The following is a 57,671-nucleotide window of genomic DNA, read 5'->3' on the forward strand; positions in this document are numbered from 1 at the left end:
CAGCCAGGGGGCTGAAGGGTCATCGCTACTGCAGATAAAATCTGTTACTTCAGTGCGGAAACGTCCATCCCTGAGGCCATGCTGTTTCAGTACAGCAACCACCCAGTCACCTTCTTTCAGGCTGCCTTTTTCCATAGCAGTAAAAGCTGGCAAAGGCTTTTTCAGCAGATGGTGATCAGGTGTGACCTGAAGCTTGTCTTTATAGTAGGTTACTCTGGCGACAAAGCGATTCAGTGTTGTTTCCGTCAGAGTATCAAGCTCGATATATTCTTTATCCCCGTCTTTCTGCAATGTGCCTGTGACCATATCGCCATGCAGAACCTTCTTCATCTGAGGAGGCGGCACAAAGTAAGATTTACCCTTTGAGGTTTCAAGAAAACCAAAGCTTTTATCGGTTGCTTTAATCATTCCCTCAATTTTCGGAGCGGAATCATGTAGCTCTTTTTTCAGCTGTTTCAGCAGTTCTAGATTCTGTTGCATCGGATTATATCTGGCAGATCAAATTAGCATTGAATGATAGTGCTGTTAGATGACAAAACCAACACTTCGTATTGAAAAAAATCTGTATCAGTATCACTTCGGCTTCTGATTAATCTATATAATTCATGCGGTTAAAGAGTGTTAATGAGCTTAACTATCTTGTATTGCGTACAATGGGAAATAGCCATGCATCATATCAACAGAGATTTACGGCTGGTATCAGGGGAGGATGGATACTTTGTACCTTTTATGCAGTGACCAGACTGCCCGTCTGTGTAACAATTCTCGCTGGCACAAAGAAAATAGCAATCTGTCTCATTCGGCACAAATGGCGGGTTGTGATCACTAAGGAGTCCTGAATAATGAAATTTGTTACCCCCGATCTGTGTGATGCATATCCAGAGCTGGTCAAAGCAGTAGAGCCTGGTTTTGCTAATTATGGCGGTGTTGATTCATTTGGCGGTGAAATCGTGACCGTTAAATGTTTTGAAGATAATTCTAAAGTAAAAGAATTAGTAGATGAGCCGGGAGAAGGGCGAGTCATGGTCGTTGATGCCGGTGGTTCATTCCGTTGTGCGATGCTTGGCGATATGCTGGCTGAAAAAGCAGTAAATAGCGGTTGGGCCGGTATTATCATGTATGGCTGTGTCAGAGATGTTGATGTTCTGGCAGAACTTGAATTAGGGGTTCAGGCTTTAGGCTCGCATCCAATGAAAAGTCTGAAAAAAGGTATAGGGGAAGTGGGGGGGGATGTGACGTTTGGTGGCGTTACATTCAAACAGGGTGAATATGTTTATGCTGATAATAACGGCATTATCACATCTCCCGAACCTCTGGAAATGCCTGCTGAATAATGTTTGATTTCTCGGGAGCCTGGCAACAGCTCCCGTTAACTTATCTGGCTTAACGTTATGAAGCTACTTTGATTACGCGAGTTCTCTGACAAGTGCTATTCATTGGTGTCGATACTCTGACAAGAGTATTTCGATGTTCTCCAGCCAGAGGCTGGAAAATACGCCAATCTGTTAGAGCAAAATATCTGTTCATTTGTCCGGTTTATATCAGGTTTTTGACGTCAATTGTCACTAGTCTGTCTGAATTTCCGGGTGCTCATCGGTTTCCGGGCTGGTAATGATACGTTGTTCAAATAGCTTACGCAGAGCTTCCATGCGTTTTCTGTTTGCCCCAAAATCATAGTAACCGATACGTGATGCTGATCGAATTTGAATTGTTCCAGGCTGTTTAAAGAAAAACTCAACATCATCAATAAAACCCAGTACGGGAGTGCGAAAATCTGCCCGGATGTAGTGTGCGTGTTCCATCTCTACTACAATAGCGTCTTTTCGTTGGTTCAGCAGGTTTAATAGCTGTCGATAAGCATCATCCTGTTCTCCCCGGTAACTAAAAGGGGCTATTTTGTGTGTGTCGGGCGTATCCTTTCTGGAAACAACGCAATTCGGAGTATCCTGACAGGGCATAAGACGATGATGAATAATCCCCAGCTGCGGTCTTTCATTGATACAGCCTGTCAGGCCGGAAAGAGATATAACCAGTAAAAATAAGCCCGGAGCCAGGCGTCTTTTAACCATTTTTATTTTTCCTTGTCCCTGAATAGTCTGAGGTCTGTTAACTTAACGAACCTGCGTGGCATTCTCAAGCTGCCATTATGCTTACCTCAGGGAATAATTGATCAGTTTTTATTACAGGCAAACCATGGCGTTAGTTAGATTAGAAAAAGTCAGTATTGCATTCGGGCACCATGCCTTGTTAGACGATGCCTCTCTGGTAATTGAGAAAGGTGAACGTATCTGTATTGTCGGGCGTAATGGCGCGGGTAAATCCACCATGCTGAAACTGGTCTCTGGCGAGCAGACCATTGACTCCGGTAGTCTGTGGCGTCAGCCAGAACTTAAAATCGGCCAGTTGGCTCAGGATCTGCCTGATGCCGATGAAGATACGGTATTTGATATTGTTGCCAGTGGTGTGCCCGGCTTAGGTGAGCTGGTAGCTCAGTATCATCATCTGGCGATGTCAATACAGAGTGATGATGATCTGAAAAAGCTGGAACGCTTACAGCATGAGCTGGAATCCAGAGATGGCTGGGCGCTGACTCAGCGTGTTGAATCAATTATCAGTCGATTGAACCTGCCTGCAGATACTCAGATGAAATCCTTATCTGGTGGCTGGCGTCGTCGGGTTGCCCTGGCAAAAGCGCTGGTATCAGAACCAGATCTGTTACTGTTGGATGAGCCTACCAACCACCTGGATATCGAGACCATTGCCTGGCTGGAGCAACAAATTGCCGATTTCCGTGGTGCTGTGTTGTTTATTACTCACGACCGTGCGTTTCTACAGAAAATAGCAACCCGTATTGTAGAGCTGGACAGAGGGCAGCTGACTATCTGGGAAGGTGATTATGCTGGATTTCTTGAAAATAAAGCACACCTGCTGGAAGTCGAGGAGCGACAGAATGCGGAATTTGATAAGAAACTGGCTCAGGAAGAAGCCTGGATTCGTCAGGGGATTAAAGCGCGCCGAACCCGGAATGAAGGGCGAGTCCGAGCACTTCAGGATCTGAGAAAAGAGCGCTCTCAACGACGGGAGCGTCAGGGAACCGCTAAAATTACCCTGGATAAGGCGGAGAACTCAGGCAAGCTGGTGGCTGAACTGGAAGACGTCAGTTATAGCTGGGGCGATAAAGCCATTATCGATAAGCTAACCACTCAGGTAATGCGTGGCGACCGTATTGGCCTTCTGGGGCGCAATGGTGCCGGTAAGAGTACACTGTTGAAGTTATTGCTGGGGCGTCTGGAGCCTCAGTCCGGTTCATTAAAACTGGGGTCAAAGCTGGAAGTGGCATACTTTGATCAGCTGCGTGACCAGTTAGATCCTGAACGTTCTGTGATGGATAATGTTGCTGAAGGAAGTTCCAGTATCAGTATTGGTGGGCGTGACAAGCATGTCATGAGCTACCTGGGAGATTTCCTGTTTACCCCTGAGCGAGCACGCACTCCGGTAAAAGCCTTGTCCGGAGGTGAGTGTAACCGCTTACTGCTGGCGAAACTCTTCACTAAACCAGCCAATATGCTGGTTATGGATGAGCCTACCAATGATCTGGATGTGGAAACCCTGGAGTTGTTGGAAGAGTTATTACTTAACTTTGATGGCACTGTATTACTGGTGAGTCACGACAGGGCGTTTATGGACAACGTGGTAACCGGTGTCTTTGCCTTTGAAGGCAACGGTATTGTTCGTGAATATGTAGGGGGGTACAGCGACTGGGTTCGACAGGGTGGCAAATTCCCTGAAGAGAATGCGGGAGGAGAAGCATCTGCTGCTAAAAAAGATATTGTATCCAGTAAAGAGACGGAGACAGTCAAAGAACGCAGCCTGGATAAGGCACCGGCTAAATCATCCGGTAAAGCTAAAAAGCTGAGTTACAAACTGCAAAGGGAGCTGGATCAGTTGCCTGCAGAGATTGAACGACTGGAAACTGAACTGGAATCTCTGCATGAAACCACATCAGATAATAACTTCTATCAGCAGGATCAGGCTAAGGTAGCAGACGTTCTGGCTAAGCTTCAGGAGACAGAAGCAGAACTGGAAGCGGTGATGGACCGATGGGTTGAACTGGAAGCAATGCAGGAAGGTGAGTAACCCTTCTTCTGGCAGAAAAGGAAGAGGCAGCCTGTTATGGCTGCCTCTTATGGAGTGGCTTCAACACCTTTCAGAACGTATCCTCAGGATTTCTTTTCTTTATGGATTCTGACAGCAAGTACATCACACTTAGCACCGTGCAGAACCCCTGTAGATGTCGAACCCAGTAAAAGAGACAGACCGTGACGGCCATGACTGCCAACGACGATCAGATCAACATCCTGTTCTTTGGCCAGGTGGTGTATTTCTGAATCAGGCATACCGACCAGAATATGTTGCTGGTTTTCAGGTATATCCAGTGGTGCAGCAAGCTCAGAAATCTTGTCTCTGGCATGCTGATCAAGCTGATCCTGAATACTGCTGAGATCCATTGGGATATCTCCCCCATAGGCAAAGCCTAAAGGTTCCAGAGCATGAATAAGGCTGACCTTTGCGTTGTTGCGTTCAGCAATGGCCTTGCCTTTTTCAATAACCTGATGAGACTCTTCGGTCAGGTCTACGGCAATCAGAACATGTTTATACTGGCTCATAATGAAGCTCTCCTGGTGAAAAAATCCATATATGACTGTACTTTATCTCTTGTCTATCGATTAGTATAGGCCGCAATTTAATTAAGGATTTTGACTATGAGCACAACTTTACTGGTTGTTATTATTTTTGCTATGGTGATCAGCCCTATTTTCTGGCTGATGCCTTCTCGCCGCCAGAGATATCAGATGCATCTGAGAAAGATTGCTCTGCATGCTGGCATCAAGGTTCGATTAGAAAAGTTTGAGCTCAATGGTGAAAAGTTACCGGCAACGGCTTATCGCTGGATGAGAGATGCCGATGAGAAAAAAACAGCTCATCGTTTTCGTCTGGCTCATGTGCCGCGTATGGAGAAAGAGCGACTGGAACCCAGAGGCGATGAGTTTATTCCTGGCTGGCTCTGGCTGGAATCTCCGGTTCCCGCTGTTTCCGATGATCAGCTGGAGGCTCTGAAAAACGTACTGGAGCAACTACCTGAAGATAGTTTGATATTTGAAGCGGGGACTGCAACAGTTACTCTGTGGTGGCGTGAAAATGGTACACCTGAGCAGGTTGAGTCCTTACCTGAGCTGATGTCAGGTTTACCGATGTAATGGAATACAACAAAAGGAGCCCCGGATGTCTGATACTTTAAACAATGAGCTACAAAAAATGCTGCCAGAAGCCAGGGTACAGGCAACCTGCTTGCCCGGCTGTGAACAGATCAGACTCTGGCTGATCGATCCGGAGCCGGTACACCGCCCTTTTAGCCCGGATGAGATTGCAGCCATTATGTATCATACACCGTACTGGGGGTTTTGCTGGGGAAGTGGATTGGCGTTAGCGCGTTATATTTTATCTTATCCCGATCAGTTGGCAGGTAAAAAGGTTATTGATTTTGGCTCGGGGTCCGGTGTTGTTGCCATTGCCGCAGCGATGGCCGGAGCAGATGTTGTTGCCTGTGATATTGATCCTGTTTCCCAACGGGCATGCAGAGAGAATGCTTTATTAAACCAGGTTTCAATTTCAATCAGTGATGACTTACTGGCTTTGCCAGAAATGAGTGCAGATCTTTTGATTGCTGCTGATGTGTTATATGACAGAACTAATTTACCGTGGCTGGACACCTTCTTTCGGTTTGCACCGGATGTATGGGTTGCTGATTCACGGGTAAAGGATTTTTCTCATGATCGTTACTCTCTGACAGAGAGAATGAGTGCCGGTACTGTGCCCGATATGGGAGAACCCGGCGAATTTTCAGATATTCGTTTTTATCGTTCCATATAATCAGGTTCAGTTTCCGAGTGGAAAGGCTGGTATCTTGCTTTTACCAGCCTTCTGCTGGTCATTGTTTGCGTGATCTGGCAAGTTTGGCGATAAGTCGATCAATAGTCAGCTTGCCTTCACCATAAATGATCAGCTGAGTTAATAATATTCCCCAGATAATGTGCAGATAAAGTGCTGCAGGTGCTATTTCTGTCAGACTGATAACTGCAACCAGATTCACAACAAACAATCCGATGGCTGTGAACCGGGTCACCAGACCAGCAATTAACAGAACAGGTAGAATTAACTCTCCGGTAGTGCCGAGCCAGGCCGCCAGTTCATAGTTTAAAAAAGGAACGTTGTACTCTTCTTCGAACAGGAAAAGTGTTGTATCCCAGTCCCCTATTTTAGTAAGTCCGGCCATAAAAAATACCTGACCAATATACAGACGGGTAATCACGGCGGTTAATGAATGAATACCTTCAAAATATGAAGAGCTTTGTTGCTCCTGTTGTAAGTAGTGGTAAATCTTTGATGACATAATATTCCTTTCCAATTGTTCTTAATCTGTTCTCTGATTTAATTTTCATTGGGAAAACAGGGCTGTTCACGAGCAGTTAAACGACTAATCCAGCCGTTGTGCAGCGCAACAGGAAGCCAGGTGGCAAAGTCAAACCCAGGATAAAGATCCAGTAGCTCTCCCAGGCTGACCCCTTGCCTGATGCTTTGAATCCAGTGATATTCGTTGGCATAGACAGGACGAATACTGACCTTGTAGTGATTCAGACTGATCAGCATATAGCTGTGATCTGTTTTTTGTTGTGCCAGAGCCCGCTTAAGCATCGCTTCATTTACACCTTCCTGATCAGCGCTATGATGACTTTGCCAGATAGCTTGTACTGGCCATAAACTCTGCATAACAGACAAGGACTGTGCCAGCTCTATAAGGATCTGATCCGGATGATACTCTGCCAGTAACGCCAGTGATTCTGTATCAGGAGCTGGCGCCATATTACGTGAGCTTTGCCAGACCAGCCATTCCAGCCGGGCAATATCTGGCAGATAGGGGTATTCTCTGGCCAGAGGGGTCTGGGCTAAAAGATCTGCCATTGCTTTTCCCCATTCACCCCAATCGCCTTCTGAGGGGGGAGCGTACTGCAGTAACATACGTGATAAAGCGATCATCGCTTCATAACCTATCAACTGGTTAAGTACCGGATAGCTGATTGTTAAAGCCCGGTTGGCTGTCATCAGTAAATTATTCTGATAAATTTTTAATCCTTGTTGAGCGGATTCTGTTTTCAGATCGACAGAGCCGAAGCTGAAAATACTATCGATCAGAAATTGCTGGCGTAAAGCCAGAGAGTGGTTATGCGGCATCAGATGTAGTCTCTTCCTGTTGATGAAACACTTCTGCGGTAGAAACAGAGTCAGATAATGCGATTCGATGCATGATTTTTCTGGCATTCTCCGCCTGATGGACCAGTGTTTGCCAGTCTGGCAGGTTGTTATCCCATTCAATCAGGCTGGGCACTGGTCCACAAACTGACAAAGCGTACTCAAACAAAGACCAGCATTCCTCTGATACTGGCTGGCTATGATCATCAATAATCATCTCCCCTTGCCCTGCCGGGGTATAACCTGCCAGATGGAACTCTCCAACAGATTGCGCTGGAATATCGTTAATCCACTGCCTGGCAAAACAGACCGGATCTTCCATGTGACGGTTTCTGGCATTGACCAGAATATTATTCAAATCGACCAGTAAGCCGCATTGTGTCCGATTAACCAGTTCAGATAAGAACTCTGTTTCACTCATTTCTGAAGGGCCTGCTTCAAGATAGGAAGACAGGTTTTCAATCAGAACAGGGCGTCCTAATTGTTGTTGTACTCTGTCAGTATTTTCTGCCAGTACTCTGAGCCCTGCCTCAGAAAACTCCAGAGGCAACAGATCTCCTGCATGAACATTGTGGTTATTCCACTGACTCCAGGTAAAACAGGCATGGTCTGATATCAGTACAGGATTGATATCGTTTGTCAGAGTCATCAGTTTTTGCAGATAACGAGTATTAATGCCTGCTGCAGAGCCTAATCCCATAGATGTGGAATGCAGGCTGACCGGGTATTTTTGCATAACCTGATTGAGTAACTCATTAGCCAGACTGCCTCTGGCAAAGAAGTTTTCAGCATGCACTTCCACGAAATCAATCAGGGATGTCTCATTTAAAGCATCGTGAAAGTGAGCATGGCGCAGACCGACGCCTATTAATCCTTGCTTCGGTATGTTCTGGTGCGCAATTGGCAAATGAGACATTCTGACTGATCTCCCTGAGTATTTAGTGAATCGTTATGAACTTTGTTGTTCTGCGTAACGTTTTTTCGCTTCGGCCTTCAGAAGCCCACCCAGTTCATTGCAGGTTCCTTTAGCGACTAACTTCCATTCTCCCGGATCATGATCAACTTTCGATTGTCCGGCACAGGAATGGGTTCCAGCCAGATTGGCACAATCATTCTGGCCTGCCAGCGCTATGCCGTAGCACTTTTCTTTACCGCCAGCATGAGCAGGTGCGGTTGCCAGAGTAGCCAGGGTTAATGCCAGAGCAGTAGTGGCAATACGTTGTTTTTGATTCATCAGTTAGCTCCGATAATAAAATCCGTTATTTCCAGAAACAGTGTGTCTGCCGGGTGAATAACTGAACATAAGTACTCCGATAATCTTCAGTCGGAGGCTGTAAAATACGGCAGTTCCCGGCAGATAAACCTTTATTCAGATACTGAGTGTTGAAAAAATCCTCCCGGCACTAAAACCCGAAAAATAGTGCCAGGAGGAGGGTGCTCATAAAATCAGTCGTCTTCATTAACAACGGCAACAGGCAGTGCCTCAATACCTGACCAGATACGATCAGCGCTCTTAATATGGCCGCTGGTATCTGTCAGCCAGCGCTTCTGAACGTCTTTATTCAGGTTGAGATAGAGCTTGTTATCAACAATACGAAATGCCTGTGGATCAATATCAAACTTTTTATTCAGTGCTACACCCATTGCGCAATAGCCACCGAATTGCGGTGCATAATGACCAGGATCTGCTTTAAAACGATCACGATTTTCTGCACTGGAGAAGTGATAAATTGCCCCATCATGGTTTGCTGTGTATTCTGGCGTGCCTTCTACAGCCTGATTGCTGGTAAAATAGGCCACCGGATCGTAACCATGGATAGCGACATCATTGTTATTAAGGTTGATGGATGATGCAAAGCTCAGACTACTGAGTAAAAGTGCACCGGCAGCCGCAGCCATTTTGAGTGTTCTGGAGAGCTTGCTATTTTTGAATGTTTTCATATTTTTCCCCGATTATTCTCGTGTTCAGAACCAATGCCAGATTTGCTCTCTGGCTCTTTTTCCTTGAAATGAAGAATACGGCGAAAGCTGAAATAAAAAGTGGCTGATCAGCCAGAAAAATAAACCGATCGTCCTGAAATCAGATCATGGAGGCACATATGGATACCCTGGGGACTTTATTACAGCATATGAACTTTAATGCTGAGGTTTTTTTCAGCGGTAGTTTATGTGGAATACAGACATTTGATGAAAGCAAAGATGCCGCGTCTTTACATTATCTGCGTTCGGGGAGTATGACCCTGATAACGGAGCAGGGTCATGAGATCGCAGTTGAGCAGTCGGCAGTCATCTTTTTCCCCGATGGTATACGCCACCGTTTCATTAGTAAGGGGGCAGACCCTGCTGAGCTGGTATGTGCCACCGTCAGGTTTCAGCCAGGGCAGGCAACGTTGTTAGCGGATAAATTACCGAAGTTTCTGTGTATTCATGAGCAGGATAGTACAGATGTCAGAGAGGCTGCTTGTCAGCTATTCGATGAAGCCTTTCACGACCGGCATGCCAGGCAAATGATGATTGATCGTTTATGTGACATTCTGATGATTCATATACTGCGTTATGTTGTGGGTAATGGCATTGTTGAACTGGGGATGCTGGCAGGCAGTACTCATCCTGCACTGGCTCCTCTGATGAAACAGATCAGGGAGCATCCGGAAAAGGAATGGAATCTTGATGAAATGGCGGCATCTGTGGCTATGTCCCGATCTAAGTTTTCAGCCTTATTTAAAGAAACAATCGGTCAGACACCGCTGGAATATCTGACCGACCTCAGATTGCATATGGCTCAGCAATTACTGAAAGCGGACAAGCCCGTTGGACTAATTGCAAATAATGTAGGCTATGAAAACGCCTCTTCACTGAACCGGGTATTTAAAAAGCGTTTCGGTATTACACCGAAGCAGTGGCTTCGTCAATATTTGTCATCAGTTGATTAATCAGTGCCAGAGTTATAATCGTGCAAGTGGATATTTATTAAATTCGGATGCTTCTCCATGACAAATCAGGTCAGCCAGGTATTTGCCTGAGCCGCAGCCCAGAGTCCAGCCCAGAGTGCCATGACCAGTGTTAAGCCATAGATTGTCAAACTCTGTTTTCCTGATGTAAGGCAGGTTCGATGGAGTTGATGGCCTCAGCCCGGTCCAGAATCGGGCCTTATCAAATCCGCCAATTTCGGGAAACAACCGCCGGGTCTGTTCTGTGATCATATCGCAGCGCCGGGCATTTAATTCTCTGGAATAACCACTGAGCTCTGCAGTACCGGCAACTCTGAGCTCATCCCCAAGACGGCTGTACTGGAGCTTATGTTCATCGTCAGTCAGACTGACCTGAGGTGCGCAGTCCGGATACTCAACCGGGATGGTGACAGAGTAGCCTTTAGCCGGGTAGATGTTCAGGTAAATGCCTAAAGATCGTAGCATAGGAGCTGACCAGACACCAAGACAGGTAATAATATGTTGTGCGGTAATACAGCTATTGCCAAAATCTCCATTGACTCTGACGTTGACCCGATTGCCCTCTTTCGTCAGCTCCATAATATGGGTATCCAGTGCAAACTCAACGCCCATGTCCCGGCAGACATCCGCCAGTTCACGGGTGTACAGACAGGCATCACCTGATTCATCATCTTCGGTATAGGTTGCACCGACAATATCGTGTCCAATCCACCGTAATGCAGGTTCCAGATTCAGCGCTTGTTCTTTGTTCATTTCGACTCTATTGCAGCCGTACTGGCGCATAAAGTCAGCTGTTTTTCTTGCGGCGTCAAATTCATCCCTGGTGCGATAAAAATGCAGAATCCCACGGGTTTTGTGCCGATAATCCAGTTTATGTTCTGCTCTGACCTGCTGTAAAGTCCTGCGAGAATAACTGGCAAGGCGCACTAACTCCGCAGTATTGTGTCTGACTTTTCCAGGTGAACACTGTAACAACCAGCTTGTGAGCCAGCGCCATTGATGGATATCTGCCCTGGGGCGAAAAAGAAGAGGGGCATCCGTTTGCAACAGCCACTTAAGAACTTTCAAAGGCGCCGCTGTTGTTGCCCAGGGTTCAGCATGGCTAACGGCAATTTGTCCTCCATTGGCGTAAGATGCTTCCATACCAGTGTTCTGCTGTCTATCGATTACCAGTACTTTATGTCCGGATCTGGCGAGCCAGTAGGCTGTACTGACACCAACGATTCCGCTTCCGAGTACGATACTGTCATACATGACGGATCTCCTTGTCTTAATCCGGTTTTCATTATTCAGATCAGGTCTTCTATAAGTGTAGACCCTGTACAGAACATAGAAATATATCTGTTTGCCCTGACAGACTAAGAATATAAGAGTAAGGAGTATTTCATATCAGAATGATGGTATTTTGCTGCCTTCACGTGAGCTGGTTAAGTAAAGTAGCGAGGCTTAACAGATGGCATGGAATTTTGTTCGGTTGATTATGGCGAACGCGACGGAAGGTACAATGAAAAGGAGAAGTCTCAGACTCCTCCTTCATATTGATTAAGGGATTCGCAGGAAGGTCGGTTTATTTACCAAATATTGTTGTTTGGTTTCGACCGCCTCGTTTTGACTGGTATAGTGCCTGATCGGAGTGCTCCAGCCATTGAGTGTGGTCATTCAGGCTACTATCGAACTCCCGGATACCCAGACTGATAGTAAACGCAATCATCTGATCCTCATACGTAACAGGGCTGGCTTCTATATGCTGGCGGAGTCTTTCTGCCATCACAAAGGCTTCTTCAGAGCCGGTGTCCGGAAGAATAATCCCGAACTCTTCGCCCCCATAGCGACCGGAAATGTCCGTTTCACGCTGCATCTGTAACAGGCTATGAGCGACGACACGAATCACTTCATCGCCAGCCTGATGACCATAAGTGTCATTAACTTTTTTAAAGTGATCAATATCAAACATAATCAGAGACGATTTTTCTCCGGTACGTTTGCAGCGGCGGAATTCCTGGGTCAGACTTTCTTCCCAATGACCGCGATTATTCAAACCTGTCAGACGGTCTGTACGGCTGAGGCGAGCCAGCTCCTGATTGGCTTGTTCCAGTTCAAGTTTACTGGTCGCAATATCCGTCACATCGTAAACCAGTATACACGCATGAGATACACTCTTATCTATGCCCGTCAGAGGAATAATCGTGATGTTCTGGTACATGAACTCAGATTTACCGGTCAGTGGCCGGTAGCTCTTGAATTTAAACAGATAAGGTCTTTGTTCCCAGGTAGAATAAGCCCGGCTATCCAGACTGAAAACGGATTCTATTTTTTGTTTCAGCCATGCTTCGGGCAGATCCGGGAACTGGGTGAACAGATTTTTCTCCCGAGCCTGTGACGTGCGGATGCCGCTGTGGTTTTCCATAAAACTATTCCACAGTTGTATCTTGTGATTTCTGTCCAGAACAACCAGACCTACGTCAACAGTCTGCAGCATCTGCATCATCCAATGCAGGCCAGTCATGTCATTGTCATATGCTTGCAGTGTCATTTCAGATACCCCGCCCGTTCCGTCAGTGCTGGTAAAGAGTCTTCTGTCAGAACCATAATAAGATCGCACTCAACATTATGCTCAGGAATACTGTAGTCAATTTCCACCGCAAGTACCTTCTGACCGTGAGAATGAGAGCCAAGTAGTGGTGCCAGAGGTTGTTTGCGTCCCAGAACGACTGGATGACTATAGCTGAATTCAATATCCAGCTGCTCAGCAATACCGTTCAGGCAGGCTCCGATCAGAATACCTGACAGATCCATCAGTACTTCAAGATCTTTGTTAATGCTGCCATCATCCTGATGGTTCATCAGTGTAGCCATATCCGGAATACTTTTATCCCCGACCAGGAGTATGGCTTCACCGGCAATACCTGAACCGTTAAAACCCTGGCTGACTCCGGTCAGGTCATGAATATCACGTGAAGCCAGGGTGCCATTCAGAGACTCATATTCGCACAGGTGAACTTTAGGGACTGGCAGGTGAATAAAGGCATTCAACAGACTTGCCAGCTGGCTGCCTGCCTGGCCCATAGATACGTTAACAATCTCCTGTACCAGATCAGCCAGTGCAACACTCTGATCATCGAAGCGAGCCAGTTCAGCTTCCGACTGAGGCTGGGCGCTACTGATGATGCCAAACTGGGTCAGGATTTCAGTAATTTTTTCTGTAGTGACAGGTTTTTTGATAAAATCCAGTGCACCCAGTGAAGTGACTCGTTTATGGGCTTCAGGCTGAATATCTCCGGATACGACCAGAACCATAGTCGGAAGGTCTTCTTTGCGGATCGCTTCCAGAACTTCATATCCATCCATAACGGGCATGTTCAGGTCAAGGAACAGAATATCGGCTTTTCCGGCTTTGATTGCTGCAACAGCTTCCTGGCCATTTTCTGCAAAGCTGATATCTACATCCCAACCGCCGGGCAGCGATCGGGCCATCTGCTTTCTTGCAAAGCTGGAGTCATCACAAATGACGATGGGGGTAGTCATTGCTACACAGGTCCTTTCGTAAAAGTGGGTCAGTACATATGGCAGAATTGCACTGTATTCCATACATTTGTTATTTTACAAAATGATACATATTTTCTGCATGGAAAGACAGACCACAATCGCCTGGTACAGAATATTCCTTAATTCTAACGCATTGATGCTAATCTGCATAAAAAATACTGATATGACGTGTGTCACAAAACCATTTATTTATTAATAGCTCTGTTTTGATTGATTTGCCATGCTTCAAAGTATTTTTTAATAAATTTCAAACAGTTCTGGCCGATAATAAAAGAATGAGAAAAGACACCATACTGGCAAAGATATTGTCACTACCTGCTGGACAGAAGAGTGCAGACCTGTTTAAACGCATGAAAGGGTTTGAGCTGCTGGGGACGAAAGAGCACCCCTCTGATTTCAGTCTGATCAGAGCAGAGTATATTAATACCCGGATTCGTTTGCTTGCGTTATTGTTTTCTGTTTTGACGCCGTTGTGGATTCCGGTTGATTTTCTGATCCTGCCTGATGGTACTTTTTTAAGTATGATGCTGGCGAGAATATGTCTGTCGGTTTCTTTACTGGCGTTATGGTTCCGGACATCATTTACACACTCTCTTCGTCGGGCTCGGCAGCGGCTGATTATACTGATGGTTATCCCTTCTATATTTCATCTGGCGACGCAGATGATTCTGGGTGATTATCTGAAAGATGAGTCTCTGGCCTCTTATACTTTTCTGCCATTTCTGATTATTGCGATTCACTGTGTGTTCCCTCTGACCTTGAAAGAGGGGGCTTTACTGGCCTTTCTGACGATCTTTGCTTTATCCGTCGATGAAATGATCCACGGCCGCTTTCTGACTCTGCAATCGCTGAATACTCTTTGGTTATTAGGTGTGATTATGGGCATCGCTGTGTGGGCTCAGTTATCGCAGCTGCATATGCAATTGAAACTCTTTGAAAAAGCGACCACGGATTCACTGACCGGTTTATTAAACCGGCGTTCTTTTATGCATCAGGCGGAAACAGAGCTGAATCGCTCAGAGCGCTATGCAAGGCCTCTGTCTATCGCTTTGCTGGATCTCGATCATTTTAAAAATGTCAACGACACTCATGGGCATCAGGCTGGTGATCAGGTGCTGATCCATTTTTCCGGATTATTAAAAGAAGAGCTTCGGAGTACAGATCTGATTGGTCGTTTTGGCGGTGAAGAATTTATTATTGTTCTGCCAGAAACACCTGTACATGAAGCTGAAAAGGTACTGGAGCGTATTCTGGACAATTGTCGGAACCAGGCTGTTCGCTATGATGGCGGTGTTGTAAATTATACCGCCAGTGCAGGCCTGGGGGAGTTAGTTTCCGATATCCGATCGTCTTTGCATGCTGTTGATATCGCTCTGTACCAGGCGAAAGAACAAGGCAGAGATCGTCTGCAAAGAGTACCAGAGCAGAATCAGCCTGAGATGAATACGTACAACAAATTATAGCATTGTCGTTCCAGAATATACGTCAGAACCAGGCATAACCACTTGATGGGGCGCCTGGTTTTTGGGGGACTGGTTGTAAGGTGCTTTGCTTTCGGGGGAAAATTCCCCATTTTTTTCTGCCAGACGTTATACCGCCCTTTGCATCTTTTTCAGCCGCTTCTGATTATACATCGCTTCGTCTGCCTGCTGTAACAGGCTCTCCGCTGTTGTCGCATCTTCCGGATAAAGTGCATAGCCTATGCTGGCAGATAGAAAGCGTCGCCCCTTACCTAAGTCTGCCGCTTCTGAAGCCAGAGCCTGCTCAATATTTTTCTTTACGGCCAGAACGCCGGACATACTGGTGTTGGTCAAAATAATGACAAACTCATCGCCACCTAACCGGATTACCAGATCGCAGCCTTTAACCTGTTGCTGTAGCACCCTGGAAAAATGCACTAACGCCAGATCGCCTGCGTCATGCCCTAATTCATCGTTAATAGGTTTGAATTTATCCAGGTCGATCAGCATCAGGGCACAGGGTTGTTCATTCTGACGGGCTTTTTTGAGCAGATTAGGCATCTGCTCTGAGAAGTAACGACGGTTATAAAGTCCGGTCAGAGAATCAAGCCAGGAACTTTCCCGAAGTTGGCGATGATATTCTTCCAGTTCACTGGCCAGATGATTAAAGCTGTTAGCCAGAGTATAGGGTTCTTTCAGGTGGTAGCGCTCAGGGTCAATTCTTTCAACGCTCAGGTCATCTTTAATACTGCGACGAATCCTGCTGGATAAATCACGCATTGGGTGGACGACTCTGTTGCGTATGATGATAAACAGAGCAAGGAACAGCACCAGCATCAATAACACAATCGCAAAGATGTAAAAATTCAGCGTGTAATTGAGAGACTGTTGCATTTGATGGTCAGGGAAGCGAATATCCAGAATACCGTGAACTTTACCTGGTGCGGAATTGATGTGGCATGAGATGCAATTCTCTTCTGCAAGAATGGGATACAGATAACGAATATATCCCGATTTGTTATAAATACGAGTTTCTTTATCCCGCATAACCCGGTTTAATTCAGGGTCAGCCATGAGTTGCTGTTGTGACGGTAAATGATCTCCGAACAGTTCATCTACAACAGCTGTCCTGACTAGCTGAACTTTACTATTATCCGTGTTCATTTCCAGAGAGTGGATGAAACCATCCATTTGTTCACGGGTCCAGCCCCGCAACATACCATGCCATATAGTCCGGAAAATAATCTCAGCTTGCTGCCGGGCTTGTTCTTCTGCCAGTTCCTGTACTGTTTTTTGTTTGAAAGACTGAGAAAAAAACAGGGTACAAACTAATCCCAGAGAGATAATGCCGATAAAGGTAAACAACAGAGTATTATAGGTAGAATGCCGACTGGAGTGTGGAGTTAAGCGCATGAGAAACCTTTGCTGATCGGAACTCAGATATATTCTGATAATTATTTATTACGTAATGTAACATTTTAGCAGCTTTATTCCGTGAATCTTTGTTTCAGGGCATTATTCTGCATTTTGTTATCAGATTGATGGCAAAGAAAAAATCTGGCGGTTTAATTTGCTTTTACTACAGGTATTTCATTCCAGCAGGTTGTGTAACGTGGGGAACGATATGCCATTTTCATTTTCCAGTCGGCTTGCTCCCTGCTCAGGCCAAAGCCTATGGCATCTCGGCCAATCCGATCATTCAGCTTGTCCAGAGTATGCATCAGGTTACGACGTTTATGTTCCTGGTCTTTTTTCTCCTTCTGCTGATGCTCAAACAAGCCAAGCTGCATCGGACGCCAGGGAATAATATCCAGTAACATGACGCCAGCTTTCCGATAGCGAAAGCCTGGTTGCCATATCTGCTCCAGCTGTTCCTGAGCATAGCGGATGATCAGCGCTGAATCATCACTGGCCACCGGCAATGCCCAGGCTCTGGCTTCTTTGTGCTGAGGTTCGAAGCGGTGACTATTAGTACGGACAGAGACCAGAATCGCCTGAGCCAGACCATTCTGTTTACGTAATTTCTGACAAGCTGTCTGAGCGTGAAAACGAATAGCTTCTTTCAGATCTGTCAGACTGTTAGTGGCTTTCTGAAAAGAGCGGGAGCACATGATGTTCTGTCGAGGATCCGGAGTATCATCAAGAGTCAGACAATTCGTGCCATTCAGTTCCATCGCAGTGCGTTTTACCGGAACACTGAAATGTCGTTTCAGCCAGTTATGGTCTGCTTCTCGGAGTTGCAGGGCTGTTTCTATGCCATGCTGACGCAACTTACGTCCCAGGCGTTTGCCTATACCCCATATATGTTCTATTGCCAGGGTATTAAGCCAGTTAATCAGTTCCGGGTCATTGGCGCTGTGAAAGACACAGATCCCTTTTCTGCCAGCCTGCTTTTTAGCCAGATGACTGGCCACTTTTGCCAGTGTTTTACTTGGGGCTGCACCAACGGATACAGGGATACCAGTATATACCGGAACTTTATGGACGATCTGGCGACAAATTTCTTCAGGGCTTTGCATTCCTGCCAGATCCAGGAAAGCTTCATCAATAGAATAACGTTCAACTCCCGGACTGAACTCGTCCAGTATCTGCATCACTCTGGCAGAAAGGTCGCCATATAAAGCATAGTTGGAAGAGCGCAGTGCAATACAGCCCTTACGTTCCAATGCCTGAATCTGAAACAAAGGTGTCCCCATTTCAATATTCATCGCTTTAAGCTCTGCAGAGCGGGCAATGATACAGCCGTCATTATTGGATAGTACGCCGACAGGGCGACCAATAAGACGAGGATCGAATACTCTCTCGCAGCTGGCATAGAAATCATTGCAATCGACCAGAGCAATCATCGAAGTGTCACAAGGAATGAATGACATGAACGACAACACCCCAGACAAAGCTGTCGTTAAACTCATTCAAGGGTACAGGTCGATAGCGGGGGTTCTCCGGTGTCAGCCAGAACTGTCCCTGGTATAAAGTCAGGCGTTTCACCGTCAGATCACCATTGATTGCTGCAATGACCACCTTCCCCGGCTCGGGTTGTATGGCTCTGTCAACAACCAGCAGATCGCCATCATGTATACCTGCATTGTCCATAGAATCCCCCTGAACCCGCATCAGGAAACTGGATGATGGGTGCCTGATCAGCTGTTGATTCAGATCCAGAGTTTGCTCGGTATAATTATCTGCCGGAGATGGAAAGCCTGAAGAAACCGGATGCTGATTTTCTGATGATAAAGCGTTCTTGTGATGAGGTTGATAAATATCCTGGATACTTTCGCTATACATGGCCCGGCTTCCCATATAACTGAATAAATAAACATGGCTAAATATACAGTATTGAGTCAGAATTGCCAGCTGATATGTCTCATGAAGTATACTGTGTACTTTTTAATTTCAGAGTCGGGTAATGGATAAACTGCCTATAGATCTGTTTAATGAGTTCAGTCAGCAACGTGAAGGAGAAATACTGTATCAGCTGCTATATCGCTGTTTACAGCAAGGCATTCTGAAAGGGCTTTTAAAGGGAGGGGAACGTTTGCCCTCCAGCAGAGAGCTGGCGGCTCAGCTGAAGGTTTCTCGTAATACTGTCAGGATGGCCTATGATCAGTTGATTGCAGAGGGCTATGTTGAATCTCATCAGGGCGCCGGTAGTTTTATTACCAGCTTGCCTGAGAAACTGATACACCCACCAGTCGATAGTAGCCGGGATGAGGCATTACCACCGGAATTGTCAGAGCTGGCACAGCGCTATATGGCATCTTCATCCTTGTATGCATCCGGGTGTATGCTTCTGCAGCCAGCGGTACAGCCTATGGATCATTTCCCTAGAAAACGCTGGCGCAGATGTTTGTCTGCCGCGGCAGATGTCGATGCGATGTTCGGACAACCACCTGCCGGACTCAGACTATTACGGGAACAGATCGCAGGGCACCTTAGTACCTTCCGAGGTATACAGGTGTCTGCAGAGCAGATTCTAATCACCTCCGGCTCTCAACAGGCAAGCTTTATGCTGGCATCTATGCTGTGTAATCCAGGAGATCGTGTACTGCTGGAGACACCGGGTTATCCCGGAACTGAAGCGGTGTTGGCAGCAGCCGGGGCCTGTGTTAAGCATATTAACTGGCAGGTGTTACAGGATGCACAAGCCTTGAATGCCTGCCTGACTGGCAGTGATGCCCGTGCATTGTTTATTACGCCGTCGCGTAACTTCCCTTTAGGGCATACTTTGCCTCTTGAAGCCCGACTGAGAATTCTGCACTGGGCCGCTCAGAATAATCGCTGGATCGTTGAAGATGACTATGACAGTGAGTTTGCTGAGGGCCATCCGGTCAGTGCATTATTTGCACTGGATCAAGGCAAGAGAGTAATTTATACCGGTACTTTCAGCAGAACCATGTTTCCCGCTCTGAGGCTGGGTTATATGGTTTTACCTGAAGCTCTGGTGCCCGCATTCCTTAAAGCACGGCGTCTAATGGATGGAGGGCTGTCTGCCGTCGCTCAGGCCGCCATGGGGCATTTTATGTCTCAGGGAGATTACAGCCGTCATATCCGTAAAATGCGTCAGCTCTATCAGGAGCGTCGCAGTATTCTGGAAAAATTACTGGCAGACTCAGCGTTGAGCCATCTGCCGGTCACGGACGCAGGGGGGGGGATGCACCTGGTGCTGGCATTACCAGACTCCGTAGATGATAAAGCTCTGGTGCATGATTTAATGGCTGAGGGTATCGGTATCAGGGCTTTAAGTCACTATGCCTCTGGCAATACTTCACTGAAGGGATTGGTGATCGGTTTTGCACTGAATAATGCCGATGAAATGCAACAAGGGATAGACAGAGTGGAAGCACATTACCTGAAGCTGACAGCTAAGACGAGCGGTTGAGATGTACATTAAGCATAAAGATAAACGTATAAAGCAGATATCTCTGCCAGAATAAATACTTTGTTATTGTTCTGGCAGAGATGAGTCAGCATATTTCTCGTTTCAGAAAGGCTGGCAGGTACTGATATTTCGAGTTATTTACCAGTCGATACCTTTACGGGCTTTAATGCCATCATTAAACGCATGTTTGGTATCTTTGACTTCAGATACTGTATCAGCATAAGCCTGAATATCTTTGTTGGCTCCCCGGCCAGTCAGAATAACAGACTGATTAACCGGACGGTTGCGCAGAGCCTCCAGCACTTCATCGACGCTCAGATATCCGTATTTCATCATGTAAGTAATTTCATCCAGCACAACCAGATGAATATCCGGATCTTTCAGATGGGGCAGTGTTTTATCCCAGGCTTCCCGACAAGCACGAGTATCCAGTTCTCTGTCCTGAGTTTCCCAGGTAAACCCTGTACCCATGACATGCACTGTCAGATTCTGATCCTGAGCGAAAACATCTCTTTCACCGCAATCCCAGGTGCCTTTGATAAACTGAGTGACTGCGACTTTGTAGCCATAACCCAGGCTACGCGCGACCGTTCCCCAGGCCGAGGTGGTTTTTCCTTTGCCATTGCCTGTAATAACAATCGTAATGCCTCTCTCTTCCTGAGCTTCAGCAACTTTAGCATCGACAACTTCTTTTCGCTTCTGCATCGCCTTTTTATGGCGGGTATCACGATCAGTCATTGGATCTCCTTATTTCAGAACCCTGAATCACAGGGAGAATTGCTATCCTGAGTTGCAGTGAAGGATAGCAATGAATGTTTATGCTATATACACCAGAGGGTGAATGCGTTGATTCCATCAGAAACGGTAACGTACTGAACCTGATATGCTGCGCCCTTCTGTGGCGTAATTTTTCTTACTGATATAATTTTCATCCATCAGGTTTTTAATGGTCAGTGCAAGCTGTAGCTGACGATTAACCTGATATCTGGCATCGGTATTAACCAGAGTATAGCCAGACAACTTATCTGTGTTGGCGCTATCTGCATAACGATCTCCGATGTAAAGTACACTACTTCCCAGTGTCAGAGCACCTATCTGATGACTGAGACGTAGACTGGCCTTATGCTCAGCCCGATAGATAAGCTGCTGGTTTGTATCTGCATTTTCTGCATCCAGCCATTCAATGTTAGCTTCAAGCCGGGTGTCTGACCATTGGTACAGTGTTGCTATTTCTGCTCCCTTGATCCGGGCGCTGTCAATATTCGTCGGCGTCCATTTATCATTAGCATCCGGTGCCCAGTTAATCATATCGTCTACATTCGTAGTGTAGATATTAAATGATGTATGCAGAGCCGGGGTGATCTGATACCTGATACCCAGGCTGGTTGTTTCCGCCGTTTCCGGTTTAAGGTCAGGATTACCTGCGGTATAGCCGGTATCCGGAGCGTAGAGATCGTTAAATGTAGGCGCTGTAAATGCGGTGCCGTGGCTGGCTGTCAGAATCAGTTCAGGAGTCAGAGCAAAGCGGCCTTCCAGATTATAGGTATCATGGCTGCCAAAGGCCTGGTTATCATCCAGGCGCGCTGATAATCCTGAGCTAAAGCGCCCTTGCTGCCACTGCCATAGTCCAAACAGGGCTTTGTTATCCCGTTTATCATCCTGATAGTCGGCAACACCACTACCAGATATTTTGTCCTGGCGGTAATCCAGCCCGCCCATCAGAGTATGCTGGTTGTTCAGGCGCTGATCGGCCTGAACACTGAACTGGTCAGTGCGGGTAACAAACTTATCCCCTTTGTTGTCTTCAATTTCTTGCTGACTGTTATCTTCATAATGGCTCAATCGGGTGCTGATATTCAGGCTATCACTAAGCTCAGATTCAGCGGCTACATAGAGCGTTGTGTTATCAAACAGGGCTTCGCAATCGTTACTTTTTGACCAATCTGGTTTTGAGCACTGGTCATAATCGTTAGAACCTTCTGTGTAGTGGACACCGGCTGATAACATGGTGTTTGTCAGATCATGTTCTGCATCCAGTTTAAACGACCGGTTTTCGTAGCCATCTTTATCCTCACCGTCTTCACCATCTTTATCCCAGACATCAAAGCCATCAGTAGCAAAATAGCTGGCAGAACTGCGGATGCGGGTCTGTTCTGATGACCATCCACCACTGACAGCCAGTTGCCGGGACTGGTTACTGCCTGCACCAGCTTCTATGCTACCGTAGCTATTTTTCTGATGGTTGCGGCGAGTGAAAATCTGAATCACTCCGGCAATTGCATTAGAGCCGTACAGGCTGGAGCGTGCTCCTCGAACGATTTCGATCCGCTCAATCTGCTGGACCGGAAAATGTTCCAGGCTGGTTGTTCCCAGAGTGGCACTGCCTGTCTGAACACCATCAATCAGTACCAGCATACGTTTCTGATCAAGCCCCCGAAGATACAGGCTACTATTCTGTCCATAACCACCGCTATTGACGACCTGAAGTCCACTGGTGCTTTCGATTGCTTCTGCCAGGCTGTTGGGTTGTTGTTGATCCAGTTGTTGTCGAGTGATGACGGTCACAGGGGCGATAACCTGTTCCAGGCTGCGAGCAAAACGACCAGAAGTAATTTCGATGGTCAGTCTTTCTTCTGTGTTTCCGGAAGGGGTAGCCTGAGCTGTTTGTATCGCCGTCGCTGTCAGAGCAAGAGTAATGGCATATGCCAGAGGTTTTTGTTGTTTCAAGTTTTCATCCTCAACGCTGATTTGGCGTGAGAGAGGGCAGGGCGCAACACAGAGCAGGTATGGAAGATGCTGAAGGTTACACGGGTGTTGCCCTCCGCAACACCAGAAATAGATCAATTGATGGCTGGTAATCGGGCTTTGTCAGATGCGTTAAATTGAGCTCTGATATTAACCGTTGCGGGGGCAGCACAGGTATTTCATCTGTTTCCCCAGCCATAAATCTGCAGGCATATTATCCGGAAAAATCAGCCAGTCAAGGGAGTGATGTTCAACACTGGGTGAATCTGATTCATTCTGGGGTTATAGGCAGTAAATAATAATCAGTGTCTGAACAAACATTTTATATAACGGGTTGCGATATTATCCAGCCCGCTGCTTGAGAATATCGCAATACTTTTGTTCAGGTATGTATAATGCATTTCTTTTCATCTACCGGGATACATTATGCTCAGTTACCGTCATGCATTTCATGCGGGGAATCACGCGGATGTGATTAAACACCTGACTCAGGTACTGATTTTTCAGGCTCTGCAGAAAAAAAATAAACCTTATATCTATATTGATACCCATGCCGGTGGTGTGTACTACGATCTGAGCAGCGAAGAAGCACTTAAAACCGGAGAAGCGTCAGATGGTATTGCCAAAGTGCTGGACCATCCGGCATTACCCGACGCCTACCGCAGAGCCGTGATGGATTATAATCCAGATGGCGGGCTGAATTATTATCCTGGCTCTCCGGCGATTGCTCAGGCGTTTCAGCGGGAAAGTGACAAGCTGGTGCTGATGGAGTTGCACAATAACGAAGTGGCTACTGTTAAGAGGGAAACCCGTTATTGGCACAACACTATGGTGCATCACAGAGATGGTTTTGAAGGTTTACCCGGTATTTTACCGCCAGATCCTCGCCGGGGGCTGGTACTGATTGACCCATCTTATGAGATTAAAACGGACTACAGCAAGACCGCTAACGCAGTAAAAAAAGCGTATAAAAAGTGGGCCACAGGTATTTATGCCATCTGGTATCCGATTCTGGTGTCGGACAAAAGCCGTTATCTGCTTGATGAGCTGGAAAACAGTGGGATTCGTCGTATTCTGGTTGCTGAAATTCAGCGTCCGGCTGAAGCCGGTGAAAGCTTTGGCATGATTGGCAGTGGTATGCTGATTATCAATCCTCCGTATCAACTGGACGAAACTCTGGAAAATATTCTGCCTGAATTAGCACAGGCGATGCTGGGTGGTAGTGCCGAAGCCAGCGTCCAATGGCTGGCTGGGGAATAAAAATATTTTGATATTCTCTGACCTATGGTCAGAGAATATCATCTGGTTCAGGCTCGTTATATAACCGAAGGTTCAGATGTTAATGAAACCTTCGAGGTAATGCACAGCCTTACCTGAAATATAAACCCTGTCTTCAGTTACACGACAAGACAGGACACCACCGCGCTTTGAAGCCTGATATGCAAGAAGTTGTTTTTTACCAAGCTGCTCTGCCCAGTACGGAGCAAGACCTGTATGGATTGACCCTGTAACCGGGTCTTCATCCCCACCGTTTGCAGGCCAGAAATACCTTGATACAAAATCGTATTCCTTTCCCGGAGCCGTAACAACAACATCATATGGCGCGAGTTGTTGCAGGTCTTCCTTGCTTTGAGTGACATTGCGAACATCACTTTCATGCTCGTAGACTGCAAAATATGCCTGTTCATTCAACAATACTTCTGAAGGCTTGATTGATAGCCCGTTCAGTAGCTCTACCGGGATATTTTCAGGGACATGTGGCTTTCTGTTTGGGAAATTCATCTGAATATAACCATCATCCTTTTTTGTGATGATCATTTTTCCAACGGCTTTAGCTGAAAATATTATTTCTGTGATTTCCGGGTTGTCGCTGAAAATAACTGAGGCTGATGCAAGTGTTGCATGACCACAAAAGTCAATTTCTGTAATCGGAGAAAACCATCGAATAGCGTAGCTATCATCATCTGCTTTAACCAGATAAGCTGTTTCTGACAGATTATTCTCTATCGCAATCGATTGCATCAACGCTTCAGGCAGCCACTTTTCAGAGATTATTACAGCGGCTGAATTTCCTTTGAATCTTTCTTCTGTAAAAGCATCAACAATATTTATTCTTAACTTCATATTTTGTACTCTGATATTGATTCATGCGACGTAACACTACTTTTCTGGAGATATTTCTGCTCTGAAGTTTATGGTTCGTTAACCGCTTTATCAGTCCCACGAGTTGTTGGTCTGAAACTTAACCATTGATTCTGCCATTGACTGACCAGAAGGCCTGAAAGAATCAGTATGCAAGCCAGCCATTTAGTCTGACTGATGGTCTCGCCATAAAATATTACGCTTCCAATCAGACCAAAAACAGGTACCAGAGTGGTCAAAGGAGCCACTGTCGATAACGGATATTTTACAATCAGGCGATTCCATAGCCAGTAACCAAGCAATGTTGTAGGCCAGGCCTGAAAAAGAATTGAAAACCATACCGTTCCATTCAATTGTTCTGGCAGTTGAATAAATACTTCACTGCCGTGGCTGATGTAAGCCAGTACGACCAGAGGAATCGGAGCAAATAGCATTCCCCATACACTGAATGAAAAGATCTGGTCTGTACCTGCCAGTTTTACAATCAGGCTGATCAGACTCCAGCTGATTGCACCTGCCATCACCAGTATCAGTCCCATTAAAGGAACAGATCCGTCCTGCAGTGTCAGGCTGACACTAAGCCCTGCTACAGCCAGAATAGCGCCAGCTGTTTTTCGATAAGATATTTTCTCTTTCAGTACCAGCCAGCCCAGCAGCAGACTGAATACCAGGCTCATTTGCATCAGAAGCCCGGCCATACCCGCAGAAATACCCAGTGTAATGGACCAGGTCATCATGCCCCAGACGCCGACACCAAAGGTAATACCGTAAGCGACCAGGTAACGTAGTTTTACCTGTGGCCTGGCAATAAAAAAGATGGCCGGAAATACGGCCATGGCAAAACGTAATGCGGTCAGTAGAATCGGATTGATCTGATCAGCTCCCAGCTTGATCACAGAAAAATTGAAGCCCCAGAGACACATTACTGCTATTGCCAGAAGCAGATCATTTAAACGCATGTTTTATCTCCTCAGATATCGTTTTGCAGATGAGGCTTCAGTATCTGGGTTTTCAAAAAAAGTAAACAGATTCAATTTTTGAAAATAAAAAGTATACAGTTCAATCTTGCTGACCTAATCTTAATGCTGTTGATGGACCGTAGCTGAGAACAGGGTTATGCGCTATAAAGTGATTGTTGAACAAATTATCGGGGATATTCGTACCGGAAAGCTCTGTCATGGCAGTCGTATGCCTTCGCTGCGAAAAATGTCTGGTTTGATGGGGGTCAGCATGACCACCACTCTGAATGCCTATCATCTGCTGGAAGAGCTGGGCTGGATTGTCGCTAAGCCCCAGTCCGGGTTTTATGTATCCTGTCCTCTATCGGAGCAACGGGCACCTGAACCACCGCAATTTCGCAGTCAGCTGAAAGAAATTTCTCTGCAGGAATCGTCAGTATCCTACCTGCCAGGTGTGTACGAACCAGGGCCTTTAGGTATTTCTCAGCTGGATCCGGAGCTGATGCCAACAGAGGCTTTACAACGCAGCCTGAAACGAGGAATGAAGAGACTGAATCAGAGCATTCACCGTTATCCGGACCGACAGGGCGATATATCTTTACGCCAGGCATTATCCAGCCATTTTGAGCATTATGGTTTTCCTTTTACCGACAAAGAGCTGGTGATTACCGGGGGCTGTATTGATGCAGTGAGAATCGGATTAGAAGCGATATCCTGTCCGGGAGATGGCATTGCGATCAGTTCTCCATGTTTCAGCGGACTGTTGGAGCTTTTGTCAGGTTTGTCCAGAAAGGTTGTAGAAATCCCCTGTACTGCAGAAGGTATCGATCTTGAACAATTTGAGTATCACCTGCAACAAGGTACAGTCAAAGCCGGATTATTCAGCACCTCCCACATGAACCCTCAGGGAATCAGCATGTCTCCGCAGCAAAAACAGACACTGGCGGAGCTGGCAAATCATTATCAGGTACCGGTTATTGAAGATGATATCTATATGGAGCTGGGACATGGTAAAACGATGCCTCTTCCTGCGAAGTACTGGGACAAAGGAGGTTATGTGCTCTGGTGTGGATCAATCTCAAAAACACTGGCTGCTGGTTTCCGTTTGGGCTGGTGTCTTCCGGGGCGATTCTTGCCTGAATATCTGAGGTTGCATGGCATTACCCATTTTGGTGTGGCTACACCAGCTCAGGCTGGCATTGCTGATTTTATTAACACCGGGCAGTATCACTCCCATCTGAATAAAATCCGGAATTACCTGCAGCGCAATATACGGGATTACAAAAATCGACTGGCAGAACTGATGCCGGACGGTACTGCAATCAGTCAACCTGAGGGCGGAATGGTACTCTGGTTGCAAATTCCGGGTTTAGACAGTGGAGCATTGTGGAAAGCAGCCTGTGAGCAAGGAACCGACCTGAGAGCAGGCCCGGCTTTTTCAACACTGCCACTGTATCAGGATTGCCTCAGAATTAATGTGGGCTGGCCATTGAATGAATTTACTGACGCTATTCTGGTTCAGATAGCGGAGCTGGCCACCAGATATTCTCAGGGAAATGAAAATATGCCACAGAAAACAGGCTAATTGACAATTTTTACCTTAGCAAAAGGCATAATGTTCTATCTGATGGTTGACCAGGGCGTTATTCTAAGTGAGAATCAGCTCCATAGGTTATGTTGTAATATATCAAATTTATGGATTATTCATGAGACTCCTCTCCCTGGCGTTTGCCGCTATGATCTCTTTTCCTGCCTGGTCAGCAAACAGTATCAATTTTTCCTGGTCGGTTAATGCCGGTCCTTTGAACCCCCATCAGACAAACCCTAATCAGATGTATGCTCAGGCGATGGTCTACGAGCCTCTGGTAAGGTACGCCAGAGGAGGAAAAGTGACACCATGGCTGGCTGAAAAATGGCAGATCTCAGCTGATGGCAAACAATATACTTTTTTCCTGCGTGAGGATGTGCGTTTCTCCAATGGTGAGCAGTTTGATGCGGCTGCAGTTAAAGCCAACTTTGATCAGGTGCTGGCTAATATTAAAAAGCACAGCTGGCTCGGGCTGATTAAGCAACTGGATCGTATTGAAGTAGTGGATCAGTTTGTGGTTCGCCTGCATATGAAGAATGCGTATTATCCAACGCTGCAGGAACTGACGCTGGTCCGCCCGGTACGTTTTATGGCTCCATCTGCTATGCCAGATGAGGGGCATACCGGCAATGGTATCAAACAACCTGTTGGCACCGGCCCCTGGATGAGACAGGAGTCTGTACTTGGGCAGAAAGATGTCTTTGTCAGAAACCCGTACTACTGGGGAGAAAAGCCCGCCTTTGAGCAGGTTAATGTTCCTGTTATTCCAGACCCTAACGCCAGAGCTCTGGCCTTTGAGAGTGGCACAATTAATCTGATTTATGGCTTTGAAGGTCAGATATCTCCGGATACCTTCAATCGTTTTCGACATGACCCACGCTTCTCAACGGATCTGTCTGAGCCATTGTCTACCCGTGTACTGGCAATGAACACAAATCAGTCACCTACCCGCGAACTGGCCGTACGTCAGGCGATCAATCACGCCGTTAACCGCGAGGCTATCGCGCAGGGAATTTTCTATGGCACGGAAGAAGCGGCTCCCAGTCTGTTTGCCAGAAATGTGCCTTATGCTGATCTGGATCTTCCAGCCTACGATTATAGCCTGCAAAAAGCCGCTGAATTATTAGAGAGCGCAGGCTGGAAGGTACTGAAAGGTGATCAGTATCGCCAGAAAAATGGTCAGGCTCTGAATGTTGAATTGGTTTATTACGGCCATGATGCAAACCAGAAAGCCATTGCTGAAGTGATCCAGGCCAATCTGAAGCAAGTGGGTATTAATATAGCCCTGGCTGCAGAAGAGCGGAGTCGTTTCTATAAACGCCAGAAGAACGGCGAGTTCGATATTATCTTTAATAATACCTGGGGCGCACCTTATGATCCTCACGCCTTTGTCAGTGGCATGCGCACACCTTCTCATGCTGACTATGAGGCACAACTGGGGCTGAAACAAAAGTCAGATATTGATCATTGGATTACGCAAGTTCTGAAAAGTCAGGACGACTCTGAGCGACAGACTTTATACAGCAGTATCCTGACTACTCTGCATGAGCAGGCTGTTTATCTGCCGGTAACCTATCTGAGAGTACCCGGCGTTGCGAAAAAGGAACTGGGGCCGCTGAAAATGGGTGCGACTGTTTTTGATATTCCTTTCGAGTCTTTTAAACCTGAGTAGTCATATCGTCATCAGGATCTGATCATGGGCAGATACTACTGAGTATCTGCCTTTTGTTTTCTGTCACGGCCAATTATCTTTGCAAAGACTTGCCGTTATACAGAGTTATTCTTCTGCGGAAACTACCATGCTGGCTTTTATTGTTCGTCGCCTGATGCTACTGGTACCTATGCTACTGGGTGTATCTATGGTGATCTTTTTCGTATTGCGCTTAAGCGGGGCTGACCCCGCGATGTCTTATCTGCGTAGTGCCAATATTCCTCCTACCGATCAGGCAATTGCTCAGGCAGAAAAAGATCTGGGGCTGGATAAGCCGTTACCAGAGCAATACGTTGTCTGGCTAACCGATGTGGTTCAGCTGGATTTTGGCGTCTCTTATATGACCCGTCGTCCGGTACTGGATGAAATCCTTTATTATTTACCTGCTACCCTGCAGCTGGCGTCTCTGGCCCTGCTGCTGACACTCGGCATCTCGATACCCCTGGGAATGTGGGCGGCACGTCAGCGGGATAAATGGCCTGACTTTACGGTGAGGGGGCTGGCCTTTTTAGGGGTATCAATTCCTAATTTCTGGCTGGGTTTTATGCTGGTGCTGCTATTCTCCGTTCAGCTGCAGTGGTTGCCTCCGATGGGCTACGGTGACCTGGAGTATATGATCCTGCCTGCTTTTGCGATCGCTTTTATGTCTCTGTGTATCAATGCCCGCTTATTAAGAACCAGTATGCTGGAGGCTCAGGGGCAGAGGTATGTGTTGTATGCAAGAATGCGAGGTGTATCAGAACGCAGAGTTGAAAATGCCCATGTACTGAGGAATGGATTGATTCCTGTTGTGACCGCGGCCGGTATGCATATTGGTGAACTGATTGGTGGCTCTCTGGTAGTTGAGAGCATTTTTGGCTGGCCAGGAGTAGGACGCTATGCCATTTCAGCCATCAGTAATAACGATTATCCGATTATTCAGTGCTTTACCCTGTTGATGACAGTAATTTTTGTAGTATGTAACCTGATCATCGATATTTTGTATGCCTGGCTGGACCCCAGAGTCCGTCTGGGATCGGAGGCCAGCGCATGAGCACTTATCTGATGAACAGTGACCAGGGTCTGGTCAGAAAGTCGTTTCTGGCTACTCTGAGTATCAGTGGCTGGATAGGCCTGATTCTTCTGCTCTTTCTGGGTTCCTGTGCGATTTTCGCCCCCTGGCTGGCACCTTATGATCCGTCAGAAATCAATCTGTCTGCTCGTCTGATGCCGATGAGTTCTAAGCACTGGCTGGGTACCGATCACCTAGGACGGGATATGCTTTCAAGGATACTTCACGGGGCTTCTGTGTCTCTGGGCGCGGTATTTGTGACCCTGGTACTGATGCTGCTTGCCGGTGTTACTCTGGGAGGCGTTGCTGGTTTTGTCGGTGGGCGCACTGATCAGGCCATTATGAGAGTCTGCGATGTGTTTATGACATTTCCTACGGTTGTGTTTGCACTCTTTATGGTCGCGATACTGGGTACCGGATTGACCAATGTGATTATTGCTATTGCGGTGACGCACTGGGCCTGGTATGCCCGTATTACCCGAGGATTAGTGATCAGTGTCAGGCACAGTGATTATCTGCGAGCAGCCAGGTTAAGTGGTGTGCCTCCGGTTCAGCGTTTTATACGTCATATTCTGCCTTCAGTGATGGTGCAGCTGCTGGTACTGGCCACACTGGATATAGGGCATGTGATGTTGCATGTTTCTGGATTGAGCTTTCTGGGGCTTGGCGTCCAGTCTCCAACACCTGAGTGGGGCGTTATGATTAATGATGCCCGCCAGTTTGTCTGGACTCACCCTATGCTGCTGGTATGGCCAGGACTGTGTATTTTTCTGAGCGTGATGTCATTCAACCTGCTGGGGGATACTCTGCGGGATAAACTCGATCCGAATCTCGGGCATTAAGGCAAGGAGATCAGCATGAGTCTGTCAGTGAAAAATCTTACTGTGCGCTTGCCTGAGGGGAGAGCACTGGTTGAAAATTTGTCTTTTGAAGTGAAGCGCGGGGAAACTCTGGCCCTGCTCGGAGCCAGCGGTTCTGGTAAATCTGTAACTTGTGCTGCAGTTCTGGGGCTGTTAACACGAGGTCTGACATCAGAGGGAGATATTACCCTGGAAGGGCAACCTGTGGATTACCAGCAGATCAGAGGGAAACGTATCGCCTGCATTATGCAAAACCCCTCCAGTGCTTTTAACCCGGTTTATACCATGGAGCAACATGCAATTGAGACGTTGAAAGCGACAGGACAGTCCGTTGATCAGAAGGTAATTTCTGAAGCCTTGTATGATGCCGGACTGGATGATCAGGAACGGGTACTGGGGCTTTATCCTTTTCAGATGAGTGGCGGCATGCTTCAGCGAATGATGCTGGCCCTGGCACTTATGACCCCGGCTGATTATCTGATTGCGGATGAGCCAACGACTGATCTGGATCTGATTGTTCAGAGCCATATTCTGAATCGACTGGAGTCTTTATCGCAAAAACGAAATCTTGGCGTTTTACTGATCACCCATGATCTGGGTGTTGTTGCACGTCTTGCAGACAGAGTAGCTGTTATATCGGCCGGGAAGCTGGTTGAAGAATGTCAGGCAGAAGACCTGTTTTATCAGCCGTCCAGTGATGCTGGCAAAACGCTGTTAGCGGCTCATTATGCAATGTATAACGATGTTGTTACAGAGGATACAAGTGCCGACTTGCCTGGCCTCCGGGCAACCGTGATCAAGGTGAATCCTGATCAGATGTATCAACAGGAGGGCAGCAGTGTCTGAATTATTTCGTGTTGAACAGGGAAATAAAAGTTACCAGGAACAATCTCTTCTGGTGCGTCAGCCTGCTAAGCAGGTACTTTTTGATATCTCGCTGACGATTCAGGCAGGAGAGTCTGTCGCTTTAGTCGGCGCCAGTGGTTCCGGTAAAAGTACACTTTGTAGAATGCTATTAGGGCTGGAAACCTTTGATTCCGGCAATGTGCTGTTTAAAGGCCAGCCTTTGTCTGATTTCAGTACGCAGGATGAACACCGATTCAGACGGGCGGTACAAATGGTATTTCAGGATTCAGTCAGTGCAGTAAATCCCCGCCTGACCATTGCAAACGTGATTGAAGAACCCCTGAAATATCTGATGAAGATGCCAGCAGGCAAAAGGCCTGAGCGGGTACGTGAGTTATTGAGTCAGGTAGGATTGTTGCCTGAGGATGCATTCAAAAAAGCAGGTCAGATGAGCGGCGGCATGTTGCAGAGAGTCTGTATAGCCAGAGCTCTGGCCTGCGAGCCTGATGTGATTGCTCTGGATGAATCATTATCCAGTCTGGATCTGGTGCTTCAACAACAATTGATTGCTTTGCTGAAACAAATTCAGAAAGAGCAGGGGACCAGCTATCTGTTTGTAACCCACGACCTGCGTCTGGTTCATCTGTTTTGTCAAAGGGCACTGGTAATGGACCAGGGCCGTCTGGTAGAAGATACCCTGGTCAGCAGAGATATGCAGTGGCAGAGTGATATGGGACAGGCATTGCAGAAAGCGGTTTTACCAGTCAGGCCCCGGAGAAAAGCTGCATTAGCGTAGAAGGACGTGGTGATAAATTGTAATGCCTGTTTAACGGAAAGTTAAACAGGCATTACAATACTTATCTGTGGCTACAGATGGGAATGATTATTTCCGGCTGGCAGAGCTTCTTCTGTGGTTTGCAGCAGTGCCAGCAGATCTTTTTCAGGCAGAGGACGGCTGAGCAGATAACCCTGCAATTCATCACAGCCTTCGATCTGTAAGAATCGTTGCTGAGCTTCTGTTTCAACACCTTCTGAGATCACCTGCAGGCCCAGTGAATGGGACATATTAATAATCGCCCGGATAAGGCTTTCATCATCCGGATCCCCCGGAACGTCTTCCAGGAAGGAGCGATCAATTTTTACCGTATCAACAGGCAGGCGCTTCAGGTAGATCAATGAGGAGTAACCTGTTCCGAAGTCATCAACGGAAATGCGGATACCTTTATTTCTGAGCTGTTTAAGAATAGAGATCACTCTGTCGATATCTTCAATAACAACTGTTTCTGTAATCTCCAGCTCCAGGTATTCGACTGGTAACCCTGATTCTTGTAACGCCTGATCAATATCAGCCAACAGGTGCTGATCCAATAACTGTCTGGGAGACAGGTTGACCGCAACCGGTACTGTATAACCCGCATCAAGCCAGTTTTTGGCTGCTCTGCAGGACATCTGCAATACTTTGCGCCCCAGCCTGATGATCAGCTCACTTTCTTCTGCTATTCCGATAAACTGATCTGGTGGAATAAAGCCTTCATCAGGGTGTATCCAGCGAACCAGTGCTTCTGTGCCAATCATTTTACAACCATCAACAGTGTATTTCGGCTGGAAATGCATTGTCAGCTGGTCATCTGACTGAATAGCTTTTTTCAGACCTCTTTCCAGTATCAGGCGTTTTTCTGCCTGTTCATTGACGCTACCATCGTAGAACTGGAAGTGTGAAGAGCTGTTTTTAGCCTGGAAAAGAGCCACATCCGCATGTGTAAACAGTGTCTGTGTTTCATCTCCATCACTAGGATAAAGTGCAACACCAATACTGGCAGAAATGTGTACATCATCATCAAGATGAGTAAGGAACGGGGTTCTGAACTGATTAACAATCTGGCTGGCAATCTGCTCGGCATTATTATGGGCGCGCCCTGAGTTTTCTATCAATACCAGATATTCATCCGCATTGATGCGTGACAAGGTGTCCCCCTGTTCAAGACAGTCACGAATTCTGCTGGCACACTCTTTCAGTAATTGATCGCCTTCCTGGTGGCCATACTGATCATTGATCTGTTTGAACTGATTAATGTCGATGTAAAGCAGTGCCAATGGTTGACCATTTCTGGCGGCCCGAGATATGGATTGCTCGAATCGGTCGAAAAACAAACTACGATTAGGTAATCCGGTAATGGCATCATAATTGGCAATATGAACCAGGCGTTCCTGAGCTTCTCTTAACTGACTGATATCACTGATAACAATCACATACTGAATACCGGCCTGTTGCTGTTCCGATTTTAGCAGACTGTAGCGTCGGGTATGGGTTGGTGGGGTACTCTGTACAGCAGAAACTGAAAGCCAGGCCGGGAAAGCACTATTATCTTTACGACGTTGCAGCATTTCTCCCTGCCAGTTGTTCCGGGCCAGAATAGCGCGTTTAATTTCCCCTTGCTTAAGCAACTGATGGCCTATCGTGCCTGCATTATTCTGCTCATATCCGGTCAGTTCAGTAAAGGCTTTATTGCACAACAGACAGTTCATCTGTTCGTCAAAGATAACAATGCCTTCGGCAGTGTTCTGAAATACCTGGCTGGTTAACTCCAGACGTTGCTGATCTTTGCGTTGTTCGGTGATATCGGTTGCAATACTGCCTAAGGCGTAAACAACACCATCTTCATTTTTTAGTGGAAATTTACTGGTCAGGTAGGTATGGATACCATCTTTACCGGCCAGATCCATTTCATACTGACAGGGTTGGCCTGATTCCAGTACCAGTCTGTCGGTTGATTGCAGGAAGTTGGCAAAGGATTCAGAAAATACTTCTTTATCAGATAAACCGATCATATCATTTCGCCCGGTCATTTCGACAATGCGGGTATTGACGGTCTGATACTTCAGGTCTGTGCCTTTAATCGCGATCAGGCCAGTCGCATTCTGAATAACTGCATTAAGCCGATGTTCTCTTTCCTTGATCAAACGCGCCATTTCAGAAATCGCCTGCCCAACCCGGGAGAATTCTTTGAAATCATTACCAGGGTAAGTTTGCTCCTGCTCCATAGAGGCTGTCTGCTCAGCGTATTGCACAATTCTATGTAATGAGCTTCTCAGCAGAGAGCGAAGAATATAAAAAATAAGCAGAGATACAACCAGTACAGTCAGTGCAGTTGTGCCCAGCCGACCGATGTATGCCTGTTTCAGCATCTGCAGGCTGGTATCAGGTTGCAGTGTACGTATACTGTAATCATGATCTGCGATAGGAATCTGGTATTCAAACAAAACACCACCATCTACCTTCAGGAAAGGTTGCTGTTGCATATCAGCTTTAAGTACAGATATATCCTGCTGCGCGTGATCAGTTAACCGGGCCAGAGGCAGGCCGTTATGTATAATTGCTACAGCATCTGTACCGCTGATTGTCTGGATCTCATTCAGTATCCAGAAATTGTCATTGACCAGAACACAGGTATAGAGATACCCAAGCACTCTGCCTGAGCCTGGATGTACCACAGGTAATTTTAATTTGAGCAAGCTCAGGCCATCGGCAGTCGAGTAACTACTCCATTGTTCTGGCATAGCTGGTCTGCTGGTGAGTTCCTTGTAATCAATATTCAGGCCAAACAAAGCAAAAGGTGTGCTGGCAGCTTGCTTGCCCGCTGTACTTTCTACAATAAGCAGGTCAATTTTTTCGCCAGAGCTTCCCTGTACACTGTCGTCCAGTAACATCTGAACCGATAGTAAGTCATTGGCCAGAAGACTGGCTCTGAGTTCACTTTTCTGAGTGATCTCATAGCTCATGCGGGCGATATTACTAAGCTGCTGCTCCAGCATATACCCCAGTACTCTCTGGTTATGCTGGTGAAGCATTCTGATTTCTTCGGACAATGCTTTTTGTGATCCCTGATAAGCAGGAATCATTAATAGAGCAACCACAAAGCATATGGCGACTGTAACAACAGAGAATAATAGTGTCGTAAAGCTGACCTGAGCTAATTTCCGTTTATGCATGGGTAAGTTAGGCCTGTTCTAGTGGCTGTATCTGAAGGCTTGCTTCTGCAAAACTTTCAGCTCAGTTTCGGTAACACCTTTTTCTATCAGGTGGATATCTCCTGAATATATATGGGGAATCTGAGTCGCTTTACCTTCTATATCAAGGCGAATCGCTTCTGCCATTGCTACGCCATTATCATCATTCAGGCGCATAACGGTCATATCCAGCTCCTGGTTCTGAATAGCGGCCAGTTCAGAGCTGCCACCTCCCCAGCCATTGATCATAATTTTTCCAACCAGATTCTTTTCGCGCAATGCGTCTAAAGCACCTAATGCTATATCTGTGGAACAGGCAAAAATCAGATCCAGGTCCTGATGTTCGGATAAAGTCGCGATAGTTGCCTGATAGGCTTTTTTTCTGCTGCCATCGGTGAAATAACTGGCAACCTGTTCAATATCTGTACGCTGATTCATCTGGTCGACAAAGGTATCACCTCGCATCTGACTGACATATCCTCTGGAGAAGTAGAGCATCAGATATCTGGTTTTTTTATCGGTTTCCTTTTTTTGAGACAGAATCTCATGCATACGGTCTGCCATGATCCGGGTTCCGGTCTCGTGGTCGAACCCAACATACAGAAATGGCTTTTTCTGACGCCATTGCTTAAATGGTGTTGTAATATTCTGCAGAATGAGTTTCGGCTTTCCTCGGACAAGCAAACGTTCAATCATGCTTCTGTGTCTGAGGGCATCCATAGTGAAGATCAGGTAATCCGGCTTCCATCGGATAGCATCACCAAGTTGTTCTGCCTGCAAGCTGAGATCTACAGAAGGTCTTGAATAGTATGTTTTCAGCTCATAGGGAAGCCTGAGTTCTTTCAGGCGGGCTTCAAAAGCCGCTGTGCTTCTCAGCCAGTAGTCAGAACTCTGAATAGCCGGGTATACGACGGCCAGCTTCACAGGGGGCGCTTGCTGGTATTTTTGTGACACCGCTTGTGAAGGAGAGCGTACCTGTTCAGAAAAAGAATTCATCACGCTTTCCTGTTCCGGAAATTGTCTCAGATAATCACTGACACGGATATATTCTGCGGAAAATGCAGTTGAACAATAGGATATTATAAAGAAAATTGCAGAGAGCAGAGTTGCCTTTGATGTTGTGGTTTGTTTCATTCTGCGCTCCTGTTTGTAACATAAAATGTTATTCGACTGCTTTTTGTGTCTTAAAGCAAACGGAAACTATGTTGCTAGATGCCTTTTTTACAGAAAGGTTGAGTAATTCCGATATTTTTACATAAGGTTACATAGAGTCTCTTTTTGTCGCAACTGTGAAGAAGGAAAAGTTATCATAATCATATGGTTAACCTGAAATTTCAGGTTCTTTTATCTTTGCAATAAATACAAGTTATCCCAGTCTATAATAGGCGGAGTATATATGTAATGAGGATTAATCGCAGTGATCTGGAAGCCGCTGTAGCCCGAAATATTATCCGTAAGGAGCAAGCAGAGCAGCTTGAAGCGTTTCTGGAAGTCAGATACAGGCATCAGCCATCAATGAACTTTACTCATGTACTCTGGTATATGGGGGCACTCATCGCCATTAGTGCTATGAGTCTGTTTATGACACTGGGCTGGGAGTCATTTGGCGGAGCAGGCATCCTGGTCACTTCATTAATATATGCCGTTATTGCGTTATGGCTGACCCAGTGGTTTTCCGGCAAAGACTACCCCATACCTGCCGGGATATGTGCAACGCTTGCAGTGACGATGGTTCCTCTTGCTGTGTATGGTGTTCAGCAGATGATAGGATTCTGGCCGGATGATGTTCATTATCAGGATTACCACAGAAAGATAAAGTGGCACTGGATCTGGGTGGAAGTGACGACACTACTGGCAGGTGTGGCCATGCTGAGAGTATATCGGTATCCATTTCTGGTTATGCCGATTGCTATCACCTTGTGGTACATGTCGATGGATATTGCGCCTTTATTAGCTACAGATGAGATGACTTTTGAATTCAGAGCTCAGGTGTCGCTTGTCTTTGGGTTACTGATCACTTTGTTAGCATTGCGGGTTGATTTTATATCTGAAGCAAAAGCGGATTATGCATTCTGGCTTTATCTTGCCGGAGTTACGGCATTCTGGGGTGGGATGAGTGCTCTGGACTCTGATAGTGAGCTGAACCGCTTTATCTATTTTGTCATTAATATCGCTATGATACTGGCGGGTGTTCTTTTAAGACGCAAAGTATTTGTGGTTTATGGGGCTCTGGGAGGGTGTTTTTATCTGGGATATCTGGCGGATAAAATCTTTGCAGACAGCTGGCTATTTCCCATAACTCTTTCCGCCATTGGATTAGGCATAATTGCACTGGGTATTCACTGGCAGAAGCATGAAGCCAGATATACCCGTGTGTTGAGAAGTTGTTTGCCAGTATCGGTCGATACGTGGCTGAAGGATAAAAGAAGCTAAACATCTGAATAGAATTTCTTTGCTAAAGTTGTCGGGCTTTCCAGTAATACTGGCTGGAGAGCATAGGGTATTCTTTTCAGTGATGTTTCATATACTGACACACGGTAAAAGCCCTTCCTGTGTTAAACAGATTCTGTTCAACAGGCTCGGTACAGGAAGGGCGCTTATTCAGGGTAACTTTGAGTTATTACTTTCAGTACCGCTTTTCGTATTTTCCGATGCACCTTCCGGGCCATATCGGTGTCTGGCTGGTTCCATCAGTTCATGTCCTCTGGAACGACTCAGCATTTTCACGTCGTGATGAAGCGCTGTTTTTGCCAGCATATTTGCTGTCACTGGCGCTGTAATCAGAAGAAAAAGCGTAATCAGCCATTCATGAACAGAGAGCCCACCATTTTTGATGCTGAACATAATACTGGATGCCAGCAGGATGCCGGCAATACCCAGAGTTGTTGCTTTAGTGGGGCCATGAAGACGCGTATATAAATCAGGTAAACGCACCAGTCCTAATGAGCCAACAAACATAAAGATACCTCCTAGCAGCAGGAAGCAGGCTACAATAATTTCAACCCATGATGCCATGATTGTCTCCTATTCAATAATGTCGCCGCGAAGCAGGTATTTACATAAGGCTGATGTACTGACAAAGCCCAGCATAGCAATCATCAGCGCGGCCTCAAAATACATAGAGGTTCCGGTGTGAATGCCATACAGGACAATCAGAGCGATACTGTTAATATACATGGTATCTAACGCCAGTATTCTGTCCTGAACAGAGGGGCCAATAATCAGACGCCACAGGTTCATCATCAGAGCTGCGCAGATCAGCACAGCAACTGCTGCAATTGCCCAGCTTAACATCCCAGAATCTCCTTTAGTGGTGCTTCATAGCGTTGTTTAACTTCCTGAATCAGGGCGTGTTCATTTTCGACATCAAGAGCATGAACATAGAGCCAGCGTTTGTCTTCAGAGATTTCTGCACTGACGGTACCCGGAGTCAGTGAGATTGTACTGGCAAACAGGGTAATGCCCAGTTCTGATTTAATATCCAGCGGAACAGCCACCATGCCCGGACGGATTTTTTTCATTGGGCCTGCTACTTTTACGGCCACCTCGAAGTTTGCAGTAAGGATATCCCACAGGACGAGAAGACAGTAACGCAGAGCGAGTCCGGGTTTCTTGACCGAGGGCTGTTCTGTCGATAAACCGGCAACCAGTCTGGGAATCGCGATAGCCAGAAAGCCGCCGAGCAGTATATGTCCTGGAGCCAGAGTGTTATTCAGTAACAGCCACACAGCAAACAGCAGAATGCTGTGAATTGGCATAGGGAACAGACGCGATGGTTTCATACTATTGTCCTCCCTGAGTAGTTTGAGGCACTAATGCTTCGACGGATTGGCTGAAATCGAACAGCTGTCTGGCTGCCTGAGAAGTAATATCTGTCAGTTCACCCCCGAACATGACCATGAGGGGAGAGGCCATGATCAGAATGAATACTCCGGCAAACTCGAACGGATGTACCCGCTCTTCAGTACCTGCCAACGCGGTAGTGCGCCAGAAAATGGTAGTACCGGCACGGGACAATGCCACAAGAGATAGCAGACCACCGATCAGAATAAGTGGCCATAGCCAGATTTTATCCATAGTTTCTTCTGCCGCCTGCATAAGCAGAATCTTTCCGACAAAGCCAGATAGTGGCGGCATACCGACAATTGCCAGAGCACAGAGAACAAATGCAACGCCTAGTAAACGAGGCTGAGCCATTGCCCTGGCTTTCACCAGCCGGTCCTCAGCTTTACCCCGCTGACGAGCAATCAGATCGGCTAACAGGAACATTGCACCGGTAATCAGCGTACTGTGGAGGATATAGTACAATGCAGCCCCCGTTGCTTTTTCTGATTGTAAGGCAATCGCAGTTAACAGCGTACCAGCAGAAACCACAACCAGATTAGCCGTCATCAACTTAAGGCCAGGGCTGGCAATCACGCCAATACTGCCAATTGCAAGAGTCAATAAACCCAGAGGCCAGAGCCAGGGGATCGCTATATTAGCCAGTTCACCTGCTTCCGCACCAAAAATCAGAGTGTGTATTCTCAGAATACTGTAGACACCGACTTTGGTCATGATTGCAAACAGTGCCGCCACAGGAGCACTGGCGGACGAGTAGGTTTTCGGTAGCCAGAAATGTAAAGGCAACAAGGCTGCCTTCAGTCCGAATACCAGAAGCAGCAGTAAGCCCCCGACTTTAGCCAGAATGGCTTCCCCTCCTTCCAGCTCTCTGATACGCATCGCCATATCCGCGATGTTCAGAGATCCCAGAGTACCGTACAGAATACCCAGGCCAAACAGGAATAAACTGGAGCCGACGAGGTTCAGAATAACATAGTGAAGGGCCGATTGAGTTTTCTGCTTGCCTCCACCATGAATCAGCAGCGCATAAGATGCGATCAGAAGCACTTCGAAGAAGACGAACAGGTTAAATGCATCGCCTGTCAGGAAGGCTCCGTTGACTCCCATAACCTGGAACATAAATAACGGGTGAAAATACTGGCCGCCTTTATCATGTCCGGCACAGGAATACAGCAGAGCTCCGGCAAAAAGTACTGTGGTCAGCAGAACCAGCAAAGTCGATATTCTGTCAGCCACCAGCACAATACCAAAGGGTGGTTGCCAGTCACCCAGTACATAGAGCTGAGTTCCTTCGGTATTTGCCGTATTCAAAAGAGTCCATGCCACGATGACCTGGATAAATGCTGATACCAGAGCCAGCAAGCGCTGTCTCGGCATCGTATTCTGAAACGGAGGCAGCAATAGCAGCGCTCCGGTAATCAAAGGCAGCAGAATAGGTAAAATGGGTAAATGGGCCATCTTTACTTCCTTAGAGTCCTGTTGCGCTGACGGGCCTGAATATCAGGCAGTCGGCCATCTACATGGTCATTTCCAAGGTCTGCGCGACCACGCATTGCAAGAATCACAACAAACGCTGTCATTGCAAAGCCAATTACAATTGCGGTAAGAACCAGTGCTTGTGGCAAAGGGTCAGCATATTGCTCTGACTGACCCAGTACTGCTGCCGCATTGATTTTTAAGCGACCGCTGGCAAATAAAAACAGGTTTACTGCGTAAGACAAGAGCGTCAGACCTACCACTACCGGGAAGGTCCGTCCTCTCAGGGCCAGAAAAATGCCACAGGCTGTCAGGAGGCCAACACAGAATGCATATATTCCTTCCATATTAATCTGTCTCCGATACTACAGGGCGTTCACTGGTCGTTAATTTACCCAGGTTGGCCAGAATAAGCATAGTTGCACCAATAACGGTCAGGTAAACACCCAGGTCAAACATCATGGCGCTAGCCAGTTCGAATTTACCGATCAGAGGTAAACTGAAATAGTCGAACCAGGATGTCAGGAATGGACGATCAAATAACCAGCTGCCCAGCCCTGTTAGCGTGGCAATAAAAATACCGCTGCCAATCAGCACCTGATAATCCACTTTCATGCGCGGTTTGACCCAGTCTACACCATGAGCAATATACTGCTGGATAATGGCTACAGCTGTGATCAGACCCGCAATAAAGCCGCCGCCAGGCATGTTGTGACCTCTCAGGAAAATATACGCAGATACCAGCAGTGCCAGAGGTAACAGACTCTGAGAAACAATGGCCAGCATCATTGGATGGCTGTCCAGCGTCCAGGGGCGACCATTTTCATCACTGGCAGGCATGTAAAGACGCATACGTGCAATGAGCTTAAAAATACCCAGGGCTGCAATACCCAGTACCGTGATTTCACCCAGAGTATCAAAGCCCCTGAAGTCAACCAGGATGACGTTAACGACGTTAGTACCGCCACCACCGGTTTTACTGTTTTCAACAAAGAATGTTGAAATGCTATCCAGTGGCCGGGTCATCAGCGCGTAACAAATCGTACCGATGACACCACCGATCATTGCTGAAAGACCTAAGTCCCTTACAACCCGGCGAGGAGAAGATTCTTTAGGTGTTTGCTGGGGCAGGAAAAACAGAGCCAGCATCAGCAGAATCACTGTTACAACTTCCACTGATAGCTGGGTCAGAGCCAGATCCGGGGCTGAGAATTTCGCGAACATCAAAGAAACAATCAGTCCTACGATGGACAGGGATACCAGCGCCTTCATACGCTCTCTGTGCCAGACCACAGTCGCTACTGCTCCCAGAGTCAGCAAAATCACACCAGTAACAGATATCGCATCAACAGGAAGCTCAGGACGCAAACCTGCTGTGGCATTCAGATCAAGCAAAGGCCCTGCCATCATGGCAAAGGACATGCTCAGCATCATGTAGGCATAACGCTGCAATGATCCATTCTCAACCAGTTGCATAAAGGTTTCAGCTTGTCGCTGGATCAGTTGGACTACCGCTTCAAACACCAGTTTGGGATCATTGTCCGGGAACTGAGCCTGGAACTGGAACAGTTCTTTGCGGTTGTAGTAAACCGTCAGACCGCCGGCCAGAGCCAGGAAACTCATCAGTAATGGCAGATTGAAGCCATGCCAGATCGCCAGACTGTATTCCGGGGGAATGCCATTCAGCGCTGCCCCTGATGCGGCGTATAGAAGGTCTCCGATGACCAGACTTGGGAAAATCCCTACCAGCAGGCAAAGTGCGACCAGAATCTCAACTGGCACCTTCATATAGCGTGGTGGCTCGTGAGGCGTCTTCGGCAGGTTAATCGGTTCACCATTGAAGAAGACATCATGAATGAATCGGGTTGAGTAAGCTACCGAGAAAACTCCACCCAATGTGGCCAGCACAGGAACCATCCATGACAGAGAACCCAGAGAATCCTGATGCAGGGTTTCTGCAAAGAACATCTCTTTGGACAGGAAGCCGTTCAGCAATGGAATACCGGCCATGGATGAGGCTGCAACCATTGCCAGGGTGGCGGTATGTGGCATGTATTTCCACAGACCATTCAGCTGACGCATATCCCTTGAACCAGACTCATGATCAATGATACCTGCAGCCATGAACAGAGAGGCTTTAAAGGTTGCGTGGTTGATGATGTGGAAAATAGCTGCAACGGCTGCAAGCTCGGTACCCATACCCAGAAGCAGAGTAATCAGACCCAGGTGACTCACCGTTGAATAAGCCAGCAAACCCTTCAGATCGTGTTTAAACAGGGCAACATATGCCCCCAGAAGCAAAGTTGCCAAGCCAGTCAGACTGACTATCAGGAACCAGAGTTCTGTACCGGATAGCACCGGATACAGTCGGGCCATCAGAAAAATACCCGCTTTTACCATGGTGGCAGAGTGCAGATATGAACTGACCGGCGTTGGAGCCGCCATAGCGTGTGGCAACCAGAAGTGGAATGGGAACTGAGCTGATTTAGTGAATGCACCAGCCAGAACCAGAACCAGAATAACGGGATACAGAACATGATCTCTGATGACATCCCCGCTATTAAGCACCTCATACAGGTTATAGCTGCCAACGACCTCACCGATAAGCAGGATACCAGCCAGCAATGCCAGACCACCAGCCCCTGTTATGGTCAGGGCCATCCTGGCACCTTTTCGGGCTTCTGTTTTATGTCCCCAGAAACTGATCAGCAGAAATGAGCTGATACTGGTCAGTTCCCAGAACATCCACATCTGCAAAAGGTTGTCGGACATCACAACCCCAAGCATCGCGAACATAAACAGAATCAGATAGCTGTAGAAGCGACCAATAGAGTCTTGCGCCGATAAATAATATCGGGCGTAAAGAATCACCAGTAAGCCAATGCCTAATATCAGCAATGCAAACAATAACGAAAGACCGTCAAGTCTGAAAGCTAATTCAAGGCCTATTACAGGTATCCAGTTATAAACTGTATACAAAGCTTCACCATCGAAAATGGAAGAAGCATTCTGTAAAACAAGTATTAATGCCAGAGCGGGAAGGCCTGCTGTAAGAAAAGCACAGGCACTACGACTGAACCTGGATGCGAATAAGGGTACCAGCGTTCCCAACAAGGGCAGCAAAGGAATCCAAATCAGGTTATTCAGCAAGGGAAACTCCTGTTATATCCATGTTGCCTTATTTTTCAATCTGTTAGTTGTTAATCGGGCGGGGTGTTCGACCGCAATTCATTGATTACGTTCATATCTTTACTTGTTCTTATAGCTAACCATTATAGCCATGGATTAGGGTATGCTGGAAATAAAATATAGGAAAAAAGCATGAAAAAGGCATAAAAAAAGGCAGTCTTATGACTGCCTTTGTATATAGGTAAGACCAGAATGGTCGTTTTTAGCTCTGAATCAGCTGCCTATAACACCACCATCCTCTTTGCGAATCATAATAACAGAAGAGCGAGGTGTACTATTACCACCTCCCGGGAAATGAGAGGGTTTTAAATCTTCCCCTGGATGTTGTACACCAATAAACATAGTGGTGTAGTCAGAGCTGAATGTCAGACCTGTTATCTCACAAGCAACCGGACCTGTCAGAAAACGACGGATTTCACCAGATGCTGGATCAGCACACAGCATCTGGTTATTACCCATACCTTCAAAATCACCCTTGTTAGAGTACTTACCATCGGTCTGAATCCACATGCGACCTTCCGGGTCAAAGCCTAAGCCGTCCGGGCTGTTGAACATATTATCTTTATTGATGTTTGAAGAACCGGCGTAGGCATCATTATGCACGTCAGGGTTACCTGCCATCACAAACAGATCCCAGCTGAAGTCCATGCTGGTGTGATCGCCATTATCTGGCTGCCAGCGAATAATTTGGCCGTAGTTATTTTTCGCACGGGGATTAGGGCCACCGACAGGCTGGCCTTCTTTGCCACGGTTTTTGTTATTGGTCAGTGTGCAAAACACCTGTTTACCCGATGGGTGTACCGCAACCCACTCTGGACGATCCATCGTAGTAGCCCCCACTTGGGTCGCTGCACGACGGGCAAACACCAGTACCTCGGCCTGATCTTTAAAACCATTAGCCGCAGTTAAACCGTTCTTGCCATGAGTCAGCTCAATCCACTCTCCACGACCAGATGCTTTGCCACTTGCACTGCTGAAACGCGCTACGTACAAGGTGCCCTCTTCCAGCAGATCGCGGTTTGCATCCTGATTGTCCGGGTTGTAACGGTTTCTGGATACAAATTTGTACAGATGCTCACCGCGCTGGTCATCACCCAGATAAACCACAACATGACCACCTTCATTGATAGTCAGAGCCGCATTTTCATGTTTGAAACGACCCAGAGCCGTGCGTTTCTTTGGTGTTGAATTAGGATTTTTAGGGTCGATTTCTACAACCCAGCCAAAACGATGGTTTTCCTGTGGGTGTTTCGCGATATCAAAACGCTCATCAAACTTATGCCACTGGTAACCGGAATCGGTACTCTTAACCCCGTAACGTTTCCCATCAGCCCCCAGATCCACATCAGAAGAAGAACCGAAGTAACCGTTAAAGTTCTCTTCACAGGTCAGGTAAGTACCCCAGGGGGTTTCGCCGTTTGCACAGTTGTTAAACGTACCCAGCGCTAAAGTACCACTCGGATCATCTTCCGTTTTCATCAGGTCATGGCCTGCAGCCGGGCCTGTAATCATCATTGGCGTGTTAGCATGAATACGACGGTTGTAGCGTGAATCTTTAACCAGCTGCCAGCTGCCGTTTTTCTTTTCAATTTCAAAAACAGATACGCCATGAGCCGCTTGTGCTTTACGTACATCTTCAGCTGTCATCTGTTTGCCCTGATGAGCAAACAGATATTCGTAATTGGTGTATTCGTTATTAATAGCCAGGATGGCACGGTCGTCAGACAGCGGAAAGAAACTCATGCCATCGTTATTATCACCAAACTGCTTCTCCTGTGCTGCTGCAGAGTTCAAACCACCATCTTTAAAATTCTCGATACCAGAGAACAAGGGGTCTCCCCAGGATATCAGGGTATCCCAGCGGTAACCTTCAGGAACGGTGATGGTGTCAGCAGTAGAAGCAGGCACTGCTTTAAAACCGATATCAGGTGACAGGCCTTTACCTGAAACGGATTGCATTGCCTCTGATATTGGTGAATAACTGGAAGCCAGTGCGCCTAAGCCCATAATTGCGGCTCCCCCCAGGAACTGTCTGCGGTTCAGGCCTTCTTCCACCATGCGGGTAAAATCAGGTGTTTCTGTAACCGGGTTATTCAACTGGTCCTGTTTATCAAACTGACTCATAACACTTCCTTTTCAGGCTAATCGGGATAATAGTTTTTAATTTTTGCGCAGATAAATAGAGCATCAGCGCTATTTTTGATTTGAGTCAGGAAATTAGAGGGGAAATGTAACGATATGATGTCAATTCTGTGAAATTAGGAATTTTCTGCTATTGCCACAGTCGTTATCGGCTTTGAAAAGTAAGCTGTTGTTTTTTCAGATCTGTGTATATATTGAAAAATGAAAAGTTCAGAACGCCTGTATCTCAACAGCTCGCTGGATATGCTGAGATGGGGCTGCTATATACGGCATCTTTCAGGCGTAAAGGATGGCCAGAGAATTGAAAACAAGTCTTTTACCTTCAGTAAAACAGCTATTATTGCTGCTTTTGGCAAGTATAGCGATTATTGGCTCGGCCATCTGGAGTTACTCCAGACTGGAGGAGGAAGGCTTTTCTCGTCTTGAATCCGGGTTTCAGAGTCGCCTGGGTAACGTCCATCAGGCTTTATCTGTCTGGTCAAGAAATAAAAAAACTTCTGTTTACACCTGGGCTAATCAGCCGGAGCTGATGCGCTTAATGGCTCCCTTTTTTAATGACGCATCGGAAACAGGACAGAAACTTGCCCATATGGGGTTAGAAGAATTCTTCCGCCCTGTTCTGTCCAATCCGGAAATTGTCGCTTTTTATCTGGTTGGGCCTGGTAATCATGTTCTTTCCAGTAATTTGCCGCAGGCGATAGGTAAAGTATCTCCTCTGGTGCTTAACAAGGTGGCTAATCATAAGGTCTGGCGAGGACATACTGTAATTACTGCTCCAGAGTATATTAAGCGCAAAGAGATGCATAGCAGGCAATTTTCAGCGGCGATGATACAATCGGAGCGCTTTGATGAAGATGCGCTTCTCATTTTTGAGATTGATTCAGAAACTGTTTTTTTTGAGTTAATCCAGAAAGCTGCTTTTGGAAAAACGGGAGAGAGTTATATTTTTAACCATGATGGCCTCTTGTTATCCCCCTCTCGTTTTACTAATCAGACACTTTATATCCGGGAAGATGCTGCAGATAACAGCCAGGTTGAATTAAGGCCTTTGACATTACTTGCCAAAGAAGCGTTAGGTGGTAAATCCGGTGTTTCGGTAAGGTCGTCTTATACAGGTTATCGTGGTGAGCAGCAGATTGGCGTATGGCTATGGGATGACCTGCTGGGTATCGGGCTGGCTGTAGAGCAAAGTGCAGATGAAGGCTGGTATTTGCTGAATCAGGTGCGTAATGCATTTATTATTTTTGTCTGTGTCAGCTGCTTGTTATGTCTGGTTTTCGTGCTTTATACGTCTTACCGGTCCGCTCTGCGATCACAAAAAGAGGTTCAGACCAGACAGGATCTGACCCGGCAGCTGGAAAAGCTGCATCATGAAAAAACGACTCAGATTGCTTTCAGGGAGGCCCGTTATCGTTCCATTATTGATACTGCCTGGGATGCTATTTTTACTGTCGATGGTAATGGGATTATTCAGTCTCTGAATCCGGCTGTAGGACGTATCTTTGGTGGTGGTGCAGACGCTTACCTTGAAGTGCCTGTAGGAGATATTGTCAGGGTGAAAGGGGATTTTGGTGGTCAGCTAAGTTTGCTAACGCTGCAGAGCCGCCAGTCATTTGAGGCAATAGGTATTCGCAGTGACGGCACATCTTTCCCTGTGGCTGTTTCCTGCAGCCGGACCTCCTCGGGGGACGCGCCTTTATATACCGTTATTCTCCGGGATATCAGCCAGCAGAAAAAAACAGAGCAGGATATAAGGGCAATTCAGCAAAGGCTGGAGATGAGCCAGGCTTTTGCACATATTGGTACCTGGGAGTGGTCTTTAAAGACTGATCAAGTGACTTCAACGGATATGGCCAGAGCATTACTGGACCTTGACCCGGCTCTTAAAGACGTATCGCTGGAGTTTTTTTTCAGTCATCTGGACAAAACTGATCTGGCGAGGCTGCGAAATGAAATCAATCAGGCCATTACGGAAAATCAGCCCTTCAGTTGCGAGTGCCGGTTGTTTGACGATTATGGCCTGCCTGAGCAGGATGGGATCACAGGGCGCTGTCACTGGCTACTGATACAAGGTACTCCAATTACTGAAAACCAGATAACCCGAAGAGTCATCGGCCATATTCAGAAAATTACTGAGCAAAAACAAAGTGCCAGTCAGCTGGAAGATGCCCGAAGCATGTTGTCTCTTGTCCTGGATACTATTCCATCCGGAGTATACTGGAAGGACAGTTCATTAAAGATTGCCGGCGTTAATACTCAGTTTGCCAGAGATACCGGATTTGATGTTGATGAGCTGATTGGCAAAAGTGACAGCGAAGTTTATCAGGATCAGAAACAGGCGGCATTGGTTGAAACTCTTGATCGCTGTGTCATTGAAACGGAATTGCCTCGTTTAAATGAACAAGGGCTTTATCATATGAATGATGGCCGATGGCGAAAAATTGAAATTAGCCGTTTGCCAATTAAAAATGCTGATAATCAGCCTGTTGGCGTATTGGGCGTTTACTCTGATGTGACGGAGCGTGTTGAAGCCCAGGTCAATCTGCAGCGACATCACAGACTACTGGCATCTATTTATACGACACAGCTCAGCTATTTTTCCGGGGCGAGCAGACAAGAGATTTTTAAGACTTTGCTTGATGAGGTGTTATCTCTGACTGAAAGTGAGTACGGCTTTATCGGTCAGACCTGCTTTAATCGGGATAATCAGATTTATCTGAAAACGTTTGCGATTACAGATATTTCCTGGAATCCTGAAACCCGTGATCTGTATCAGTCTATGGCTGAAGAAGGGCTGGAGTTCTTCAACCTGGATACACTTTTTGGTTATACCCTGAAAACGGCTGAGACCGTGATTAGTAATGACCCGAAAAATGATATCAGGTCAGGAGGTATTCCCGAAGGGCATCCTTCGTTGAACGCCTATCTTGGAGTTCCTCTTATGAAGGGAAAAGAACTGGTTGGCATGATCGGAATTGCCAATAGAAAAGGTGGCTACAATGATGAACTGGTGAAATTTCTGCGTCCTATGCTGACAACCTGCGCTAATTTGATTGTTGCGCTTAACTCGGATGATGCTATTAAACAGGCGCAGCAGCAGCTAATCAGGGCTAAGACTCAAGCGGAAAAAGCCAGTCAGGCAAAAACAGAGTTTCTGTCCCGGATGAGCCATGAGTTAAGAACACCAATGAATGCTATTCTGGGTTTTACCCGTTTGTTGGAAAGCATGCATGATGATGAGGAATCTGTTGAGTTTCTTCAGGAGATTGGTAAAGCCGGTAATCACCTGATGTCCCTTATCAATGAGGTGCTCGATCTGGAAAGGATCGAGGCGGGAAGAATTGAGCTTGAGATTACTGCAACAGATCCGGTTGCCCTGTTAGAAGAGTGCTGCTCAGTGATTGAGCCTGTTGCTGAGCGTTATGGTATTACGCTGGTAAATCTGAGTCGTGATCATTCTGCATTATATGTTCAGGCTGATTATGTCAGGCTCAAGCAAATTCTGCTTAACCTGATCTCTAATGGTATCAAGTATAACAAACCTGCCGGGCAGGTGACTGTTGAGCTGATTGTGAAAGATCGGGAATGTGAGATCACTGTGCGTGATACCGGGGTTGGTATTTCCGAAGAGCAGCAACAGCACTTATTTGAATCTTTCAACAGACTGCATGCGGAAGGCAGTGATATTGAAGGTACAGGCATGGGGCTAGTGATCAGCAAAAGGCTGGTTGAACTGATGTCCGGCTCACTCTCTTATCAGAGTGAGGAAAATGTTGGCAGCTGCTTTTCTGTAATATTGCCATGTGCTCTGGATGCTGTCGGTAAAATACAAACCACGGTTGGTTATCTTGATGAAGGGCTGCCAGGTACTGAAAAAGTGCTGTTTGCTACTCTTGAGGGCAGTGTTGGAGAATGTTGTCCTGAACTGGAGCCAGAGTTAATTGCACGGGGCGTCACTCTGGTTCATTCCGGGATGAGCTTTCTGGAAAAATCATTGCAGCAGGAGTTTAACTATCTGATTCTTGATGAAGCAGTGGATGATATTCCAATTGATGAGTTAATTGGTTATCTGGAGGACGGAGGCGTGTTTGAAAAAACGCATCTGCTTATTCTTACCAGCGCAGGGGGTACTCCGGATAAATGGGGGACAGACAGCAATGATGTGCGGTTATACAGGAAAGGTAGTCATTCTGATCCGCTTTTGCATTGAGTAGCATATTCAGCGAGCATAAAATGCCTCACGTTATATAGTCCTTTCGGGCCGTTTGATCTGCTTATTCCAGTGTTGTGGCTATTTTTTTTAATGACTTCTTAGTGTTTTGTTTTTTATGATTTTTTGGAGCTGTCCTGCAGTGCAGTTCTACTCTTTCCCTGGGGATGCATCCATATATTCTTTAGGATTCAACCTCAAAAACTAGTACCAAAGTACTATTTTTTGCACTCCAAAGTGCCATGTTGGCATAGCCTCTGATAAACCAAGATATGTCTACCAGCTTGTTAAGCGCAAGTTAATTCAAAACAAATGCCCTAAAGCGGTTTTTCTTGCCAGAGACCGTTTGATCAGACAAAAACAAACAGAGGCTATATACGATGATCTATGCACAACCGGGAACTGAAGGCGCCGTTGTAAATTTTAAAGAACGCTACGGCAACTTTATTGGCGGTAAATGGGTAGAGCCTGTAAAGGGTCAGTATTTTGAAAATACCTCTCCTGTAAACGGTCAGGTAATTTGTGAAATCCCACGTTCTTCTGCAGAAGATATTGAGCTGGCACTGGATGCAGCACACGCAGCCAAGGACGCATGGGGCAAAACCTCTGTCACTGAACGTTCGAACCTGTTGTTGAAGATTGCTGACCGTCTGGAAGCCAATCTGGAGAAAATCGCAGTCGCTGAAACTTATGATAACGGTAAGGCAGTGCGTGAAACTCTGGCCGCTGACGTGCCTCTGGCGGTTGATCATTTCCGTTACTTTGCGGGTTGTATCCGTGCGCAGGAAGGTTCTATCGGTGAAGTTGACCACAACACTGTGGCGTACCACTTCCACGAGCCTCTGGGTGTTGTCGGTCAGATTATTCCCTGGAACTTCCCTCTGCTGATGGCAGCCTGGAAGATTGCTCCTGCACTGGCTGCGGGTAACTGTATCGTACTGAAGCCGGCTGAGCAGACGCCTGCTTCTATTCTGGTGCTGCTGGAAACTATCGAAGACCTTCTGCCTGCAGGTGTTCTTAACGTTGTTAACGGTTACGGTGCTGAAGCGGGTCAGGCTCTGGCAACGTCTACCCGTATCGCTAAGATCGCGTTCACCGGTTCTACTCCTGTGGGGTCTCATATCCTGAAATGTGCAGCTGAGAACATTATTCCTTCTACTGTTGAGCTGGGTGGTAAGTCTCCAAATATCTACTTCAACGATGTAATGGACCAGGAAGACGAGTTTATCAGCAAGTGTGTTGAAGGAACTGTACTGGCGTTCTTCAACCAGGGTGAAGTATGTACTTGTCCTTCCCGTCTGCTGATTCAGGAAGATATCTACGAAGCCTTTATCGGTAAAGTCATTGAACGTATCGGTCAGATCAAACGTGGTAACCCACTGGATACTGAAGTAATGGTAGGTGCTCAGGCTTCTCAAGAGCAGTTCGACAAGATCCTGGGTTACCTGGATATCGGTCGTAACGAAGGTGCTGAAGTACTGATCGGTGGTGATAAAGAAGCACTGAGTGATGAGCTGGGCGGTTACTACATCCAGCCGACTCTGCTGAAAGGCACCAACGACATGCGTGTATTCCAGGAAGAGATCTTCGGTCCTGTAGTATCTGTTACCACGTTTAAAGATGAAGCCGAAGCGCTGGCTATCGCTAACGATTCTGAGTTTGGTCTGGGTGCAGGTGTATGGACCCGTGACATGAACCTATCTTACCGCATGGGGCGTGGTATCCAGGCGGGTCGTGTATGGACTAACTGCTACCACCAGTACCCGGCACACGCTGCATTCGGCGGTTACAAGAAGTCTGGTGTAGGTCGTGAGACTCACAAAATGATGCTGGATCACTATCAGCAGACTAAAAACATGCTGGTAAGCTACGATATCAATCCTCTGGGCTTCTTCTAAGTCTTTTTACAGGGAAAGCCTCAGGCTTTCCCTACTGGTTCCGAGCAGTCTAAGCTTGATGGCTGTAAGGCCAGAATGCGTTGTCAACTCTCAACGGCCTGTTGTGTGGGTCGTTTTTATTCCTGCTAAGTCATCTTCTTGGGAAGCTATTGCACCGCTCTGGCGGTGCTTTTTTATCCAGAGGTTCAGAGTGACTCTGTAACCCGAAAAAACAGTGTATTCGTATATCCGGTTATCAGCCAATATGATTCAGTGGCATGTCGGTTTTACTCTTTACCCGGCGCAGAACAAAGCTGGTTCGAATGCTGGTGACACCTTCGATTCTATTCAGTTCTTTCAGTAAAAAGTGTTCATAGTAGGCCATGTCTGGCATTACAACTTTCAAAAGAAAATCGGCATCACTGCCTGTGATGAGCGAGCACTCCATGACTTCATCATAGTTCATGACTTTACGCTCAAAGTTCTCCAGACGTTCAGGTATCTGACATTCGAGGCAGACATGCACATAAATTGTCAGGTCGAGTCCAAGTGCTGTCTGGTCTAATAAGGTAACGCGTTTACAGATGATTCCTGCTTCTTCCAGTAATCTGACTCGTCTTGCGCAAGGCGATGCAGACAAACCAACACGTTCTGCCAGTTCAAGGTTACTGATATCACTGTCTTTTTGTAGCTCTATCAGAATTTTTCTGTCAATTCGATCCAGTTTTCTGGAGGCGGTATTCTGGTACATAAGATTTTTATTCTTGTTTGTTTCGATTGCTTTCTCTAAGTAAGTGAAACAGTTTGCTTTTCACTTGTTCAGGGAAAAACCTTAGTTTTTCTTGATGTTCATCTGGTGATTATAAGTGTTTTCTTCTGAATTATGAGCATGTTTTTGTGAGAATCTTTTATATGCTGGTAAAAATGTGAAAATTCAGAATAAAGCATGTGTCATAACCGATTTTATAGAATAAATACACTACTCTTTGTGTCGTTAAATTTTATCAGGATCTTGAGATGGGTCAGCGTACCAGGCGACATAGCATGCTTAAATGCCTGAGTTATGTTCTGAGAAGTTGATAGTATGAGTTTATTCAGGCCCATCCGGTGTTTTTTTCGTACTCTGAAAGGCTATGTTCTGGCTGCTATTATGGCTGTTTCCCTCACAGTATTTTTCAGTGTCACTCTGACAGCAACACTGCTTTACGAAAACATCATTCATAAGCTTGCTGAAGAAAGCTCTCAGACAATTGCACAGAGCACGTTCAATTCCATGTTTCAGGTCATGCGGCAGGGCTGGACGAGAGAAGATCTGGAAAACTTTATTGCATCAACTAAAGATGTGATGTCGGATAGTTCTTACGATATTGAAATTTATCGAGGCGAAAAAGTCAGAGTGCTGTTTGGTGATATAGAGCAGCCAGAAATGGATGCGCGGCTGGTTCAGGCTTTTAAAAATGGCGAAGAAGCCGTCGTTAAAACAGGGGACGTTATTCGACGGATTTTTCCTCTTAAAGCAAGAAATGAATGTATCCAGTGCCATGTCAATGTAAAAGCCGGTGATGTACTGGGAGTAATGGACTTACGCCAGAACCTGCAGCCCATCAGTGATAGAGTCAGAACAAATAATATCAGTTTGTTTGTACTGTTCGCCTGCCTGATACTGGCGGCTGCACTGGTTATTTCAGCCTATCTCGCTGTCGTTATTAAACGTTCGATGGAGTCTTTCAGGCAAAGACTGGCTCCAGTCGAAACAGTTAAAGATTTCAAAAAGTTGCAGACTGCCGATTTCGATTTTTATTTTGATGAGTTTAATCAGGCTTTCAGGCATGTCGGCGCACTGATGGAAAAACTCAAGGATGTGGCGGTTGATAAGGAAATTCTTGAATTTGAAATTCGATTACTCAGTAAATTTATTATCACATCAGATGTGGTGCGGGACTGGCGGGATTTTATTAAAGACCTGCTGGTGGATATTAATACCATTATCACAGCCCATACGCTGGTTACGATTTTTCAGGTAGAAGAGGAAGGTTATGAGCTGGAGGTATTCTGGTATCAGAGTGTCTCAGATCGGAGCAAGCAAGAGTTTGAGAGCTATCTGCATCAACAGCTGAAAGGTAATAGTCATTTTCAGAATGGAAGCCTGATTCTGAGCATTACTCATCATATAGCCAGTCCGGATACCGGAGGGGAACCGAGACATCTGAGTCAACAGGATATTGAGCTACAGACTAAATCTTTACTTCTGGAAGCGCCAAAAATTGGTGGTGTTGTCGGCATTGGTGTGCAGTCTGATCTGGCTCGGGACCCTATCAGACATATAGTGATTGATGGCATCCTGACAACCTTGTTAAATCTGGTAGGTTCAGTGAAGGCTATTTATAAATACACTAAAGACCTGGAATACTATGCCACTCGGGACCCTCTTACCAGTTTACACAACCAGAGAATGTTTAAAGAGTTACTGGGCTACGAAATTGGCCGAGCTGAGAGGCATCATCAGAAGTTTGCCTTGCTAATGCTGGATATGGATAATTTTAAGCTGGTAAATGACAGATATGGTCATGCTTTTGGCGACCACTTTCTGCAGGAATTTGCTCATGTCCTGGAAAGTGCTGTCAGACCTGGTGATATGCTGGCACGGTATGGTGGCGATGAGTTTACGATAATTCTTCCGGAGGCCACGGAAGAACAGGCGCATCTGGTTGCCCAGAGAGTACGCTTGAATCTGGAAAAAATGCAGCTGAAAAGTCCGGATGATGCTGTTGTACATGCGACCACATCTATTGGTATTGCAATGTATCCGCATCATGGTGATAACGCCCGTGATCTGTTTCTAATGGCTGACAATATGATGTATAAAGCCAAAAAACAGGGCCGTAATGCTATTGCCTTACCTGATGAGGATGAAGTGGCTGAAGTGTTCCGCCAGGTTGGTGCCAAAAATATTATGGTACTGAGAGCACTTGAGGAAAAAAGAGTTGTACCTTTCTTTCAGCCTATCGTTGATTGTCAATCCGGGGAAGTCATTATTCATGAGCTTCTGATGCGTATTGAACAGGATGGAAAAATTGTTCCTGCCGGAGAGTTTATTGATATTGCTGAAGGCATTGGTGTGGTTCATAAAATGGACTATATGCTGATTGAGAAAGCGTTTGATCAGATGAATCAGCAGAGTTATACCGGGAAATTGTTTATTAACTTGTCTCCTAAATCATTAATTGTTAATGAGTTTATTACTCATATCAGACAGTTGGCTCAGCGATACCATATAGTTCCTGAAAGGATTGTTTTTGAGCTGACGGAGCGGGAGACAGTCAGTAACCTGACTTTACTGGAAAAATTTGTTCTGGACCTTAAACTGGAAGGGTTCAGTTTTGCGATTGATGATTTTGGTTCTGGGTTCTCATCATTTCATTACATCAAGCATTTTCCAATTGATGTCATCAAGATTGAAGGTGAATTTATCCGCAATATGCTCCAGGATGAAAAATATATGGCTTTTGTTAAAAGTATTGTTACTCTGGCTCAGAATCTGGATATCCGGACAGTGGCTGAATTCATTGAAGATGAAGAGATTATGAATGCTGTCAGGGAGCTGGGTATTGACTTTGCTCAGGGATATCATCTGGGAATGCCTGGAGCGATATTGGTGCAACCTATTGATAATCAAAAAAATACTGGTGAATTTATTCCCGGTAATATAATGTAATAGATATACTTGATTAAACTCAAGCCCTCAGGTTGTCATATGAAGAAGGATCGGCAGGTGGAAGCACAGGCGGATATCATGGATGATGTCGAACTACTCAGATTGCGTCAGCAGCTGGAAGAGCGTATCAGTAAACGGACTGAGGAATTACAGCAAGTACGCAGAAAGCTTCAGCAGGAGATTGGGCAGCATAAAGCAACAGCCAATCGCCTGGAGTTGGTGAATCGTATTGTTGAAAAAGCGCACTTTGCAATTACTATCACCGACGCAGATCAGAATATTCTTTACACGAATCCCGCTTATACTTGCCTGACAGGGCGTAAAGCTTCTGATGTTAAAGGTATGCGAGCCAGTATCAATCAATCCGGACGGCATGATCTGGATTTTTATCGGCAGATGTGGCAAACGCTGTCAGAGTATGATTACTGGGAAGGTGAAGTCTGGGACCGAAGGGTTGATGGCAGTCACTTTATGAAGTACTTGTCTATCGAAACGGTCAGGGATGAAGAGGGTAAGATTACTAACTTCTTTTCAATATTTACTGATCTGACGGATCAGAAACGCACTGAGCAAGAGCTGGAGCGCCTGACTCATTATGACCCTCTGACGGACTTGCCAAACCGAATTTTATTCCGCAATCGTTTAGGCCATGAATTTAATATCGCAAACCGTCATAATAGCCGTACTGGATTGATTTTACTGAATATTGATCGTTTTACCCTGATTAATCGGGCATTTGGTTTTGATAGTGGAGATGATCTGCTGATTGAAGCTGCAGAGAGATTAAGAGGGTGTATAAGGTGCACTGATCTTCTGGCTCGTCAGGAGCAAAGACTGGAACGAGACGCAGATATGATCTCCCGGTTAGGGGGAGATGATTTCAGCTTTATTCTCAGTGAGCTGCGTTCTCCGGAAGATGCTGGTGTTGTCGCTCGTCGGTTGTCTGAAGTTTTTGAAAAACCGTTTCTGGTTAAGGGAGAAGAGGTTTATTTGTCTGCCAGCATGGGTATTGGGGTGTATCCGGATAATGCCCATGAGGAAGATGATCTTATTCAGATGGCTCAGGGCGCTCTTGATCAGGTCAAAAAAGAAGGTAAGGGTGGATATCGTTTTTGTTCTGATGATCAGAACAGGAGCAGTGCAGAGCGTGTGAGACTGGAAACTC

The 57,671-nt window shown here is 46.3% G+C and carries 47 protein-coding genes (2 of these 47 cut by a window edge); 19 read left to right on the forward strand and 28 right to left on the reverse strand.

Annotated features, from left to right (window positions below; all coding sequences use genetic code 11):
- On the reverse strand, positions 1-480 hold the 5' portion of the coding sequence (locus H4O21_RS05620; protein WP_182807863.1) for an exoribonuclease II. It extends 1,494 nt beyond the left edge of the window; the window shows 480 of its 1,974 coding nt (coding positions 1-480); the start codon lies at positions 478-480; its stop codon lies beyond the left edge, outside the window.
- A 362-nt stretch (positions 481-842) separates the two neighbouring features.
- Here H4O21_RS05620 and rraA point away from each other — a divergent pair, with 362 nt between their 5' ends.
- On the forward strand, positions 843-1,334 hold the full coding sequence (gene rraA / locus H4O21_RS05625; RefSeq protein WP_182807864.1) for a ribonuclease E activity regulator RraA: 492 nt from the start codon (positions 843-845) through the stop codon (positions 1,332-1,334).
- A 231-nt stretch (positions 1,335-1,565) separates the two neighbouring features.
- Here rraA and H4O21_RS05630 read toward each other — a convergent pair whose 3' ends face one another.
- The gene (locus H4O21_RS05630; RefSeq protein ID WP_182807865.1) at positions 1,566-2,069 is read right to left on the reverse strand and encodes a DUF1499 domain-containing protein; all 504 of its coding nucleotides are present in this window, start codon (positions 2,067-2,069) and stop codon (positions 1,566-1,568) included.
- A gap of 124 nt (positions 2,070-2,193) precedes the next feature.
- Between H4O21_RS05630 and uup the strand changes: the two genes are divergently transcribed.
- Positions 2,194-4,137, forward strand: coding sequence for an ATP-binding cassette ATPase Uup (gene uup, locus H4O21_RS05635; RefSeq protein WP_182807866.1), 1,944 nt, complete (start codon positions 2,194-2,196; stop codon positions 4,135-4,137).
- An 83-nt stretch (positions 4,138-4,220) separates the two neighbouring features.
- On the opposite strand, the gene H4O21_RS05640 is transcribed toward uup, so the two are convergent.
- Positions 4,221-4,667, reverse strand: a complete 447-nt coding sequence (locus H4O21_RS05640; RefSeq protein ID WP_182807867.1) for a universal stress protein — start codon at positions 4,665-4,667, stop codon at positions 4,221-4,223.
- A gap of 96 nt (positions 4,668-4,763) precedes the next feature.
- On the opposite strand from H4O21_RS05640, the gene H4O21_RS05645 reads away from it, so the two are divergent.
- Together H4O21_RS05645 and H4O21_RS05650 are read left to right on the forward strand one after the other, a co-directional pair.
- Entirely contained in the window at positions 4,764-5,258 is a 495-nt protein-coding gene (locus H4O21_RS05645; RefSeq protein ID WP_182807868.1) for a hypothetical protein, read from the forward strand.
- Between the two features lie 25 nt (positions 5,259-5,283).
- Positions 5,284-5,931: a class I SAM-dependent methyltransferase gene (locus tag H4O21_RS05650; protein WP_182807869.1), complete on the forward strand. Its 648-nt coding sequence runs from the start codon at positions 5,284-5,286 to the stop codon at positions 5,929-5,931.
- 58 nt (positions 5,932-5,989) lie between these two features.
- Here H4O21_RS05650 and H4O21_RS05655 read toward each other — a convergent pair whose 3' ends face one another.
- The 5 genes from H4O21_RS05655 to H4O21_RS05675 form a co-directional block, all read right to left on the reverse strand.
- Complete coding sequence (locus tag H4O21_RS05655; protein WP_182807870.1) at positions 5,990-6,451, reverse strand: DoxX family protein; 462 nt, start codon at positions 6,449-6,451, stop codon at positions 5,990-5,992.
- A gap of 38 nt (positions 6,452-6,489) precedes the next feature.
- Positions 6,490-7,290 carry an HvfC/BufC family peptide modification chaperone gene (locus H4O21_RS05660; protein WP_182807871.1) on the reverse strand — a complete coding sequence of 267 codons (801 nt, stop codon included), beginning with the start codon at positions 7,288-7,290 and terminating at the stop codon, positions 6,490-6,492.
- The gene (locus H4O21_RS05665; protein ID WP_182807872.1) at positions 7,280-8,224 is read right to left on the reverse strand and encodes an MbnB/TglH/ChrH family RiPP precursor modification enzyme; all 945 of its coding nucleotides are present in this window, start codon (positions 8,222-8,224) and stop codon (positions 7,280-7,282) included. The genes H4O21_RS05660 and H4O21_RS05665 overlap by 11 nt, the downstream gene beginning before the upstream one ends.
- Positions 8,225-8,257: 33 nt before the next feature.
- Positions 8,258-8,542 (reverse strand): BufA1 family periplasmic bufferin-type metallophore, encoded by a 285-nt coding sequence (locus H4O21_RS05670; protein WP_182807873.1) that lies wholly within the window; start codon positions 8,540-8,542, stop codon positions 8,258-8,260.
- Positions 8,543-8,754: 212 nt separating this feature from the next.
- Positions 8,755-9,249 (reverse strand): YHS domain-containing (seleno)protein, encoded by a 495-nt coding sequence (locus H4O21_RS05675; protein WP_182807874.1) that lies wholly within the window; start codon positions 9,247-9,249, stop codon positions 8,755-8,757.
- Between the two features lie 146 nt (positions 9,250-9,395).
- Here H4O21_RS05675 and H4O21_RS05680 point away from each other — a divergent pair, with 146 nt between their 5' ends.
- Positions 9,396-10,241 carry an AraC family transcriptional regulator gene (locus tag H4O21_RS05680; RefSeq protein ID WP_182807875.1) on the forward strand — a complete coding sequence of 282 codons (846 nt, stop codon included), beginning with the start codon at positions 9,396-9,398 and terminating at the stop codon, positions 10,239-10,241.
- A gap of 12 nt (positions 10,242-10,253) precedes the next feature.
- Here H4O21_RS05680 and H4O21_RS05685 read toward each other — a convergent pair whose 3' ends face one another.
- From H4O21_RS05685 to H4O21_RS05695, 3 genes are all read right to left on the reverse strand, one after another.
- Positions 10,254-11,513, reverse strand: coding sequence for a D-amino acid dehydrogenase (locus H4O21_RS05685; protein ID WP_182807876.1), 1,260 nt, complete (start codon positions 11,511-11,513; stop codon positions 10,254-10,256).
- A 313-nt stretch (positions 11,514-11,826) separates the two neighbouring features.
- Complete coding sequence (locus tag H4O21_RS05690; protein ID WP_255487156.1) at positions 11,827-12,792, reverse strand: sensor domain-containing diguanylate cyclase; 966 nt, start codon at positions 12,790-12,792, stop codon at positions 11,827-11,829.
- Complete coding sequence (locus H4O21_RS05695) at positions 12,789-13,784, reverse strand: response regulator (RefSeq protein WP_182807877.1); 996 nt, start codon at positions 13,782-13,784, stop codon at positions 12,789-12,791. The genes H4O21_RS05690 and H4O21_RS05695 overlap by 4 nt, the downstream gene beginning before the upstream one ends.
- 296 nt (positions 13,785-14,080) lie before the next feature.
- Between H4O21_RS05695 and H4O21_RS05700 the strand changes: the two genes are divergently transcribed.
- On the forward strand, positions 14,081-15,268 hold the full coding sequence (locus H4O21_RS05700) for a GGDEF domain-containing protein (RefSeq protein WP_182807878.1): 1,188 nt from the start codon (positions 14,081-14,083) through the stop codon (positions 15,266-15,268).
- Positions 15,269-15,394: 126 nt separating this feature from the next.
- Here H4O21_RS05700 and H4O21_RS05705 read toward each other — a convergent pair whose 3' ends face one another.
- The 3 genes from H4O21_RS05705 to H4O21_RS05715 all read right to left on the reverse strand — a co-directional run bounded on the left by H4O21_RS05705 (position 15,395) and on the right by H4O21_RS05715 (position 18,550).
- The gene (locus tag H4O21_RS05705) at positions 15,395-16,678 is read right to left on the reverse strand and encodes a diguanylate cyclase (RefSeq protein ID WP_182807879.1); all 1,284 of its coding nucleotides are present in this window, start codon (positions 16,676-16,678) and stop codon (positions 15,395-15,397) included.
- Between the two features lie 152 nt (positions 16,679-16,830).
- Positions 16,831-18,138 (reverse strand): Y-family DNA polymerase, encoded by a 1,308-nt coding sequence (locus tag H4O21_RS05710; protein WP_182807880.1) that lies wholly within the window; start codon positions 18,136-18,138, stop codon positions 16,831-16,833.
- The gene (locus tag H4O21_RS05715) at positions 18,119-18,550 is read right to left on the reverse strand and encodes a LexA family protein (RefSeq protein WP_182807881.1); all 432 of its coding nucleotides are present in this window, start codon (positions 18,548-18,550) and stop codon (positions 18,119-18,121) included. Before H4O21_RS05715 ends, H4O21_RS05710 begins: the two co-directional genes overlap by 20 nt.
- A 121-nt stretch (positions 18,551-18,671) precedes the next feature.
- On the opposite strand from H4O21_RS05715, the gene pdxR reads away from it, so the two are divergent.
- A complete protein-coding gene (gene pdxR, locus H4O21_RS05720; RefSeq protein ID WP_182807882.1) occupies positions 18,672-20,144 on the forward strand; it encodes a MocR-like pyridoxine biosynthesis transcription factor PdxR in 1,473 nt (490 codons plus the stop codon).
- A gap of 138 nt (positions 20,145-20,282) precedes the next feature.
- On the opposite strand, the gene cobO is transcribed toward pdxR, so the two are convergent.
- Both cobO and H4O21_RS05730 read right to left on the reverse strand, forming a co-directional pair.
- Positions 20,283-20,882, reverse strand: coding sequence for a cob(I)yrinic acid a,c-diamide adenosyltransferase (gene cobO, locus H4O21_RS05725; protein ID WP_182807883.1), 600 nt, complete (start codon positions 20,880-20,882; stop codon positions 20,283-20,285).
- Positions 20,883-20,999: 117 nt separating this feature from the next.
- Positions 21,000-22,871, reverse strand: coding sequence for a TonB-dependent receptor domain-containing protein (locus H4O21_RS05730; protein WP_182807884.1), 1,872 nt, complete (start codon positions 22,869-22,871; stop codon positions 21,000-21,002).
- Positions 22,872-23,315: 444 nt separating this feature from the next.
- On the opposite strand from H4O21_RS05730, the gene H4O21_RS05735 reads away from it, so the two are divergent.
- On the forward strand, positions 23,316-24,149 hold the full coding sequence (locus H4O21_RS05735) for a 23S rRNA (adenine(2030)-N(6))-methyltransferase RlmJ (RefSeq protein ID WP_182807885.1): 834 nt from the start codon (positions 23,316-23,318) through the stop codon (positions 24,147-24,149).
- 72 nt (positions 24,150-24,221) lie between these two features.
- Here the strand turns inward: H4O21_RS05735 and H4O21_RS05740 are convergent, their stop codons facing one another.
- Both H4O21_RS05740 and H4O21_RS05745 read right to left on the reverse strand, forming a co-directional pair.
- Complete coding sequence (locus H4O21_RS05740; protein WP_182807886.1) at positions 24,222-25,013, reverse strand: PhzF family phenazine biosynthesis protein; 792 nt, start codon at positions 25,011-25,013, stop codon at positions 24,222-24,224.
- Positions 25,014-25,081: 68 nt separating this feature from the next.
- Positions 25,082-25,990, reverse strand: a complete 909-nt coding sequence (locus H4O21_RS05745; protein WP_182807887.1) for an EamA family transporter — start codon at positions 25,988-25,990, stop codon at positions 25,082-25,084.
- A gap of 157 nt (positions 25,991-26,147) precedes the next feature.
- On the opposite strand from H4O21_RS05745, the gene H4O21_RS05750 reads away from it, so the two are divergent.
- The 6 genes from H4O21_RS05750 (at position 26,148) to H4O21_RS05775 (ending at position 32,842) form a co-directional block, all read left to right on the forward strand.
- On the forward strand, positions 26,148-27,575 hold the full coding sequence (locus tag H4O21_RS05750; RefSeq protein ID WP_182807888.1) for an aminotransferase-like domain-containing protein: 1,428 nt from the start codon (positions 26,148-26,150) through the stop codon (positions 27,573-27,575).
- Between the two features lie 121 nt (positions 27,576-27,696).
- The gene (nikA, locus tag H4O21_RS05755) at positions 27,697-29,250 is read left to right on the forward strand and encodes a nickel ABC transporter substrate-binding protein (RefSeq protein ID WP_182807889.1); all 1,554 of its coding nucleotides are present in this window, start codon (positions 27,697-27,699) and stop codon (positions 29,248-29,250) included.
- A 127-nt stretch (positions 29,251-29,377) separates the two neighbouring features.
- Positions 29,378-30,322, forward strand: a complete 945-nt coding sequence (gene nikB / locus H4O21_RS05760) for a nickel ABC transporter permease subunit NikB (RefSeq protein ID WP_182807890.1) — start codon at positions 29,378-29,380, stop codon at positions 30,320-30,322.
- The gene (gene nikC / locus H4O21_RS05765; RefSeq protein ID WP_182807891.1) at positions 30,319-31,182 is read left to right on the forward strand and encodes a nickel ABC transporter permease subunit NikC; all 864 of its coding nucleotides are present in this window, start codon (positions 30,319-30,321) and stop codon (positions 31,180-31,182) included. Before nikB ends, nikC begins: the two co-directional genes overlap by 4 nt.
- A gap of 15 nt (positions 31,183-31,197) precedes the next feature.
- A complete protein-coding gene (locus tag H4O21_RS05770; protein WP_182807892.1) occupies positions 31,198-32,046 on the forward strand; it encodes an ATP-binding cassette domain-containing protein in 849 nt (282 codons plus the stop codon).
- Positions 32,039-32,842 (forward strand): ATP-binding cassette domain-containing protein, encoded by an 804-nt coding sequence (locus H4O21_RS05775; RefSeq protein ID WP_182807893.1) that lies wholly within the window; start codon positions 32,039-32,041, stop codon positions 32,840-32,842. Before H4O21_RS05770 ends, H4O21_RS05775 begins: the two co-directional genes overlap by 8 nt.
- A gap of 71 nt (positions 32,843-32,913) precedes the next feature.
- On the opposite strand, the gene H4O21_RS05780 is transcribed toward H4O21_RS05775, so the two are convergent.
- Together H4O21_RS05780 and H4O21_RS05785 are read right to left on the reverse strand one after the other, a co-directional pair.
- On the reverse strand, positions 32,914-36,036 hold the full coding sequence (locus H4O21_RS05780) for an EAL domain-containing protein (RefSeq protein ID WP_182807894.1): 3,123 nt from the start codon (positions 36,034-36,036) through the stop codon (positions 32,914-32,916).
- An 18-nt stretch (positions 36,037-36,054) separates the two neighbouring features.
- Entirely contained in the window at positions 36,055-37,050 is a 996-nt protein-coding gene (locus tag H4O21_RS05785; RefSeq protein ID WP_182807895.1) for a substrate-binding domain-containing protein, read from the reverse strand.
- Positions 37,051-37,455: 405 nt separating this feature from the next.
- Here H4O21_RS05785 and H4O21_RS05790 point away from each other — a divergent pair, with 405 nt between their 5' ends.
- Positions 37,456-38,487, forward strand: coding sequence for a DUF2157 domain-containing protein (locus tag H4O21_RS05790; RefSeq protein ID WP_182807896.1), 1,032 nt, complete (start codon positions 37,456-37,458; stop codon positions 38,485-38,487).
- A 168-nt stretch (positions 38,488-38,655) separates the two neighbouring features.
- On the opposite strand, the gene H4O21_RS05795 is transcribed toward H4O21_RS05790, so the two are convergent.
- From H4O21_RS05795 to H4O21_RS05825, 7 genes are all read right to left on the reverse strand, one after another.
- Positions 38,656-39,069, reverse strand: a complete 414-nt coding sequence (locus tag H4O21_RS05795; protein ID WP_182807897.1) for a Na+/H+ antiporter subunit G — start codon at positions 39,067-39,069, stop codon at positions 38,656-38,658.
- Positions 39,070-39,078: 9 nt separating this feature from the next.
- Positions 39,079-39,348 carry a K+/H+ antiporter subunit F gene (locus H4O21_RS05800; RefSeq protein WP_182807898.1) on the reverse strand — a complete coding sequence of 90 codons (270 nt, stop codon included), beginning with the start codon at positions 39,346-39,348 and terminating at the stop codon, positions 39,079-39,081.
- Positions 39,342-39,836 carry a Na+/H+ antiporter subunit E gene (locus tag H4O21_RS05805; protein ID WP_182807899.1) on the reverse strand — a complete coding sequence of 165 codons (495 nt, stop codon included), beginning with the start codon at positions 39,834-39,836 and terminating at the stop codon, positions 39,342-39,344. The genes H4O21_RS05800 and H4O21_RS05805 overlap by 7 nt, the downstream gene beginning before the upstream one ends.
- 1 nt (position 39,837) lies before the next feature.
- Positions 39,838-41,355 carry a monovalent cation/H+ antiporter subunit D gene (locus H4O21_RS05810; RefSeq protein ID WP_182807900.1) on the reverse strand — a complete coding sequence of 506 codons (1,518 nt, stop codon included), beginning with the start codon at positions 41,353-41,355 and terminating at the stop codon, positions 39,838-39,840.
- 2 nt (positions 41,356-41,357) lie between these two features.
- Positions 41,358-41,720, reverse strand: a complete 363-nt coding sequence (locus tag H4O21_RS05815) for a Na+/H+ antiporter subunit C (protein ID WP_182807901.1) — start codon at positions 41,718-41,720, stop codon at positions 41,358-41,360.
- 1 nt (position 41,721) lies between these two features.
- Positions 41,722-44,520 carry a monovalent cation/H+ antiporter subunit A gene (locus H4O21_RS05820; protein ID WP_182808001.1) on the reverse strand — a complete coding sequence of 933 codons (2,799 nt, stop codon included), beginning with the start codon at positions 44,518-44,520 and terminating at the stop codon, positions 41,722-41,724.
- 255 nt (positions 44,521-44,775) lie between these two features.
- Positions 44,776-46,686, reverse strand: coding sequence for a PhoX family protein (locus tag H4O21_RS05825; RefSeq protein WP_182807902.1), 1,911 nt, complete (start codon positions 46,684-46,686; stop codon positions 44,776-44,778).
- Positions 46,687-46,993: 307 nt separating this feature from the next.
- On the opposite strand from H4O21_RS05825, the gene H4O21_RS05830 reads away from it, so the two are divergent.
- Together H4O21_RS05830 and exaC are read left to right on the forward strand one after the other, a co-directional pair.
- The gene (locus tag H4O21_RS05830) at positions 46,994-50,914 is read left to right on the forward strand and encodes a PAS domain-containing sensor histidine kinase (RefSeq protein ID WP_182807903.1); all 3,921 of its coding nucleotides are present in this window, start codon (positions 46,994-46,996) and stop codon (positions 50,912-50,914) included.
- 380 nt (positions 50,915-51,294) lie between these two features.
- On the forward strand, positions 51,295-52,812 hold the full coding sequence (exaC, locus tag H4O21_RS05835; protein ID WP_182807904.1) for an acetaldehyde dehydrogenase ExaC: 1,518 nt from the start codon (positions 51,295-51,297) through the stop codon (positions 52,810-52,812).
- A 235-nt stretch (positions 52,813-53,047) separates the two neighbouring features.
- Here the strand turns inward: exaC and H4O21_RS05840 are convergent, their stop codons facing one another.
- Entirely contained in the window at positions 53,048-53,542 is a 495-nt protein-coding gene (locus H4O21_RS05840; protein WP_182807905.1) for an Lrp/AsnC family transcriptional regulator, read from the reverse strand.
- Positions 53,543-53,875: 333 nt separating this feature from the next.
- Between H4O21_RS05840 and H4O21_RS05845 the strand changes: the two genes are divergently transcribed.
- Both H4O21_RS05845 and H4O21_RS05850 read left to right on the forward strand, forming a co-directional pair.
- Positions 53,876-56,506: a putative bifunctional diguanylate cyclase/phosphodiesterase gene (locus H4O21_RS05845; RefSeq protein WP_182807906.1), complete on the forward strand. Its 2,631-nt coding sequence runs from the start codon at positions 53,876-53,878 to the stop codon at positions 56,504-56,506.
- A gap of 39 nt (positions 56,507-56,545) precedes the next feature.
- Positions 56,546-57,671, forward strand: the 5' portion of a protein-coding gene (locus H4O21_RS05850) for a putative bifunctional diguanylate cyclase/phosphodiesterase (protein ID WP_182807907.1). Its footprint extends 737 nt past the window's final position; 1,126 of the gene's 1,863 nt are visible here — the first part of the coding sequence; its start codon is at positions 56,546-56,548; its stop codon lies beyond the right edge, outside the window.

It is taken from the genome of Oceanospirillum sediminis, from assembly GCF_014164585.1.
GTDB classification, from domain to species: domain Bacteria; phylum Pseudomonadota; class Gammaproteobacteria; order Pseudomonadales; family Halomonadaceae; genus Oceanospirillum; species Oceanospirillum sediminis.

Coding starts and splice junctions, on each gene's coding strand:
- H4O21_RS05825 (WP_182807902.1), bottom strand. CDS start 46,686: ATGAGTCAGTTTGATAAACAGGACCAGTTGAATAACCCGGTTACAGAA.
- H4O21_RS05735 (WP_182807885.1), top strand. CDS start 23,316: ATGCTCAGTTACCGTCATGCATTTCATGCGGGGAATCACGCGGATGTG.
- H4O21_RS05655 (WP_182807870.1), bottom strand. CDS start 6,451: ATGTCATCAAAGATTTACCACTACTTACAACAGGAGCAACAAAGCTCT.
- H4O21_RS05665 (WP_182807872.1), bottom strand. CDS start 8,224: ATGTCTCATTTGCCAATTGCGCACCAGAACATACCGAAGCAAGGATTA.
- H4O21_RS05770 (WP_182807892.1), top strand. CDS start 31,198: ATGAGTCTGTCAGTGAAAAATCTTACTGTGCGCTTGCCTGAGGGGAGA.
- H4O21_RS05715 (WP_182807881.1), bottom strand. CDS start 18,550: ATGTATAGCGAAAGTATCCAGGATATTTATCAACCTCATCACAAGAAC.
- H4O21_RS05830 (WP_182807903.1), top strand. CDS start 46,994: ATGGCCAGAGAATTGAAAACAAGTCTTTTACCTTCAGTAAAACAGCTA.
- nikA (WP_182807889.1), top strand. CDS start 27,697: ATGAGACTCCTCTCCCTGGCGTTTGCCGCTATGATCTCTTTTCCTGCC.
- nikB (WP_182807890.1), top strand. CDS start 29,378: ATGCTGGCTTTTATTGTTCGTCGCCTGATGCTACTGGTACCTATGCTA.
- H4O21_RS05640 (WP_182807867.1), bottom strand. CDS start 4,667: ATGAGCCAGTATAAACATGTTCTGATTGCCGTAGACCTGACCGAAGAG.
- H4O21_RS05630 (WP_182807865.1), bottom strand. CDS start 2,069: ATGGTTAAAAGACGCCTGGCTCCGGGCTTATTTTTACTGGTTATATCT.
- H4O21_RS05645 (WP_182807868.1), top strand. CDS start 4,764: ATGAGCACAACTTTACTGGTTGTTATTATTTTTGCTATGGTGATCAGC.
- H4O21_RS05700 (WP_182807878.1), top strand. CDS start 14,081: ATGAGAAAAGACACCATACTGGCAAAGATATTGTCACTACCTGCTGGA.
- cobO (WP_182807883.1), bottom strand. CDS start 20,882: ATGACTGATCGTGATACCCGCCATAAAAAGGCGATGCAGAAGCGAAAA.
- nikC (WP_182807891.1), top strand. CDS start 30,319: ATGAGCACTTATCTGATGAACAGTGACCAGGGTCTGGTCAGAAAGTCG.
- H4O21_RS05790 (WP_182807896.1), top strand. CDS start 37,456: ATGAGGATTAATCGCAGTGATCTGGAAGCCGCTGTAGCCCGAAATATT.
- H4O21_RS05780 (WP_182807894.1), bottom strand. CDS start 36,036: ATGCATAAACGGAAATTAGCTCAGGTCAGCTTTACGACACTATTATTC.
- H4O21_RS05685 (WP_182807876.1), bottom strand. CDS start 11,513: ATGTATGACAGTATCGTACTCGGAAGCGGAATCGTTGGTGTCAGTACA.
- exaC (WP_182807904.1), top strand. CDS start 51,295: ATGATCTATGCACAACCGGGAACTGAAGGCGCCGTTGTAAATTTTAAA.
- H4O21_RS05840 (WP_182807905.1), bottom strand. CDS start 53,542: ATGTACCAGAATACCGCCTCCAGAAAACTGGATCGAATTGACAGAAAA.
- H4O21_RS05705 (WP_182807879.1), bottom strand. CDS start 16,678: ATGCGCTTAACTCCACACTCCAGTCGGCATTCTACCTATAATACTCTG.
- H4O21_RS05785 (WP_182807895.1), bottom strand. CDS start 37,050: ATGAATTCTTTTTCTGAACAGGTACGCTCTCCTTCACAAGCGGTGTCA.
- H4O21_RS05710 (WP_182807880.1), bottom strand. CDS start 18,138: ATGTCATTCATTCCTTGTGACACTTCGATGATTGCTCTGGTCGATTGC.
- H4O21_RS05740 (WP_182807886.1), bottom strand. CDS start 25,013: ATGAAGTTAAGAATAAATATTGTTGATGCTTTTACAGAAGAAAGATTC.
- H4O21_RS05750 (WP_182807888.1), top strand. CDS start 26,148: ATGCGCTATAAAGTGATTGTTGAACAAATTATCGGGGATATTCGTACC.
- H4O21_RS05690 (WP_255487156.1), bottom strand. CDS start 12,792: ATGACACTGCAAGCATATGACAATGACATGACTGGCCTGCATTGGATG.
- pdxR (WP_182807882.1), top strand. CDS start 18,672: ATGGATAAACTGCCTATAGATCTGTTTAATGAGTTCAGTCAGCAACGT.
- H4O21_RS05680 (WP_182807875.1), top strand. CDS start 9,396: ATGGAGGCACATATGGATACCCTGGGGACTTTATTACAGCATATGAAC.
- H4O21_RS05745 (WP_182807887.1), bottom strand. CDS start 25,990: ATGCGTTTAAATGATCTGCTTCTGGCAATAGCAGTAATGTGTCTCTGG.
- H4O21_RS05670 (WP_182807873.1), bottom strand. CDS start 8,542: ATGAATCAAAAACAACGTATTGCCACTACTGCTCTGGCATTAACCCTG.
- H4O21_RS05660 (WP_182807871.1), bottom strand. CDS start 7,290: ATGCCGCATAACCACTCTCTGGCTTTACGCCAGCAATTTCTGATCGAT.
- H4O21_RS05795 (WP_182807897.1), bottom strand. CDS start 39,069: ATGGCATCATGGGTTGAAATTATTGTAGCCTGCTTCCTGCTGCTAGGA.
- H4O21_RS05845 (WP_182807906.1), top strand. CDS start 53,876: ATGAGTTTATTCAGGCCCATCCGGTGTTTTTTTCGTACTCTGAAAGGC.
- H4O21_RS05695 (WP_182807877.1), bottom strand. CDS start 13,784: ATGACTACCCCCATCGTCATTTGTGATGACTCCAGCTTTGCAAGAAAG.
- H4O21_RS05800 (WP_182807898.1), bottom strand. CDS start 39,348: ATGTTAAGCTGGGCAATTGCAGCAGTTGCTGTGCTGATCTGCGCAGCT.
- H4O21_RS05805 (WP_182807899.1), bottom strand. CDS start 39,836: ATGAAACCATCGCGTCTGTTCCCTATGCCAATTCACAGCATTCTGCTG.
- H4O21_RS05675 (WP_182807874.1), bottom strand. CDS start 9,249: ATGAAAACATTCAAAAATAGCAAGCTCTCCAGAACACTCAAAATGGCT.
- H4O21_RS05650 (WP_182807869.1), top strand. CDS start 5,284: ATGTCTGATACTTTAAACAATGAGCTACAAAAAATGCTGCCAGAAGCC.
- rraA (WP_182807864.1), top strand. CDS start 843: ATGAAATTTGTTACCCCCGATCTGTGTGATGCATATCCAGAGCTGGTC.
- H4O21_RS05815 (WP_182807901.1), bottom strand. CDS start 41,720: ATGGAAGGAATATATGCATTCTGTGTTGGCCTCCTGACAGCCTGTGGC.
- H4O21_RS05810 (WP_182807900.1), bottom strand. CDS start 41,355: ATGGCCCATTTACCCATTTTACCTATTCTGCTGCCTTTGATTACCGGA.
- uup (WP_182807866.1), top strand. CDS start 2,194: ATGGCGTTAGTTAGATTAGAAAAAGTCAGTATTGCATTCGGGCACCAT.